The 57671-nt window shown below is 36.9% G+C and carries 57 protein-coding genes and 1 tRNA gene (1 of these 58 only partly in view); 22 read left to right on the plus strand and 36 right to left on the minus strand.

Features of this window, described 5'->3' with window-relative positions:
• Positions 1-94 precede the first annotated feature (94 nt).
• The gene (locus tag B8780_RS05015; RefSeq protein WP_011178050.1) at positions 95-1105 is read right to left on the minus strand and encodes a zinc-dependent alcohol dehydrogenase family protein; all 1011 of its coding nucleotides are present in this window, start codon (positions 1103-1105) and stop codon (positions 95-97) included.
• A 115-nt stretch (positions 1106-1220) separates the two neighbouring features.
• On the opposite strand from B8780_RS05015, the gene B8780_RS05020 reads away from it, so the two are divergent.
• Positions 1221-1691: a peroxiredoxin gene (locus B8780_RS05020; protein WP_084272869.1), complete on the plus strand. Its 471-nt coding sequence runs from the start codon at positions 1221-1223 to the stop codon at positions 1689-1691.
• A gap of 12 nt (positions 1692-1703) precedes the next feature.
• On the opposite strand, the gene B8780_RS05025 is transcribed toward B8780_RS05020, so the two are convergent.
• From B8780_RS05025 to ftcD, 6 genes are read right to left on the minus strand one after another with little or no spacing between them, the layout of a single operon-like run.
• Positions 1704-2105, minus strand: a complete 402-nt coding sequence (locus B8780_RS05025; RefSeq protein WP_084272870.1) for a DUF1634 domain-containing protein — start codon at positions 2103-2105, stop codon at positions 1704-1706.
• Positions 2102-3103 (minus strand): sulfite exporter TauE/SafE family protein, encoded by a 1002-nt coding sequence (locus tag B8780_RS05030; protein ID WP_084272871.1) that lies wholly within the window; start codon positions 3101-3103, stop codon positions 2102-2104. The genes B8780_RS05025 and B8780_RS05030 overlap by 4 nt, the downstream gene beginning before the upstream one ends.
• Before the next feature lie 54 nt (positions 3104-3157).
• Positions 3158-5716 (minus strand): ATP-dependent DNA helicase, encoded by a 2559-nt coding sequence (locus B8780_RS05035; protein ID WP_084272872.1) that lies wholly within the window; start codon positions 5714-5716, stop codon positions 3158-3160.
• A gap of 30 nt (positions 5717-5746) precedes the next feature.
• A complete protein-coding gene (locus B8780_RS05040) occupies positions 5747-7354 on the minus strand; it encodes a formate--tetrahydrofolate ligase (RefSeq protein ID WP_084272873.1) in 1608 nt (535 codons plus the stop codon).
• Positions 7355-7384: 30 nt separating this feature from the next.
• Positions 7385-7951, minus strand: a complete 567-nt coding sequence (locus B8780_RS05045; protein WP_084272874.1) for a cyclodeaminase/cyclohydrolase family protein — start codon at positions 7949-7951, stop codon at positions 7385-7387.
• A 2-nt stretch (positions 7952-7953) separates the two neighbouring features.
• Positions 7954-8859 (minus strand): glutamate formimidoyltransferase, encoded by a 906-nt coding sequence (gene ftcD, locus B8780_RS05050; protein WP_084272875.1) that lies wholly within the window; start codon positions 8857-8859, stop codon positions 7954-7956.
• A 408-nt stretch (positions 8860-9267) separates the two neighbouring features.
• Between ftcD and B8780_RS05055 the strand changes: the two genes are divergently transcribed.
• The gene (locus B8780_RS05055) at positions 9268-11589 is read left to right on the plus strand and encodes an adenosylcobalamin-dependent ribonucleoside-diphosphate reductase (protein ID WP_084272876.1); all 2322 of its coding nucleotides are present in this window, start codon (positions 9268-9270) and stop codon (positions 11587-11589) included.
• 190 nt (positions 11590-11779) lie between these two features.
• On the opposite strand, the gene B8780_RS05060 is transcribed toward B8780_RS05055, so the two are convergent.
• From B8780_RS05060 to B8780_RS05070, 3 genes are read right to left on the minus strand one after another with little or no spacing between them, the layout of a single operon-like run.
• Positions 11780-12904 carry a glycoside hydrolase family 57 protein gene (locus tag B8780_RS05060; protein WP_084272877.1) on the minus strand — a complete coding sequence of 375 codons (1125 nt, stop codon included), beginning with the start codon at positions 12902-12904 and terminating at the stop codon, positions 11780-11782.
• Complete coding sequence (locus B8780_RS05065) at positions 12889-14019, minus strand: glycosyltransferase family 4 protein (protein ID WP_084272878.1); 1131 nt, start codon at positions 14017-14019, stop codon at positions 12889-12891. Before B8780_RS05065 ends, B8780_RS05060 begins: the two co-directional genes overlap by 16 nt.
• Positions 14016-15728, minus strand: a complete 1713-nt coding sequence (locus B8780_RS05070) for an amylo-alpha-1,6-glucosidase (protein WP_161939680.1) — start codon at positions 15726-15728, stop codon at positions 14016-14018. Before B8780_RS05070 ends, B8780_RS05065 begins: the two co-directional genes overlap by 4 nt.
• A 91-nt stretch (positions 15729-15819) precedes the next feature.
• Here B8780_RS05070 and B8780_RS05075 point away from each other — a divergent pair, with 91 nt between their 5' ends.
• Positions 15820-16716, plus strand: coding sequence for a nucleoside kinase (locus B8780_RS05075; protein WP_084272880.1), 897 nt, complete (start codon positions 15820-15822; stop codon positions 16714-16716).
• Here the strand turns inward: B8780_RS05075 and cgi121 are convergent.
• Both cgi121 and lonB read right to left on the minus strand, forming a co-directional pair.
• Positions 16699-17112 (minus strand): KEOPS complex subunit Cgi121, encoded by a 414-nt coding sequence (cgi121, locus tag B8780_RS05080; RefSeq protein ID WP_011178037.1) that lies wholly within the window; start codon positions 17110-17112, stop codon positions 16699-16701. The genes B8780_RS05075 and cgi121 overlap by 18 nt on opposite strands.
• Positions 17102-19051, minus strand: a complete 1950-nt coding sequence (gene lonB / locus B8780_RS05085; RefSeq protein WP_011178036.1) for an ATP-dependent protease LonB — start codon at positions 19049-19051, stop codon at positions 17102-17104. The genes cgi121 and lonB overlap by 11 nt, the downstream gene beginning before the upstream one ends.
• 305 nt (positions 19052-19356) lie before the next feature.
• Here lonB and eno point away from each other — a divergent pair, with 305 nt between their 5' ends.
• From eno to B8780_RS05115, 6 genes are all read left to right on the plus strand, one after another.
• On the plus strand, positions 19357-20559 hold the full coding sequence (gene eno / locus B8780_RS05090; RefSeq protein WP_084272881.1) for a phosphopyruvate hydratase: 1203 nt from the start codon (positions 19357-19359) through the stop codon (positions 20557-20559).
• 11 nt (positions 20560-20570) lie between these two features.
• Complete coding sequence (dph5, locus tag B8780_RS05095) at positions 20571-21320, plus strand: diphthine synthase (RefSeq protein WP_084272882.1); 750 nt, start codon at positions 20571-20573, stop codon at positions 21318-21320.
• A gap of 56 nt (positions 21321-21376) precedes the next feature.
• Positions 21377-22711 (plus strand): serine--tRNA ligase, encoded by a 1335-nt coding sequence (gene serS, locus B8780_RS05100; RefSeq protein WP_084272883.1) that lies wholly within the window; start codon positions 21377-21379, stop codon positions 22709-22711.
• Positions 22701-23819 carry a mechanosensitive ion channel domain-containing protein gene (locus tag B8780_RS05105; RefSeq protein ID WP_084272884.1) on the plus strand — a complete coding sequence of 373 codons (1119 nt, stop codon included), beginning with the start codon at positions 22701-22703 and terminating at the stop codon, positions 23817-23819. Before serS ends, B8780_RS05105 begins: the two co-directional genes overlap by 11 nt.
• A gap of 79 nt (positions 23820-23898) precedes the next feature.
• Positions 23899-25065 carry an AAA family ATPase gene (locus B8780_RS05110; RefSeq protein WP_084272885.1) on the plus strand — a complete coding sequence of 389 codons (1167 nt, stop codon included), beginning with the start codon at positions 23899-23901 and terminating at the stop codon, positions 25063-25065.
• A gap of 3 nt (positions 25066-25068) precedes the next feature.
• A complete protein-coding gene (locus B8780_RS05115; protein WP_011178030.1) occupies positions 25069-26322 on the plus strand; it encodes a vWA domain-containing protein in 1254 nt (417 codons plus the stop codon).
• Here B8780_RS05115 and B8780_RS05120 read toward each other — a convergent pair.
• Both B8780_RS05120 and B8780_RS05125 read right to left on the minus strand, forming a co-directional pair.
• Positions 26314-26775: a helical membrane plugin domain-containing protein gene (locus B8780_RS05120; RefSeq protein WP_084272886.1), complete on the minus strand. Its 462-nt coding sequence runs from the start codon at positions 26773-26775 to the stop codon at positions 26314-26316. The genes B8780_RS05115 and B8780_RS05120 overlap by 9 nt on opposite strands.
• A gap of 9 nt (positions 26776-26784) precedes the next feature.
• Entirely contained in the window at positions 26785-27915 is a 1131-nt protein-coding gene (locus B8780_RS05125; RefSeq protein ID WP_084272887.1) for an NAD(P)/FAD-dependent oxidoreductase, read from the minus strand.
• 115 nt (positions 27916-28030) lie between these two features.
• On the opposite strand from B8780_RS05125, the gene B8780_RS05130 reads away from it, so the two are divergent.
• Positions 28031-28948, plus strand: a complete 918-nt coding sequence (locus B8780_RS05130) for a bifunctional phosphoglucose/phosphomannose isomerase (RefSeq protein ID WP_011178027.1) — start codon at positions 28031-28033, stop codon at positions 28946-28948.
• Here the strand turns inward: B8780_RS05130 and rqcH are convergent.
• Positions 28945-30780, minus strand: coding sequence for a ribosome rescue protein RqcH (rqcH, locus tag B8780_RS05135; protein ID WP_011178026.1), 1836 nt, complete (start codon positions 30778-30780; stop codon positions 28945-28947). The two genes, B8780_RS05130 and rqcH, sit on opposite strands and share 4 nt — an antisense overlap.
• An 82-nt stretch (positions 30781-30862) precedes the next feature.
• Between rqcH and B8780_RS05140 the strand changes: the two genes are divergently transcribed.
• Together B8780_RS05140 and B8780_RS05145 are read left to right on the plus strand one after the other, a co-directional pair.
• Positions 30863-31471, plus strand: coding sequence for an alpha/beta fold hydrolase (locus tag B8780_RS05140; protein ID WP_011178025.1), 609 nt, complete (start codon positions 30863-30865; stop codon positions 31469-31471).
• An 80-nt stretch (positions 31472-31551) separates the two neighbouring features.
• Entirely contained in the window at positions 31552-32343 is a 792-nt protein-coding gene (locus B8780_RS05145; protein ID WP_011178024.1) for a sulfite exporter TauE/SafE family protein, read from the plus strand.
• 3 nt (positions 32344-32346) lie between these two features.
• Here B8780_RS05145 and B8780_RS05150 read toward each other — a convergent pair whose 3' ends face one another.
• The 6 genes from B8780_RS05150 to B8780_RS05175 form a co-directional block, all read right to left on the minus strand.
• Positions 32347-33162, minus strand: coding sequence for a DNA-directed RNA polymerase subunit D (locus B8780_RS05150; protein ID WP_011178023.1), 816 nt, complete (start codon positions 33160-33162; stop codon positions 32347-32349).
• Entirely contained in the window at positions 33162-33545 is a 384-nt protein-coding gene (locus B8780_RS05155; protein ID WP_011178022.1) for a 30S ribosomal protein S11, read from the minus strand. Before B8780_RS05155 ends, B8780_RS05150 begins: the two co-directional genes overlap by 1 nt.
• A complete protein-coding gene (locus B8780_RS05160; protein ID WP_011178021.1) occupies positions 33538-34089 on the minus strand; it encodes a 30S ribosomal protein S4 in 552 nt (183 codons plus the stop codon). The genes B8780_RS05155 and B8780_RS05160 overlap by 8 nt, the downstream gene beginning before the upstream one ends.
• A gap of 9 nt (positions 34090-34098) precedes the next feature.
• On the minus strand, positions 34099-34575 hold the full coding sequence (locus tag B8780_RS05165; protein WP_011178020.1) for a 30S ribosomal protein S13: 477 nt from the start codon (positions 34573-34575) through the stop codon (positions 34099-34101).
• Positions 34576-34636: 61 nt separating this feature from the next.
• Positions 34637-34936 carry a DUF424 domain-containing protein gene (locus tag B8780_RS05170; RefSeq protein WP_011178019.1) on the minus strand — a complete coding sequence of 100 codons (300 nt, stop codon included), beginning with the start codon at positions 34934-34936 and terminating at the stop codon, positions 34637-34639.
• Positions 34933-37011: a minichromosome maintenance protein MCM gene (locus B8780_RS05175; RefSeq protein WP_236719392.1), complete on the minus strand. Its 2079-nt coding sequence runs from the start codon at positions 37009-37011 to the stop codon at positions 34933-34935. Before B8780_RS05175 ends, B8780_RS05170 begins: the two co-directional genes overlap by 4 nt.
• Positions 37012-37098: 87 nt before the next feature.
• On the opposite strand from B8780_RS05175, the gene B8780_RS05180 reads away from it, so the two are divergent.
• Positions 37099-37172, plus strand: a tRNA-Thr gene (locus tag B8780_RS05180).
• A gap of 2 nt (positions 37173-37174) precedes the next feature.
• On the opposite strand, the gene B8780_RS05185 is transcribed toward B8780_RS05180, so the two are convergent.
• Positions 37175-38128, minus strand: a complete 954-nt coding sequence (locus B8780_RS05185; RefSeq protein ID WP_084272889.1) for an ROK family protein — start codon at positions 38126-38128, stop codon at positions 37175-37177.
• Positions 38129-38142: 14 nt separating this feature from the next.
• On the minus strand, positions 38143-39399 hold the full coding sequence (locus B8780_RS05190; protein ID WP_084272890.1) for an NfeD family protein: 1257 nt from the start codon (positions 39397-39399) through the stop codon (positions 38143-38145).
• Between the two features lie 94 nt (positions 39400-39493).
• Between B8780_RS05190 and aspS the strand changes: the two genes are divergently transcribed.
• Entirely contained in the window at positions 39494-40765 is a 1272-nt protein-coding gene (gene aspS, locus B8780_RS05195) for an aspartate--tRNA(Asn) ligase (protein ID WP_011178015.1), read from the plus strand.
• Here the strand turns inward: aspS and B8780_RS08355 are convergent.
• From B8780_RS08355 to B8780_RS05205, 3 genes are all read right to left on the minus strand, one after another.
• Positions 40730-40864: a hypothetical protein gene (locus B8780_RS08355; protein ID WP_269087912.1), complete on the minus strand. Its 135-nt coding sequence runs from the start codon at positions 40862-40864 to the stop codon at positions 40730-40732. The two genes, aspS and B8780_RS08355, sit on opposite strands and share 36 nt — an antisense overlap.
• A gap of 74 nt (positions 40865-40938) precedes the next feature.
• The gene (locus tag B8780_RS05200) at positions 40939-41211 is read right to left on the minus strand and encodes a hypothetical protein (protein ID WP_011178014.1); all 273 of its coding nucleotides are present in this window, start codon (positions 41209-41211) and stop codon (positions 40939-40941) included.
• A 179-nt stretch (positions 41212-41390) separates the two neighbouring features.
• Positions 41391-42029, minus strand: a complete 639-nt coding sequence (locus tag B8780_RS05205) for a fibrillarin-like rRNA/tRNA 2'-O-methyltransferase (protein ID WP_084272891.1) — start codon at positions 42027-42029, stop codon at positions 41391-41393.
• A 74-nt stretch (positions 42030-42103) separates the two neighbouring features.
• On the opposite strand from B8780_RS05205, the gene B8780_RS05210 reads away from it, so the two are divergent.
• Positions 42104-42544, plus strand: a complete 441-nt coding sequence (locus tag B8780_RS05210) for a multiprotein bridging factor aMBF1 (RefSeq protein WP_084272892.1) — start codon at positions 42104-42106, stop codon at positions 42542-42544.
• On the opposite strand, the gene otsB is transcribed toward B8780_RS05210, so the two are convergent.
• Positions 42541-43278: a trehalose-phosphatase gene (otsB, locus tag B8780_RS05215; RefSeq protein ID WP_084272893.1), complete on the minus strand. Its 738-nt coding sequence runs from the start codon at positions 43276-43278 to the stop codon at positions 42541-42543. The two genes, B8780_RS05210 and otsB, sit on opposite strands and share 4 nt — an antisense overlap.
• Entirely contained in the window at positions 43242-44543 is a 1302-nt protein-coding gene (locus B8780_RS05220) for a trehalose-6-phosphate synthase (protein ID WP_084272894.1), read from the minus strand. The genes otsB and B8780_RS05220 overlap by 37 nt, the downstream gene beginning before the upstream one ends.
• A 72-nt stretch (positions 44544-44615) precedes the next feature.
• Between B8780_RS05220 and B8780_RS05225 the strand changes: the two genes are divergently transcribed.
• The gene (locus tag B8780_RS05225; RefSeq protein ID WP_153274136.1) at positions 44616-45101 is read left to right on the plus strand and encodes a DUF2269 family protein; all 486 of its coding nucleotides are present in this window, start codon (positions 44616-44618) and stop codon (positions 45099-45101) included.
• A 1-nt stretch (position 45102) separates the two neighbouring features.
• Here B8780_RS05225 and B8780_RS05230 read toward each other — a convergent pair whose 3' ends face one another.
• The 5 genes from B8780_RS05230 to B8780_RS05250 are packed head-to-tail and all read right to left on the minus strand — an operon-like array spanning position 45103 to position 48961.
• Positions 45103-45597, minus strand: coding sequence for a hypothetical protein (locus tag B8780_RS05230; RefSeq protein WP_011178008.1), 495 nt, complete (start codon positions 45595-45597; stop codon positions 45103-45105).
• A 30-nt stretch (positions 45598-45627) separates the two neighbouring features.
• Positions 45628-45864, minus strand: coding sequence for a hypothetical protein (locus tag B8780_RS05235; protein ID WP_011178007.1), 237 nt, complete (start codon positions 45862-45864; stop codon positions 45628-45630).
• Between the two features lie 19 nt (positions 45865-45883).
• Positions 45884-48109 carry a phosphoribosylformylglycinamidine synthase subunit PurL gene (purL, locus tag B8780_RS05240; RefSeq protein ID WP_084272895.1) on the minus strand — a complete coding sequence of 742 codons (2226 nt, stop codon included), beginning with the start codon at positions 48107-48109 and terminating at the stop codon, positions 45884-45886.
• Between the two features lies 1 nt (position 48110).
• Entirely contained in the window at positions 48111-48338 is a 228-nt protein-coding gene (gene purS / locus B8780_RS05245; RefSeq protein WP_084272896.1) for a phosphoribosylformylglycinamidine synthase subunit PurS, read from the minus strand.
• 29 nt (positions 48339-48367) lie between these two features.
• Positions 48368-48961, minus strand: coding sequence for an MBL fold metallo-hydrolase (locus B8780_RS05250; RefSeq protein WP_011178004.1), 594 nt, complete (start codon positions 48959-48961; stop codon positions 48368-48370).
• A gap of 75 nt (positions 48962-49036) precedes the next feature.
• Here B8780_RS05250 and B8780_RS05255 point away from each other — a divergent pair, with 75 nt between their 5' ends.
• The 6 genes from B8780_RS05255 to B8780_RS05280 all read left to right on the plus strand — a co-directional run bounded on the left by B8780_RS05255 (position 49037) and on the right by B8780_RS05280 (position 52486).
• Positions 49037-49285, plus strand: coding sequence for a hypothetical protein (locus B8780_RS05255; protein ID WP_011178003.1), 249 nt, complete (start codon positions 49037-49039; stop codon positions 49283-49285).
• A gap of 49 nt (positions 49286-49334) precedes the next feature.
• A complete protein-coding gene (locus tag B8780_RS05260; protein ID WP_011178002.1) occupies positions 49335-49724 on the plus strand; it encodes an Lrp/AsnC family transcriptional regulator in 390 nt (129 codons plus the stop codon).
• A gap of 68 nt (positions 49725-49792) precedes the next feature.
• Positions 49793-50065 carry a DNA-binding protein Alba gene (gene albA / locus B8780_RS05265; RefSeq protein WP_011178001.1) on the plus strand — a complete coding sequence of 91 codons (273 nt, stop codon included), beginning with the start codon at positions 49793-49795 and terminating at the stop codon, positions 50063-50065.
• A gap of 83 nt (positions 50066-50148) precedes the next feature.
• Positions 50149-51135 carry a polyprenyl synthetase family protein gene (locus tag B8780_RS05270; RefSeq protein ID WP_011178000.1) on the plus strand — a complete coding sequence of 329 codons (987 nt, stop codon included), beginning with the start codon at positions 50149-50151 and terminating at the stop codon, positions 51133-51135.
• Entirely contained in the window at positions 51136-52296 is a 1161-nt protein-coding gene (locus B8780_RS05275) for an ArsA family ATPase (RefSeq protein WP_084272897.1), read from the plus strand. It abuts the gene before it with no gap.
• Between the two features lie 10 nt (positions 52297-52306).
• Positions 52307-52486 carry a hypothetical protein gene (locus B8780_RS05280; RefSeq protein ID WP_084272898.1) on the plus strand — a complete coding sequence of 60 codons (180 nt, stop codon included), beginning with the start codon at positions 52307-52309 and terminating at the stop codon, positions 52484-52486.
• Here B8780_RS05280 and twy1 read toward each other — a convergent pair whose 3' ends face one another.
• From twy1 to B8780_RS05295, 3 genes are all read right to left on the minus strand, one after another.
• Positions 52487-53452 carry a 4-demethylwyosine synthase TYW1 gene (gene twy1, locus B8780_RS05285; protein ID WP_084272899.1) on the minus strand — a complete coding sequence of 322 codons (966 nt, stop codon included), beginning with the start codon at positions 53450-53452 and terminating at the stop codon, positions 52487-52489.
• A 34-nt stretch (positions 53453-53486) separates the two neighbouring features.
• On the minus strand, positions 53487-55112 hold the full coding sequence (gene thsB, locus B8780_RS05290) for a thermosome subunit beta (RefSeq protein ID WP_084272900.1): 1626 nt from the start codon (positions 55110-55112) through the stop codon (positions 53487-53489).
• Between the two features lie 99 nt (positions 55113-55211).
• On the minus strand, positions 55212-57671 hold the 3' portion of the coding sequence (locus B8780_RS05295) for a DEAD/DEAH box helicase (protein WP_084272901.1). The gene runs 246 nt beyond the window's last position; 2460 of the gene's 2706 nt are visible here — the last part of the coding sequence; its start codon lies off the right edge, out of view; the stop codon is at positions 55212-55214.

Raw genomic sequence — 57671 nt, forward strand, 5'->3', positions numbered from 1 at the left:
CCCCTCATATTTCGGTATAAACAATAATTTAAAATTTTTTATGTTTTACACAGTGTAATATATAAAATTTGGGTTAAATAAAAAATAAAAGAGATTAATACATCTTAAGAACGGCCCTGCCGTTTACCTCGCCATGCTTTAAGGCCTTTAAAGCCTCATTTGCCTCCTCCAGTTTATATGTTTTCGATTCGACCTTTATTTTACCATCTGCTGCAAGCTTTAATACCTCGTTCATATCCTGCCTTGTGCCGATCTTTGATCCCTTAATTTTTAACTCCCTTGTAAAATCAAACTCACCCTGGTTGCCACGAACTCCCTGAACAACAACACCGCCGTCCTTTACAAACTTTATTGAGTTCTTTATTGCAGCATCGGCAGGCGCAAAGATTATTGCAGCATCTGCAGTCTTTGCGAGCATGTCGGCATTTTCATAGTTGCGGTCCATGATTACAACATCATCGGCGCCCATCTTATATGCAAGATCCTCATGGTTCTTTGATGTTGTTACAGCAACAACCCTTGAACCGTAAAGCTTTGCTATCTGCAGTGCTATGTGACCGACACCGCCTATTCCAACTATGTAAACGGTCTTGTCTGGCGATAGTTCTGCTTTTTTTACCGCAGTATATGCTGTAACACCCGGGCAGAATAATGGTGCATTAACCGGGTCTATGTTTGATGGAACCTTATTAACGTACCTTGAATCGGCTATCATGTATTCTGCATAGCCGCCATCAACGGTTTCACCAGTCCATTTACCATATGGGCATAGATGCTCCCTGCCGGATAAACAGTACTCACACTTTCCACATGCACTGTAAAGTGGCTGAAGACCGACTATATCACCCTTCTTTAAATCTGTAACATTATCGCCAAGCTCCTCAACGCGGCCGATTATCTCGTGGCCCGGAATTATATTTGATTTTCCAGGAAGACCGTACTGAACCCAGTCCCCCTCTATCATATGCAGATTTGAATGGCATACACCACAGGCAAGGTTTTTTATCAAAATTTCAAAACCCTCTGGCTTCTTTATATCAACGTCCTTGTATTTTAATGGATTTTCCTCCACTTTTCCTACCTTTTCTAGTACCATTGCCTTCATAATAATTGTTATGTTTTTATTATGTTTAAATTTTTTTGTTTTTTCTTATTTTTAATATATTTAACTATAAATTTCATATAGATGATATTTTTATACGGAAACGATATACCATATTATGGTAAACGAAAATGAAAAGGCGCCTGATTTTGAGGCACCAGACATGAATCTAAAGATGGTAAGGCTGTCAGATTTTAAGGGCAAAAATGTTGTCCTTGCATTCTTTCCTGGGGCATTTACATCCGTATGCACGAAGGAGATGTGCACTTTTAGAGATTCCATGGCAAATTTCAATAAACTGAATGCAACTGTACTTGGAATAAGCGTTGATGCCCCATTCTCGCTTGCAGAGTTTGCAAAACAGAACAATTTAAAATTTGATTTAATAAGCGATTCAACAAGGGAGATATCAAGAAAATACGATGTTTTGTACAATTCATTCCTGAATATAAAGAATCTGCAGGCATCAAAGAGATCCGTCTTTGTTCTTGACAGGGATGGAACCGTAAGATACAAATGGGTAAGCGAGGATCCTGGCAGGGAGCCTGATTACAAAAAGATAGAAGAGGTATTATCAAGCCTGAATTAAATTTTTATAATTTTATATAACGTATTTTGGTATCACCAGCATTGCAAAGAATAAATCAAAGAGAACTATTGATGCCATTGCAACATATAGATAATTTTTGTCCTGAAAGAATGATATCCAGCCTATGATAACAACGGTTATTGGCGTAAATATCAGGATCCATAGGCCAAGCGTTATAAAGTATATTCCATCTATAAGACCTATTCCATGGAATATATCTCCAAGGGGTATGGACTTTGAATCAATATGGTGTGAATATGCATAGCCATAGTTTGCAAGCTGTGATAATGTAAATCCATCACCGCCATTTCTTAAAAATATTATTATAACACCAAGCAGGATGAATGAAATGCTTAATATTACACCACCGCGCAGGAAATAACTTATAACAACCTCATCATCATGGTTTTTCATTTAAATCCCCTCACTGATAAATTACCATTGACCTTGTGCTGCTGATTTAAATAGAGCACAGATATTAATATTATTGCAATTGCTATTGATATGTAAAATTGCACGTTCAATGGTATCAGCGCAAATATTGAAAATTTAACCGTGTAAAATCCCTTAAGGATCATCTCTATGCCAAGAAATGATAGTATCGCAAAAAACACCCAGCGTACGTTTCTGTTAGTTATTCTGACAAGAACCTTGGCACCGAGGAATGAGCCGACAAGAACACCTATGGCTGTTGCTGCTGCTATGAATGGCTCGATGTATCCTGCATACCAGTAAATTGAACTTCCGGTTGCTGCCGTTATGCCTATCATGAAGTTGCTTGTTGTTGTTGTAACCTTCATTGGCAGGTTCAGTGCCCAGTCCATGCCAAGAACCTTTAACGCACCGGAGCCTATGCCGAGCAATCCTGAAATAACACCTGCAAAGAACATTATGATCTCTGCAAGGTACCATCTAACGCCCTGATAGCTTATCTCCTTCTGAAGCCTTGAATCATAGTATTTTCCTGTTAATTGAAAAAGCCTTGTGGTCCAGTCAGGTTTCATTTTTATTGGCTCCTCGGAGCCTATCCTTCTTATCGTTGGTATCAACGAGAATAATAAAACTATGCCAAAAATAACATAAACAATCCAGTCCAGTTTATGATCATATATATAAACGGCCGTTACGGAGCCGACAATTGCACCAATAGTGGTTGCTATTTCAAGGCCTATGCCTATCTTTATGTTTGCTATCTTCTGCCTTGTGTATGCGCTTGCAGAACCTGCACTGGTTGCTATCGTTGATATTAAACTTGCGCCTGTTGCAAATATTATTGGTATTCCATAGAACAATGTTAGAACAGGAACAAGAACGGTGCCGCCGCCAAGACCGGTTAATGATCCTATAAATCCTGCTATTATTGATCCTATGACTATCGTGAGAAACTTAATGATTATAAATATTATAGACATTATTTAGGTATTTTTTTAACTTATTTATTATTTTTTAAAATATCTTTAAATAATTTATGTTAATTCATTTAAAACAGCCTTAAATAATGGTTCTTTTGATTTTTCACTGTAAAGCCGTTCTATAAATTTTTCAGGGTCATTTTTGTAATCTATGAAATTGTTTATATATGATTTTAATTTTATTATATTTTTATCGCCTGGATTTTTATACATTATTGCCCTGTCAACCTTTCCGGTGTTTATGTTTCCACGAAGGGCTATGTATGCTATTGCAGTATCTATTAAATCCTCTGAAATATTATATGCCCTGCCAAAGAGCATTTTATATGCAGCCAGCTGCACCATGTGCTCATTTGCATTGTTCCTGTTTTTGTCCGTTTTATAATCTATTATAAGGTATCTGGATCCTGATGAAAATATTGCATCTATCTTTCCATAGAACTTTAAATCGTAATTTAAATCATCGAACATATCATTAATATTTATTATAATGGATTTTTCAGCGTCAACCTGTCTCAGATTAAGTTTTTCAAGCTCGTTTTTTATTGCCTGGACGTTTTTATATATTGTTTTATCATTAATGTTTAGATCGTTGTATTCTATTTCATCCCTGTACATTAGCTCCGCTATTGTGTGTGCATTTAAACCATACTCGGCAGCAGGACTTGAAAAATTAAGATTTAATATGAAATATTTTAAAAACTCAAATGGCCTTTCAGTGTATTTTACAAGCGAGTAGGAAAGTATATTCTTTTTATTGAAATAATCGTATATTAAAGATCTGAGCCATGATTCCCTGCCCAATACATTTATTTCATTATGATTATTAATGGATCTGAGCCTGCAGAGGCCATCTATAAAATACATTGATGAGTACCCAGGATTGCATAGAATAAATAAACGGTACCTTGCCCTGGTAAATGCCACAAAGTCTATTCTTATATCCTCGAGTTCAAGATCCTCTGAAACATCGTAATCTGTGCATGCCTTAACTATTGAAAATGATATTACGTCGATGAATTTATCATATGTCCTTTTTTTCTCGGGTATGTATATAACATTATCGTATGAAAGCCCCTTTGCGCTGTGCACCGTTGTTATGTAAATGTTTCCGCCATTACTTGTGCCGGATGAAACATCACATAATGATAAATAATCGAAAAAATCCTTTCTTGTGGGCATTTCATCAAGTGTAAAAAAATCCTTTAATGATTTGAATATTGACAGGGCTGCATGGTAGTAATCGGCTCCATGCCTTAATGACACCGGTATTATATGATCTCTAAATATTTTCTCAATGCCTGAAAATGTTAAATCCGTTCTTAATTTAATTGTTGTGTTTGAAAAATCATATATGTTAAAGCTTTCGGGGTTCTCCCTGTACTTTTCTGATATATAAAAGGCCTCCTTTAGGTTACTGCTACCGTATATCGTAAAAAGCGCCTTTATTATATACTCCGGGTCATCATAAAAGATGCCCTTTAAAAAGGTTATAATCTCTCTTTTTGCCTCACCGGCCTGAAATGATATGCCGTCACAGCTGTATTTAATGCCGGCATCATCAAGAATCCTTGAAACTGAGAAGAGCTGCTCATTTGTTCTTACTATTATACCTATAGTTCCATCAAGATCCTTTATTATGTCAATTATTGATGAATAATCCTCTGTTTCAATGATGTCTATCAAATCACCATCGCCCTTATCACTTGAGAAATTATTTAATTCCTCCCTGTATAAATCTATACCTGACATGTAAGCCCCAGCGTATTTTAATATACTATTAACACTGCGATAATTCTTTGATAGCAATCTTTTATCAAAATCATCGCTTTTTATTATATCTGAAAAGATCTTCAATGAACCGCCCTGGAAGCCAAATATGGATTGTTTTCTATCACCAACCGCGAAGATTTTATCTCCTGATAATAATGCAATTTTATATTCAAGAATGTTAACGTCCTGCAGCTCATCCACAAAGACGTATTTGTAAATTTTATTATTAAAATGTTTCAGAAAAATGTTTAAAATATCGGTATAATCAATACCGTTTTTGTTTTCCTCATAGTAATTGTAAACGTAAATAAAATAATCAAGCATCTTTATTTCCTCTTCCAGTGTTATATTGCCTATCCTTTTTTTATTATAATAATATACAAGGTTTTCCCTTATTTTATCAAGATGTGTTTTTATCTCGTTAATGCCTATGCCGAAATTTTTTACAAATCTTATTGCGTTTTCAAGCTTTGGAACAAGATTTTCTATTATATAATCCATGGAATAGTTAAAAGCGTTTGACTCTTCAAGAGCCTTAAGTATAAGATACCTTGTGTAATGGTTTGATACTATATTTCTATTTTCTATGAAATCCTTTATGTAATTATATGCATAGCTGTGAAATGTTGTTATATTTAAATCCATTATGTTTATTTTTATATTCATCTTTTTGAGCATTGATTCTATTCTGCTCCTCATCTCATCAACGGCCCGGTTGGTAAATGTTATGCATAGTATACTTGATGGGTCCTCACCATTAAATATCAATCCCGCAACACTTTCAGCTATTGTCATTGTCTTTCCTGTGCCAGGATTTGCGATTATCAATGTATTTTCCATTAAATTTGTATTATTAATTTATTAATAATCTTATTGAAGGCCGGTGATGTTGCCATAATCATCTATATCAATGTTTTCTGAGGCTGGCCTTCTTGGAAGACCGGGCATTGTCATTATATTCCCAAGCAGCGGTATTATAAATCCTGAGCCTGAATTTATGTTTATACCGTTTATTTTAACTGTAAATCCTTCTGGCACGTTTATAAGCTTTGCATTGTCGCTTATTGATGACTGGGTCTTGGCCATGCATACATAGAGATCGCTGAAATCATCCTTTATCAATTTCATGGTCTTAGCCGCATCACCTGAAAATTCGACGGAATCGGCATTGTAGACATTCATTGCTATTTTTGATATCTTCTCCTCAGGATCATCGTTTATTCCATAAATATACCTTGGATTATAATCAGATATGCTCTTTAGAACCTTCTCGGCAAGGTCTACTGCGCCATGGCCACCATCACTGTATGCATCCGAGATCGAGAACTCTATGCCATTCTTTGTTAATATATTTGAAATGGCATTTATCTCTGCATCCGTATCGTTTGAATGCCTGTTTATTGCCACAACAGGATTAAAACCAAACTTTTTTATATTCTGAACGTGCCACATTAAATTCTCAGAGCCCCTAAGAACGGCATTAACATCGGGCTCGTTGATTCTTCCACCACCGTGGTACCTCATTGCACGTACAGTTGCGACCAGAACCACTGCCGATAATTTAAAATCTGATAACCTTAAAACAATGTCTATGAATTTTTCAAATCCCAGATCTGAGCCGAAACCTGCCTCGGTTACAAGGTAATCAAACATTTTTAAACCTATTATATCTCCAAGAATGCTTGATGTGCCATGGGCAATGTTGCCGAATGGCCCGGTGTGTATTATTGCCGGTACATGCTCTGATGTCTGCGCAATATTTGGTCTTAATGCATCAACAAGGAGCGATGCCATTGCGCCATGAACTTTTAAATCCCTTGCAAATATTGGTGCCTTATTTAAATTATATCCTATCATGATGTTTCCAAGTCTTTGCTTAAGTTCATTATAATTCCTGGATAGGGCCAGTATTGCCATTACCTCTGATGCCGCTGTTATAACATATTTATCATTCATCATAACCCCGGTACTCCTATCACCGGAACCAACTATTATGCTCCTTAATGATCTGTCGTCCATGTCTATGGTCCTTGGAAACACTATATTCTTTGGATCTAGTTTTAATTCATTGCCATGGTACATGTGATTGTTTATTACAGCCGATAAAAGGTTGTGTGCCGCAGAAACTGCAGGGAAATCACCGGTAAACATCAAATTTATCTTATTTGATGGCTCCACAGTGGATTTTCCACCACCAGTTGCACCACCCTTAACACCAAAGCACGGGCCAAGGGATGGCTCTCTTATGGCTATTCCTGCATTCTTTCCAAGAAGCTTTAATGCATTTCCAAGGCCTATTGCAGTTGTGGTCTTACCCTCGCCAGCCGGCGTTGGTGTCATGGCGGTGACAAGTATCAATTTACCGTATCTTTTATTTTTTAAATAATCAAGTACGTTTAAGTTGATCTTTGCGATGTACCTGCCATAAAGATCATAGTAGTCTTCTGGTATGTTAATAATCTCTGATATATTCTTCATATATGATTATAAAATATGATTATTTAAAATTCATTTTAAATTCTTTTCTATTAAGCACATCTGCAATTTAAGATCATTTATAATATCTTTAATAACCAGTAATTTAAGATCCTCTTCAAAGCTATTGTCCATGGCTTTTATATTCTCTTTTATATTATAAAATGAGGTTTTTGCCGCGGCAAATGAAAAGTAAAATGATGATAATGCATCGCTTATTAAATTTTTGTTGCCGTATTTAGCAAGAAATATTGAGTTCTCCATGTTCTTCATTGAGATGTAAATTAAATGCCATGAGACCCTCAGGTTTTTTATTATGTTCTCGCTGTTTCTTACACCCATTTTTATATCGTTCATTATATTCAAAAATGTTTTTTCATCCTCTATTCTAAGATTGTAAAGATCATTTATATATAATTCCGATCTTTCGATGATTCTTTTAATCTCTGGTTCTATACCTTTAAACCTTTTCTTCATACTGAACCTTGAAACCATTATATTTAACGCCGAAGATTCAATTGCAACGAGGGCTGCCGCAGAGCCGCCACCTGGTGCAGGGCTATCACTTTTTAAACTGTTTATGTAATCCTCAAAATCCATATTTATGTAAATATCTTATATTCTAAAATCTTATCCCTTGTAATATTTGATTTCATGTAATAATTAAAGACATCTATCAATGCGTCCATTGGCATTAAACCAATAAGCTCGGATTCAACAGGATAAACATTATATCTCCTGCATTCAATGGAGAGCAGCTCGAATATTTTATATATGCTGGTCTTTTTATAATCTGTAATGTTCATTGAGATCTGAACCATCTTCCTTGCCTCTATATAAAAGGCCAGGGTTTTCAGTGTGTTTAAACCACCATCCCTGCCTCTCAGTGCGGATGCTATCCTTCTGCCTATTTTTATATCATCTGTGCTTATGTAAATATTGTATGCAATTAGGGCTGGCCTTGCACCAATAATAACCGCACCGGCACTGCCAAGTCTATCCGGCCCGAAATCAGGTCTGTATTTATCAGTCTTTATAAGCTCTTTTAGTTCCTCATACTGAACGTTTTTATTCCTTATGTTTTCCAGATTCCGGCGTTCCGGCACCATGGCAGATTCTGAATACATGTATACAGGGATATTTAATTCTGATCCAACAAGTCTACCAAGGTTCCTTGATGCTATTATGCAATCATCCATTGATGCTGTTATTGGAATAATTGGAAAAACATCAGTTGCACCAAACCTTGGATGCAGACCACTATGTTTCTCCATATCTATTAATGATGCGGCAGTTTTTATCATTGATAGGCCAGCCTCTATAATCCTTTCAATACCACATGTAAATGTTATAACCGATCTGTTATGCTGTGGATCAACGTTTAAATCAAGAATCTTTACACCTTCAATGTTTTTTATTGAATCGATTATTTTTTCTATTTTGCTTATATCCCTGCCCTCGCTGAAATTTGGCACGGCCTCAACAATTTTAACTTCTTTATCAGGCATTTAGATCACCATGCTTAACAAACATAATTTGTTATGTTCACTATTTATGATATTTATCATTTTGAAATTGTTCAATAATGGTTTTTGAAAATATATATATTTGCTATTTAATAAAATTTTATAAAAAGTTTCAATTGAGATGCCATTTATTTTTTGTTTCCATGATATAATTTTATTGTTATATTAATCTCGCAGCCTATTTAATATTATCCAGGAGATCTTTTAATATATTTAAATGATTGATTTAATGTATAATTATAATAGAATTTTATTTAAATTATTAAATAATATATAGAAATGTTTTATCTATATTTTAACCATATATTTATCCTAAGGTCTTAAGAATCCAAATCAAAAAAATCTTTATATCTTGTATAGCATTGTTATAATTCACCAGAGGGTTCAAAGATGTTAAAAAACATTGAATACGTTATTAAAAGGGACGGAAGCAGGGTGCCTTTTGATAAGGAAAAGATTACAATGGCCATATACAAGGCAATGCTTTCCGTTAAATTCGGAAGCATGGAGGATGCCTCAAAACTAACGGACGCCGTTATAGATGAGCTGTTAAAGTCCGATGAGGAACCAACAGTGGAAAGAATACAGGATACCGTTGAAAAGGTTTTGATGACAAAAAAGATCAACAACAGGGATTTTACAGCTGTTGCCAAATCTTATATAATATACAGAGAGAAGAGAAAAACAATAAGAGAGGAAAAGGAGCTCATTGGCGTAAAGGATGATTTAAAATTAACGTTAAATGCGATAAAGGTTCTTGAGGCAAGATATCTTTTTAAGGATCAGGATGGAAAGATTATAGAGACACCAAGGCAGATGTTTCACAGGGTTGCAGTTCATCTTGCAATAATAGAGGGACTTTACGATTACAGAAGGTATCAGAAATACAATGAAATATATCAAAATGGAACCGTTTACACATCACTGACAAGGACGCAGATCGATGAGCTAAAAAGGGCCTTTGATGAATTAAAAGCTGAGGGTGAGTTAACAGGCTCCTTTGAAGACTTCCTGGACTTTATAAAAACAAAGAGGAATCATATAAATGAATACATAGAGAAGTTCGAGGATGTAATGTCTAATCTTAAGTTCGTACCAAACTCACCAACATTAATGAATGCCGGTGGTCCGCTGGGACAGCTATCAGCATGCTTTGTTTTACCTGTTGATGACAGCATAGATTCAATATTTGATGCACTTAAATACACTGCCGAGATACACAAATCCGGTGGTGGAACCGGATTCTCATTCTCAAGACTAAGGGCAAAGGACGATATAGTTGCGTCAACAAAAGGTGTTGCCTCAGGCCCGCTATCTTTTATGAGGATCTTTGATGTAACAACAGACGTTATAAAGCAGGGTGGCAAGAGACGCGGTGCAAACATGGGCATACTTAGATATGACCACCCTGATATAATGGACTTTATAACCAGCAAGGATTCCGAGAACAAGGTCTTAAGCAATTTTAACATATCTGTTGCAGTTGAAGACGAATTCTTTGAAAAACTTGACAACGATGATTATATAGAGCTTAAGAATCCAAGAGATGGCAAGGTTGTTAACAGAATAAAGGCCAGCACGATATGGAACACAATAATAAACCAGGCATGGAAGACAGGAGATCCAGGAATGATCTTTCTGGATGAAATAAACAAAAAGAATCCTGTGAAAAACATAGGATACATAGAATCAACGAATCCGTGTGGTGAGCAGCCACTTATGCCATACGAATCATGCAATCTCGGATCAATAAATCTTTCAAAGTTTGTCGTTGATGGCAAATTTGACTTTGACGGTTATAAGGAAACAATAGACATAGCAACACGCTTCCTTGATAACGTTGTCGATGCAAATAAGTTTCCTGTGGATAAAATAAAGGAGATGACCAGAAAGACAAGGAAGATAGGCCTTGGACTGATGGGCTTTGCAGACATGTTAATAATGCTCGGTATACCATATAATAGCAACGAGGCCCTTGAAATTGGAGAGCGCATCATGAAATTCCTAAATGATGAATCACACCTTGAATCACAGAGGCTTGCCGAGGAGCGCGGTGTCTTTCCAGGATGGTACGGATCAGACTGGGAGAAACAAAACATAAAGATGAGAAACTCTACGACAACAACAATAGCACCAACAGGAACCATATCAATAATAGCCGGATGCTCATCCTCAATAGAGCCATTATTTGCAATAGCTTTTGTAAGGCATGTATTAAACGGCCAGGAATTAATAGAGATAAATCCATTGTTCGAAAACGAGCTCAGAAAACGCAACCTTTACTCTGATGATTTAATGGAGAAGGTTGCAAGAACTGGAAACCTTAGGGATATTGATCTGCCGGATGATATAAAAAGGGTATTTGTCACCGCACAGGAAATAGATCCCGACTGGCACGTCCTTATGCAGGCGACATTCCAGAGATACTGTGATTCTGGTGTTTCAAAGACAATAAATCTTCCATATGAGGCCACACCAGATGATATAGCAAGATCATACAGGCTGGCCAAGGATCTTCATTGCAAGGGAATAACAGTTTACAGGGACAGGAGCAAGACGCAGCAGGTACTCTATGCAGGAACTGATACAAAAAAGGAAGAAAAAAAGGAGAAGAATGAAACAATAGAGCTTTACACGAAGCTGCCTGATAAATATGTAAAATTATCATCAACGTTCGATCCTGCATGCCCAACAGGAAAATGTGATCTTTGATTTATATAAAAATATAATTATTTTTAATTTAATGTATAGAATAATTTGATAATTGCCATGTTTTTATGGTATTGCCATTATATAAAGGACATAACATAATTACTTTTATATTCATGCATTTATAGCATTTTTCTATCGTTTATAAGCGCTCGCTGATCTTTTATTAATAAAAAATGTTAATTTTATAATGTTAAAAATTATTGGAAAAGTCCCTGAGAACAGACATAAAATTCATGAATGCAATGTAAGGCGATTTATATGGATTAAAGTAATTGTGAACCTCCTGATCCTCAGGGCTGCCTGTGGACATGTAATACAAATGATCTGATGTGTTTAAATACCTCCAGATCTTCATATCCCCTTTGTTTTTTAATGATTTTAGATATTCAAAAGCCTCCCTTTGCATGTCGTTGCCGAGCCACGGGTTCAGATTTCTTTCTTTATCAGCCCATGAAACATAGTTTTTTATGCTTATTGTATCATGTTTTTCATATCTATAAACCGCATCATTTATCAGCATGGTTTCTATATTATTATAATCCATGTATTTTTTTAAGTATTTCATAAAGTCAAAGATGCCTGTTTCTGCACTCTGATGCTCGCCAAAGGTTTCATAGTCCATGAACAGGTTTATTACATCTCCAGGGGATTTTATTATCCATGATGCAAATTTATCCGCCGTTAATGGGTACTCTGGCCAGGATCTATTGGAAAATCTAAATGATATATCATCGCTCATCATAAAATTCCTTAAAAGTAGATTTAAACCTGAAACACTTTTATATATGTAATTCGGATTGTATCTTTCTATTAATGGGTAAAAACCCTCGGTTAAAATTGTTTTATACCCAAGATCCCTTACAATGTATGATACATCATCATTATATATTAACTCGGTATTTCTAAATGTTTTTGGTTCATAGTTGAACAGTTTTTTTATAATGTTGTTATGCTCCTTTACTTCCTCTTTAAATTCATCGTAATCATATAACGATACAAGGCTGTGATAGTATGTTTCATCGATTAACTCGCAGTTTCCTGATGATACATAACCTTTTATTATATCTATTAATTCTGGATCATATTTCAGGGCCTGCTCTATAAATGTTCCTGTTATTGAAAGGTTTGATTTTATTTCATGCTCATTCAAAAACGTCGTCATCGGTCTGTAGCATTTCATGGATGCCCTCTCAAAGATCTCCCTATTTTTCTCGTCCCAGAAGTAATCGTGGTTGTAACCGATCTCGCTTATTCTGTACGGCCTCAGCCTAAATGGCTGATGCACCTCAAAATAGAATATTACACCATGCGACATAATGATCTGTAAACCTCCAGTGTTTTCATTGCCGTTTTATTCCAGGTAAAGAGCTTTGCCTCCATCTGGCCATTTGTTCCGAGGACCGTTCTCAATGACCTGTAATCAACAAGGTTTAAAATGTAATCTGATATTAAATCGGTATCCCAGAAATCGGCAGTTAAAACGTTTAAAAGCGATTCACCAACACCGGTTGTCCTGCTTATGATTACAGGTGTTCCGGCACTCATTGCCTCTATGACAGACATGCCAAAGGGCTCTGAAACAGCAGGCAGTATAAATGCATCAGCATTTCTGTAATACCACATGGCAAGCTCCTCGGGCACAAAACCTGGAAAATAGAAATTATCATATATACCATATGACTTTGATAGTTTAATCATCTCATCAAGCTGGTCGCCGGTACCGGCCATCACAAATTTTATATTATTATTTATTTTTAATGACTTGTAAGCAGCCTCAAGAAAGAATTTTGGCCCCTTCTGTGTTGTTATTCTTCCAAAGTATAGTATTATATTTGTTTTCTCATATGATCTAACAGGATTCTTTAGAAATGAATCGTCTATTCCATTGTATATAACATCTATTTTCCAAGGATTTGCATTGTAATTTTGCACTATTGTTTTTTTGGTTAAATTGGAAACCGCTATTACCCTATCGGCATTCTTTATACCGGAGCTCTCTATATCCATTATCGATTTTTGTGGGAAAAAATTTCCTGATCTGTCAAACTCTGTGCTGTGCACTGTCACTATTAATGGTATATTATATTTTTTCTTTAGGTAAATACCGGCAGGATACGTAATCCAGTCATGGGCATGTATCAAATCAACATTTTCCGGATCGAAATCCTCTATGACCCTGGAGTTATAGTACATGATCTCGTCCATAAAAGTATTAAACCTCATGGAGGAGAAATCATAATAGGATTTATAATTGTAAAATCCAACCTTTTTAACGTTGAATGGATAAACATCAAGGAGCTTTTTTGAGTATGGTACGTATAGATCTATATCGATAATATTTGACAGTATTGAGTAGAGGTTTATTGTATGTATTCCAAGGCCACCGGCAAATGCAGGTGGCAGTTCCCATCCTATTACTGAGACCTTCATTGACCCACCAGATCCTCATGGTAGGCCCTTAAAAGTTCACCGTAACTCCAGGCCTGCATCACACAGCCCTTTGGTTTTAACGTATCGTCGAAGAGTTCCGGTATCATGTATAAACTGTAAAGATTTTTAAAGTAATTGTATAGTTCCTTTCTGTCATGACCTGATCTAACAGAGGCTGTGATGTATGGCCCCACAAGCCAGGTCCATATGGCACCATTATGGTATGCAGAATCCCTTGAATATTGATCACCTGTATAAAATCCATGATAATTCCTATCATATTTTGACAGTGATCTCAGGCCGTATGGTGTTAAAAGCTCATCATCTATTGTTTCCTTGTAATCATTAAAGTTATCAAGTATATTATATGGTAATGAAAAGGAAAAGATCATGTTTGGCCTTACACTTGGATCGTTATCCGTGTCCATTATAAAGTGTTTTGATATAAAAGTTTTTTTAAATTCCCTTGATACCATCTCGGCAATGCCATCATAATCATTCTTTATATGCAGCAGTTCAGAAAAATATGACATTGATCTTAATGCATTGTACCAGAGCGCATTTATCTCCACAGGCTTTCCAGTTCTTGGCGTGAATATTTTGTCTCCGGTCTGGGCATCCATCCATGTTAGCTTTGGCCTTTTCATTGTTACAAGATAGTTATCTAAATAATAGAGGTCGTTCCCGTTTATATATGAATTAACAATATCAACCATCTTTTTATACATAAATTCAAGTATTGAGTTGTCCATTGTGTAATTATAATATTTATAAAATGCATATATGAACCAAAGACCTGTATCTCCTGATTCATAGTCTGGAGTAAATATCCTTGGAACCATGCCGTTCTTTATCCTGTTTGAATACTCAATAAGTATGTTCCTTGCATCGTTGAACCTCCTCTGGGTTAGAAGGATTCCTGGCATTGATATAAATGTATCACGCCCCCATGGGCCGAACCAGTAAAATCCTGCAAGTATGTTGTTTTTAACAATAAACTTTGAGGCTTTTGCTGCAATACCCTGTTTTTTCTTGATTTTTTTTATTGATGTGTCTGATGGCCTGTCTGTAAAGATCCTTACAGTAAATTTATTCATCTTTACCGAGAAATGACCTGGCAGAAATAGATTTTCTATATAATTGGAGCCGCGCTCCATATCAACAGGGTAATTAAAATTATAATACCATTTATTTTCCTCAATATAATCACCTGGAATATCGATATTAAAATAATAATCACCTGATGAGAATTCATAGTATTTATTAATGCTTACATTAAAATTGTTATGATTCAATGTCAAATAGGATCTTCTAAAAGATATTAAAGGATACAATAGAAATTCATCAACGCCGTTTGAATCGTATTCTATTATCAGTGTATCATAATCATCAAGAAACATCCTTTTATATATTATCGATGACCTTATCTTGTATATAAATTCAAGATAACCATAATCATTGAATGACTCAAGGAATTTATAGCCATCAGGATAAACAACATCATAAAAATTTGTGTCCAGATTATAAAGCTCATTGTTTATTCTTAATACCTCAAAGAACTTATTTAGGTAATTTATTCTATCATAGTTTTCATTTATTGCCTTTACATAAATGCCATGATATGTTCTGGTATTTGCCATTGAAACTGTTGATGCACTGTATGTGCCATTTTTATTTGAGAGAATCCACTCCATTTCAAAGCTGTTCATTAAAGTAAATAAAATCATTTTTTATTTAAGTTTTTTTATGATGATCTTACTGACTAAATAGTATTAAATATTTATTTTATATATACAATGAATGAAGTTCCTGGCCTTTTTTGGGCACATAAACATTGATGTTAAAATATCTGTTCCCAGGCTGCCTATGCGGGAGGAATCAGTTGGTGTTAAAAATGTTTCTAATGAGTTTGCAGGCACTGCAGGCAATTTTGCCTTTGTAGCGGCATCCCTTGGTTTGAGCTTTGATTTGTATTCAAAGGTCGGTTCATTAACGCATAATGACTACATAAATGAGCTCAGGAGAAGAAAAATAAACATAGACCATGTTGAAATAGAGAATTCAATGGGACCAATATGCTATATACCAACAGATGGAAATGAACAGGTTGCATATATGTACCAGGGCCCAATGGATTCATGGAGGCCATCATTATCCTTTGATTATAATTATAAATATGTCCACCTTGGCACTGGCCCATCAGATGAGTACCAAAAAATAGCTGCAAACAATGAAAAATCAAGGATAGTCTTTGATCCTGGCCAGGAGATATGGTACCTTTACAATAAGGATAAAATAATAGATATAATGTCAAGGTCTTACATATCAATGTTTAATAAGAATGAGTTTAATTACCTAAAATCAATGACTGGTCTTTCCGAGCATGAGTTAAATAATCTTAGCGATTATATAATAGTAACGATGGGTTCTGATGGTGCATCCGTTTTCCATAAAAATAATGAGTTTCATGTTCCCGCTGTTAAATCAGATTTTATATATGATACAATAGGTGCCGGTGATTCATTCAGGGCAGGCTTCTATTTTGGTATCTATAACAATTACAGCATAAATGATTCTGTTCTAATTGGAAACATTGTCGCATCAATTGCAATAAGAAGAAGAATAATTGAATTCAATGAAAACAGGAATAATATAATAAAAATGTTTAATAATATGAAACTAAAGCAGCGAGTCTAAATAGCTCATAGCTGAAAATATTTCAAAGTCCCTTGATTTTAAATCCCTTACCAGAAAATTTTCTATTTCATTTAAATTTTTTAATGGTTTTAGATCGTTATCATTTTCATAAATTAATATATACTTTCCAGAATCAATAAGACCGCCAATCTCTATGGCCTTTTTTATATCCTTCTCGCCTGTTATATATGCCAGCAGAAGACCGCCCATGGATCTTATATTATTATTATGAAGCATGTACCTTGATGCCCTTCTGTAAGCCTCAAGTATATGAACCTCTGAAAAAACCACGGCGGGATTTATAAACTGAAAGAGCGCATCCCTTGATCTTGAATAATCAATTAAATCTTTAAAATATGATTTGTCTATAAAAAAGAATTTTAATTTAGGCTGCATTTGTACCTGTTCTCTGCGTTGTTATTGCCTTCTCGTTCTCGCCAAGCGTGTCATGCAGCTGCTTGAAGAAATCATCCTTTTCTGGGCTTTTAACAAGTGCAACGTTTAAAACGTCCTCTATTGTGGCCGCAGGTATTATCTCTATCCTGTTTCTATGTGCCTCGTCAAGTATGACATCGTTCAGGTTTGATAATGGTATCACAACCTTTTTCAGGCCGGCATCTATTGCAGCCTCTATTTTTGCCGTGACACCGCCTACCGGTAATACCTCACCACGAACGCTTAATGATCCGGTCATTGCTATTGTCTGATCTATTGGTATCCTTTCAAGTGCAGAGATCACTGCCGTTGCTATTGAAACACTTGCAGAGTCTCCCTCAACGCCTTCATAGGTGCCAACGAACTGTATATGTATATCAACGTCTGATATGTTTTTACCGCTGATCTTCTTTATGACTGCAGAGACGTTTTCAACAGCCTCCTTTGCTATATCACCAAGCTTGCCCGTTGCATAGACCATGCCGTTACCCTTGTGCTGTGCAGGTGTAACTTCAGCAACTATTGGCATGACTATACCGCTTAAGTCTGATAATTCCTGGGAGCCCATAACTGCAAGGCCATTTACCTTTCCAACGGCTTCTCCCTCACCGAGGAATGTATTGTAAAGCTTTTTAACCTCTATTGCGCGGTCTGCTATCTGCTGTTCAACAGGTTTGCTCAGTTCCTTTGCCATTGTCACATGCCTTCCGGTAACTATATCTGCCTTTTCCGCAACTGCTATATCACCGGCGACACGCACAAGTCCTCCTAGCTCCCTTAGTCTTAATGTTAATTTACCCTTCCTGCCGGCCCTCTTCTGGGCCTCCTTTATGATCTCGACTATTGCAGATGTATCAAAAGGCGGTATCTTTTTATCCTTTGCTATTTCCTGTGCTATGAACTGAACAAGTTTCTTTCTGTTCTCATCGTTATCATCCATTGCATCATTCATGAAGACCTCGTATCCATATCCACGTATCCTTGATCTTAATGCGGGATGCATGTTCCTCAATGCATCTATGTTTCCTGCTGCAACAAGAACAAAATCGCATGGCACCGGTTCAGTCTGAACCATGGCACCTGCGCTTCTCTCGCTCTGTCCGGATATTGAATATTTTTTCTCCTGCATTGCTGTTAATAAGGCCTGCTGATCTTCAGGTCTTAACAGGTTTATTTCATCTATGAATAAAACGCCCTTATCGGCCTTATGTATATTTCCGGCCTCAACCCTCTCATGGGCTGGTGTTTCAAGACCACCAGACTGGAATGGATCGTGCCTGACATCGCCTAAAAGTGCTCCAGAATGTGCACCCGTTGAGTCAATAAATGGTGGCTTATCATTTGTGTTGTGTGATACCAGTATCTTTGGAACCATGCTTCTTTCAACCCTGGCAACAGGGTTCATTGCAAGAAGAACGTAAAGGAATGCTGCTGCAAGTATTGCGAAGAATATTATAGAATAGCTCCTGAGAACAACTGCCATTACTATTCCAAGAAGTATTATTGAGAATATTATAAAAAGAAGGCTTCTTGATCTATCCTTCCTATCACGCTCGGCCTTTATCTGGTATTGCTTTACAATCTCCTTTCCCTTGCCTGCCGGGAATGTTTTTATCTTTGGTTTATTTGGATCCTCCATATTTGGAAAGCATAGTATGTCCTCAAGTTCCTCCTTTGGTAGAAAGTCAACCATTGACTGTGCAAGCATTGATTTTCCAGTTCCAGGATCACCTATCAGCAGGACATGCCTCTTCTGCATTGCTGCCTTTTTTATTACCTCGCCTGCCGTTTCCTGACCAATTACCTGGTTAAACAGCAGCTTAGGTACCTCGACTTCCTTGGTGGTTTTTATGCCAAGTTTTGATACCCACTCTTCAACCTCATCAACTTGATTTTCCACATTATGATAATTCAATCTTATTAAATAAGTTTTCCTATTAATAATTTTTAAAAATTTGCCAGATGATTTTTTTATTAAGCTAAACAAAAATTTTATTTATTATAAAATATTTAAAAATGTATAATTGCACTGATTCCTTTTAATATCAAAAAAAGACCATATGCTTGTCTATGTTTATCTTACATAGATAATTCTTTGCATATAATTTTGTCACATGATAATGCATGTTTTTTTGAATTATTTTATAAAAAATATTGTAAATTTCCATAGAATAAATTTTTAAGATTATATTGTATAATGTGAACATGAATTTTGAAATTAAGGATACAAAAATAAGAAAGATCTTTGATTCAAGAGGGAATTTCAGTGCCGAGGTTACAGTAATTCTTGAGAATGCATCCGGGACTGCCTCAGCGCCTGCAGGTGCAAGCACTGGTAAGACAGAGGTTATAGCATATCCTGATAATAACATTGATAACGGAATAGATTTCTTTTACAGGCATGTAAAAAAAGCGTTGAAGGGTTTTAACAGCATAAACCAGGAGGGTCTTGACAGAATGCTTCATGAAATAGATGGCACCGATAATTTCTCAAATCTTGGTGGCAATATAGCAACTGCAATATCAATAGCAAATGCAAAGGCCGTTTCAAATGCCCTTGGCATACCAATGTATAGATACGTTGGCGGAATTAATTATTCAATGCCAAGACCTATTGGAAACGTTATAGGCGGTGGAAAGCATTCAAAAAATGGTACAACAATACAGGAATTTCTTGTTTCTGCCCAGGGAAAAACAGTGCTTGATTCCATATATTATAATATATTAATACATAGAAGGATTGGTGAGATTTTATCAGGCATGTTTAAAAATCAGAGCATAGGTCTTGGTGATGAAAAGGCATGGACATGTGACATATCCGATGAGGATGCCATAGAAATAATAAAAAATGCATCTAAAGATATATCATCAGAGTATAAAATAAAGGTTTTAAACGGTGTTGATTTTGCAGCAGATTCATTCTATGATGGCAATTATTATATTTATAAAAATAGAAAGCTTACAAGGGATCAGCAGATAGATTACGCAATTTCAATATCAAGGGATCATGGCTTTTATTACATTGAGGACCCATTAAATGACCAGGATTTTGATGGTTTTTCAGAGATAACCTCAAAGGTTGGCGACAAATCCTTAATTGTTGGAGATGATTTATATACAACAAATCCTGAAAGGATAAAAAAGGGCATTGAAAAGAGATCAACAAACGGTGTTTTAATAAAGGTTAATCAGATAGGAACATTGAGCGATACAGCCAGGAGTGTGAGAATTGCAACAGAACATGGATTAAAAACCGTTGTATCGCACAGGAGCGGTGAAACAACGGATGATTTTATAGCACATCTCGCCGTTGCATTTGGATCGCCATTGATAAAAACAGGAACAATAGGTGGTGAGCGCCTCGCAAAATTAAACGAGCTTATAAGAATAGAGGAGGAATTAATATAACATTAAATATTATTGGTATTGGTCTCCGTGGGATAAACAGCATTACCATGGAGATGTACGATGTAATAAAAAAGAGTGATCTTGTTTATTTTGATATTTATACATCGATATCACCTGATAAAACCTTCGAGGATTTAATAAAAATAAATGCAAATACTTTAAAGGCAACAAGGGATGTTCTTGAAAACGAGGGTCCTATAATAGAAAGGGCTGTAACAGAGAATATTACAATAGTTGTGACCGGTGATGCACTATCAGCAACGACACATAACCAGATAAGAAGAAGTGCCATTGAAAAGGGCATTGATGTGAATATCTATGAAAATGCATCTATAATAACGGCCTTCCCATCAAGAACCGGGCTTTTTATATACAGGTTTGGAAGCATTGTATCAATGCCATTTACATCTGATAAATTCTTTCCATTGAGCGTCTATGATAAAATATACAAAAATTACATTAATAATATGCATACCTTAATCCTTCTTGATTTAAAGGATGGCAGAACAATGCCTATAAACGATGCGTTAAACAATCTTCTTGCCATGGAGGATAAAAAACATAAAGGCCTGATAAGGGAAGATACATTGCTGTTTGCCGGTATTAAAATAGGATCATGTTATGAAAAGATATATTTTTCGAATATATCAAAAATGCTTGAACTTGACATTGAGGATTCGCCGGCATCAATAATAATACCGGCAGAATTAAATGAAATCGAGCTCGAATTTGCAAGATCGTTCTGCATAAATGTGTTTTGATATTTTATATTAATTTAAAACGAAAATAATATTTATAATAATTTGTTTACCAGATAATGATTGATATAAAGCTTTTGAGGCTTAACAGCGAAATATTTTATAAATCGTGCAGGGATCGCGGGTTTGATACCAGGATCCTTGATGAGTTCTTTGAGCTTGATAATGAATGGAAGGAAAATTTAAAGCAATTGAACAATATAAAGCACGATAAAAATAGCATAACAATGGAAATATCAAGGAGAATAAAGGCCGGGGATGATATAAATGATTTAAAGTTAAAGGTTGAATCATTGAACATTGATATACAAAGGCTTGAGGGCAGGCAGAATGAAATAGATGTAAAAAGAAACGAGATTTTAAGGTTGATACCAAACCTGCTTGCAGATGATGTGCCGAGATGCTTTGGCGATGAGAACAACAGGCTTGTAAGATATTATGGAAGGGCCAGGGTGTTTTCTGATGATGTAAAATACTTCATTGAAAACAGTGGCTCCGGAGATTACGAGGAGATTGATTACAGGCCAAAAAGCCACGTTGATTTAATATCTGAGCTTAATCTTGCTGATATAGAAAGGGCCGGCAAGATAGCAGGTGCAAGATTCTATTTTCTAAAGAACAGGCTCTTCAAACTTGAGCTTGCATTGATAAATTACGCTGTTGACTTTTTATCGCAGCGTGGCTACACGGTACTTGAGCCACCATTCATGATAAATTACAAATCAATGTCAGGCGCAACCGATATAGAGACCTTTAAGGATACACTTTATAAAATAGAGGGGGACGATCTTTATTTAATAGCAACAGCAGAGCATCCAATTGCATCCATGCTTCAGGATGAGATATTAATGGAGGATGAGCTGCCAATAAGGGTCAGCGGCGTATCACCATGCTTTAGACGTGAGGCGGGTGCACATGGCAAGGATACAAAGGGCATATTCAGGGTGCACCAGTTCAATAAAATAGAGCAGTTTGTATTTTGCAAGCCCGAGGATTCATGGGATTTCTTTGATGAGCTTGTAAGGAATTCAGAGGATATATACAAAAGCCTTAAGATACCATACAGGGTTGTAAACGTATGCTCCGGTGAGCTTGGCAACCTTGCAGCAAAAAAGTATGATATCGAGGCATGGTTTCCGGCACAGGGCAAATTCAGGGAGATTGTTTCCGCATCAAACGATACAGATTACCAGGCAAGATCCCTTAACATAAAATACAGGTCAAGGGATGGCAACAGGTTTGTTCACACATTAAACAGCACGGCGATAGCCACCGAGAGGATACTTGTTGCAATTATGGAAAATTTCCAGGATCGTAATGGAAAGGTAATAAAAATACCAGAGGCCCTTATTCCGTATACTGGTTTTTCCGAGATAGGTGGTGATGACAATTAATCGCGGAAGAAACGAGATAATAAAGATAATAGCAGAGATAATAATAGGCATTGCATTAACAATAGCAGTTGGCTTTATAATAGATTACATAATAACAGCGTTTTTACCGCATTATATATCATATGAAAAACTTATAAATGAGGGTGTACGCGCAATAATAGTCTTTGTTATAGGCTTCATGATAGCAAGCTCCTTTATAAAATACATAGAATTGAGAATAAAAACAACAAAGGCAAGCCTTTATGGCATAGCACTTATCGTAAGGATAGTAATCTATGTAATATTAATAGCAATAGTTCTTACAATATTCCATGTCAGCGTTACAGGAATACTTGCAGGCAGTGCCATAGGCGGTGTCGTTTTAGGTCTTGCAGTTCAAACCATTGCAACAAACCTTCTTTCAGGGCTTTTTGTATCATCAACCAGCACGCTTAAATACGGTGACGTTTTAACAGTTAATTCATGGGTCTGGAGTGTAAACACAACAGGTAAGATCATCGAGGTGAAAACGCTTTTTTCCAAGATGCTAACAAAGGACGGAAACATCATAAGCATGCCAAACTCAGCCCTTTTAGGAAGCAGTGTCATAGTAGAATACAAGGATAATGATGGTTATTATAACTATCCAATAGATATAACTCTAAACGCAGATGTCCCGCTGGACCTTGTAATATCAAGAGCATTGAAGACAATTGACAATACAAGATTTTATATATCATCAAAGAACGGGTCAACAAACACAATACATGTAATAATAAGGTTCAGGGATGTCACAGAAATAAATGATATGATTGATAATATAAACAGGATTATAGACAGAGCATACTGGGATGTAAAGAACAACATGGTTTTGTTCGGCCCCTATGCAACGGCAATTAGTGATGATTATTACAAAATCCTGGTATCGCTGCCTGCAGATGTATCTCCGGGAAGAATTATAGAAGGTGCAGGTGGCCTTGGCATAGAATTATACCTGGTATCAAAGAACAGTTCAACAAATGTTTACATGGCAAAATTTAGATCATCCAGGGGTATGGAGTTTGATATAAGCGATGTTAATACAAGGATAGATGATCTATATCAGAAGCTAAAAAAGGAGAATAATTAACGATATATTTAAAATGTTTTTTATAAATTCAGAAAAAAATACAAAAATATTATATTCAAATATTGTTATGTATAATTAAATGAACAGGCTGGATAAGATAAACCGTGTCAAGATGTATTTATTAAATACATTTGTTGGCAGGGAGGATGTCATAAATGGTGTTCTCGCTGGAATTATATCCGGGGAACCGACGTTATTGATCGGCCCACCAGGAACTGCAAAGACATCAATAATTGATACATTGAGCAGGCTTGTAAGTGCAAAGTATTTTTATTATTTATTAACAAAATTCACTGAACCGGAGGAATTACTTGGGCCAATAGATATAAATGCATTAAAGAATGGTGAGTATAAAAACATAACAAGGGGTAAGCCGCCTGATGCAAACATAATATTTTTGGATGAGGTTTTTAAGGCAAGCTCTGCAATAAGAAACACACTTTTGGACATTATGTTAAATAAAAGAATACCAAATGGCAATTCAATGGTTAATCTCGATATACTCGGAATATATTCGGCAAGCAATGAGGTTACAAATGACGAGGAGGATATGGCACTGTTTGACAGGTATCCAATAAAGATATTTCATAACTATATAGAAAAGACGCTTATGGACTCGCTTTTAATAAAGGGAATAGAGATCATGGAGAGGCCCGAGAATGTATCTCCTTTAATAACAATAGATGATTTAAAGGATTTGCAAAATGATGTTATATCAAGATTGTCAAAATTTAAAAATGATGGTCATGAACTATTAAACAGGTACACGGACGCATTATTACAGCTTGAGGAAAACAATGTGGTTTTCAGTGATAGAAGAAAGATAAAGATATTAAAGATAGCCGCCGCCTTCAGCATATTAATGAATTCAAATGAGATTACAGGTAATGATATAGCCATGGCAATGAGGTACAGTATCGACAGCGAGGAGGATATGCCAAAAATTGATGCAGCAATAATGGAATCAAAACTTGAAAATAAATCAGAACTTGTTCAGAAGGCAACAACGATAATAGAGGAGACAAGGAGCCTGATATCAAATACCGAGGCATGCATACAGAAGAATTCACCTTACAAGGAGGTCGTTGATAATCTGGATCTGCTGGCAATATACATCAGAAAGCTACAGGAGCTTGAGGCGGATCTTTCCGGTGATACAAATCCATATCATCAAAATGTTTTATCCAAGATAGATAGCACAATAGAGTATGCAAAAAATAAATATGAAAAATTAAAAGTGATGTAAACCATGTTCAACTCAAATATAACAGGAATAGATACGTCAAGCAGCCTTTACAGAATAACAAGGGAAAGAATACCAAGACATATAAAAATTAATAACAGCATGGAAGAAAGGATAAAAACCGCGGCTGCAGATTTATACTTTTTATATTATTCAAATATAACAAGACTGGCAAATGATAATAATAATGATGCTTTTCTTGAGGCCGCAAGGGAAAAGATGAAAAAATACACAGAAACACCAGAATTTAAAAGGGTTAAGAACTATTCATATTTAAATGACAAGGTATCAATGATATACAGCATAAGCTTTGTAAAGGCATTGGGTGATGAAATTAAAAAGGCCGAGAGCTCTGGCAGGGGCTCAATGGATGGTAAAAAGGCCCAGGAGATAATAGAAAGGGCGTTAAAGGAATCTGAAAGAATAGGCGACAGGGCAAGGGATGTGAACAATCTTTTAAAGGGAAACAATCCTGGTGGAAAACTTGCTGATAAAAAGGATGGCACACTTGACAATGTTCTTGATCTTACAGATAAGATAATAAAGGTTGACAATTCAGAGAAGATAATAACAATGGCAACAAATTTAATAGATATAATGCCAAAGTTTACAAGGGTTATGAAGAATAAAAATAACCTTGGAGAGCTTGGTGGGTATTACAAAACAAGGAATATTCTTCATGCAATACCAAGGGAGGTTGCCATGCCAGATGAGATCTTTTATTCAAAGCTGGCCAGCGGATTTACTGCCAGGGAAAAGGTGATAAACAGCGAGGGCTCTTATTATATCCTTTTGGACAAGAGCGGGAGCATGTACGAGGGTACCAAAACGGTCTGGTCAAGATCTGTTGCACTGGCACTTTACAGGCTTGCCACAATAAAAAAGAGGAAGTACTTTCTTAGGTTCTTTGACAACAAGCCGCATGAGGTTCTTACAAGACCATATGATATAATAAATAATATATTAACTGTTGAGGCAAATAAGGGAACATGCATAGAGTGCGCAATCACAACAGCGATAGATGATATAAAATCAAACAGGCACCTTGATACAAATACAATTATAATAATAACCGACGGTGAGGATCATGTTAATAAAAACCAGCTTAAATTAATGTTAAAAAAGTACAATATAAGATTAATAAGCGTTATGATAAACGGAAGTAACGATGATCTAAAAAATATATCAGATGTTTACATGTCCGCTGCCCTGACAAGGGAGGGGGCAATAAATCTTATAAATGTGGCCAGGTCACTTTAATTTTTTTACCGAATCGCCAATAATTTTTAATGCATCAAATATTCCGTTTAATGCTGCCGAGATCTCCGGGTCCTTTAACATGGACATCAGTTTAAATATTGATATGGGCTGGCCTGATGATGTGCCATCAATCATTGATTGCGCAATGCCTGATGAATTATATCCTATAATTTTTATAATCTCGGACATGTTTGGTTCAGCGAGCATGTAAATGATTGAATTTAAGGTGCCATATGCCCTGAAGATTATATCAAGGTAATCCTTTGATGTGACACTTTTTACAAGAAAATCAAGGTTGTCAGGTAATATTCCCTCAATGGTCTTAAGAGCATCAATTAACCCTGAATCCCTTAACTTTGAGATCAAATTAAAGATTTCGTATATAATATCCTTATTTTCACTGATTTTTGATACAATATCCATCATATCTGAGAAATCAAGTTCTTCCTTCATGATATCACCTCATAAAACACCATGTATTATTGATGAAAAATAAACATTGGCTGATATATATTTTAAATAATAATCCATAAAGCTGGAAAACTTTGCCATGGGCTTTGAGTCATAATTGAATGAAAGTGTCAGACCGGTATGGTTATCGACGACAGAGCTGCAGCCAAGATAACCATCAAAGTAATCTTCCGGTGTTAGGCCAGAGGTCTCAGAGGCTATGCGCCTTGCAAGGTATGATGCCTGGGAGTGCCCAAAGGCACCAACCTTCAGCATGAAGTTTGCGGCATCGCCTATGACAAATAGGTTATCATAGTTCTTGTAGTTTAATTTGTATTTATCAACGTCGACATAGCCATTATCATTTGCCAGTCCGGAATCTATTAAGAACCTCTGGCCATGGTGCACCGGTATAAGTACCAGATGATCAAACTTTATGCTTTCACCGTTCTTTGATGTTAATATATTCTTTTCACGATCTATCGAGTCTGATTGAAATTTGCCATGAAAGTCTATGTTTTCATCTGAGAGCCTTTTTATTATCATGCCTGAAAGTTCATTAAATGGCAGTGCACCGTCCATGGGCGATACAACCGTGATTTTGACGCTGTTTTCAAGATGCCTCTTCCTTAAAAAGAGTTTTAATTCAAAGGCAAATTCGTATGGTGCCATGGGGCACTGGAAGGGAAGGCTCGCAGGCCCTATGACCACGTTTCCTGATTTTATGTTTTTTAGCTCCTCCCTGAGCTTTAGTGCGTTGTTAAGATCGTAGAAATGAAGGACACTATCGCTGTAACCCTTTATTTCACCAGTTGATAAACGATCCCCGGTTGCTATGACCAGATAATCATATTCTATGATCCTGTTATTATCGAGTTTTACATAATGGTCGTCCGGATTTATTAACGTTGCCAGTGCCTTTATCCTTTCTATGCCATGGTGAATTAACGAATCCGTGTTTCTTACCGTTTCGTGGTAATCTATATCATTAAATGGTATTAAAACACCATCAGGTTTAAAATACGTTTTTGTTGAATTACCTATCAATGTTATCTTTACATCATTTATATTCGTATGCATCCTCAATTTATTTGCAAATATTAACCCGGCGTTTGCATCGCCAATTACCACAACCCGAAACATAGATTAAAAATACATTGTAATATTAAATACTTCCTTTTTAAAATCATGTATTCATATTTAATTTTATTTATAATAAAAATATCAAAATTTTTATCCTATTTTGTATTTATACCACATGGCTTTTATAAACGAGATTAAATCATTAAAGGATCAGATAAAGTTTGATAAGAGGTTTGATATAAATTACGACTTTGATAATATTGTTATATCAGGCATGGGTGGTTCAGGCATAGCTGGCAGGATATTCCAGGAGTGCTATACAAAAAAACCTGTTTTTTCAATAAGTGATTATGATATACCTGATTTTGTTAATGACAGAACATTATTCATTGCAATGAGCTATTCAGGAAACACAGAGGAGACAATAAGCACGGTTGAACAGGCCATGAAAAGGAATGCAAATATCTTTGCGGTAACATCAGGAGGCAAACTTGCATCCATTGTTAAAGATTATATAGAGATACCAGGAGGTATGCAGCCAAGATCTGCACTTGGATACATGATTATGCCGCTTTTTAACACGTTCCTGGATATAAGCGATGACGATAAAAATAATGCATATAATACACTGAATAACATGGATCAGAACCATGACGATATAAGAAAGGAGGCATATAAAATATATGAGAACAGCTACATGCCTGTCATATACGGCAGCGCCCCATACAGCTGGGTTGCCTACCGCTGGAAGACCCAGTTCAATGAGAATTCAAAGATACTTGCATATTCAAATTACTTTCCAGAGCTGAATCATAACGATACAATGGCATTAAAGAATACATATAGAAAGGAACGCTTTGTCTTTTACGTCCTGGGATCATCAAGACCAAGAATAAAACAGAGAATAAATATAACAAAGGAGATAACAGATACCGAGTTCAATATAATAGATATTGATTCTGATAATTACCTGGAAAAATTGTTTTATTTAATACACTACGGAGATTACATAAGTTATGAGCTTGCAATGATAAGAAACATCGATCCAATGGATGTTTCCACAATAGAGGAATTAAAGAAGAGGCTTGATTAATTCAGCATATTTTTTTCCTCTATTATTTCTGAACCACCTGGAGGTAGTATTGATTCTATTTCATTTTGATCTATGTTAAGTATCGATGCTATCTCGGACGCTACACTGCTCCTTTTTTTGCTGCCCGGCGATATTACAACGTAACTGCCAGTTACCTCTGTTTCCACAGGACATATCATTGCAAGTTTGTTTCCCTTGTACTCTATTACAGTTATTTTTAATTTTAATGGCAGATCAAAGATGTAATTGCGCTTTCCGCGTATAACCCATGAGCCCTTTGATATAAATTCTCCTGATTCTGGTGTTTTGCTCACCTGTGATGGATACACCCAGTATGCTGTTCCGGATCCTATTCCGGCAGGCCAGGCTCTTGAAAATGATATTGCAAAGATGCATGCCTCCCTTATTGTCCGTTCATCTATGGTGTTTCCCTCTGATTTTATTAATGTGCTTGGTGCGCCGTATAGATCGGCATGAACATATATATCATTTTCTTCCATGTGCTTTTTTATTAATGATTCATTCGTCTTGGCGTCACGGCCTGCGAGCACCATAAAGTTGTTTGATGAGAAGAACCAGTGATATGTCTCAAACCAGTACCTGGGCCTTTTTTTGACCTCTGTTCTGTTTTTCTCCTTTTCGTATAACCTCATGGATTCCTCAATGGCCCTTTTTGCGCCCTCTATCTTATTTTTGTAATCCTTTGCAGTATCAAAGATGATGTTTAGGTTCTCACCTGCGGATTTTGTATAGTTGATCCTGATTAAATCATCATCCATTTTTATTTCAAATGTTTTCTTTTCAGGTCTGATATTTGTTATTTCAATATTATTATAATTAAAATCCTTTAAATTATTTGATTTAACATTTGATCTTACCATCTCTATTATTTTTGATAAATTCGATAAATTTTCGCTTAAGAATCTTCCATAGTTCATGTACTTTTCCCTTAACCTTTCAAATTCCTCTATGCTGCGCCTCTGTGATTCTATCCTCTTTTCAAGCTGGCTCTGGCCTTTTTCCTCTGGCTTTGTGTTCTTTATCTGGTAAACTATGCCATCGTTAAAATCGTCAAAGACCCTGCTTGGTTCCTCCCTTATGTGGAACATTCTAACAGGCGATAGAATCTGCTCTGGTTCATAGTAATAACCCTTGTTTTCCTTTGTTTCATTTAAAATATCGTTTAACATTGAATATATATTATTTACATCATTTTTTAAATCCTGCGGCATGGCATTTTTATCTATATTAAGCCTGTAGAGAACCTCCTCTGCAAGATCGCCTCCAAGGTTTGCCCTGGTTGCCAGTGTCTTTACAATTGAGGCTTTGCTGGACATTAATATGTCATAGAATGTTTTTTCATCGTATAATGGATTAAAATTTACCGGCGGTATGTACGGCTCGCCAACAATAATCTTTCTTGATTTATATATATGGTGATCCAGTGCAAAACTGATTATATTATTCTCTGTGATTATTATATTTCCCTTTGAGAACAGTTCCACTATAATTTCCTGGCCGGTGTGAAGCGTTATCTTTAAAACCCTGTCAAAATTTATCTGCTCTATTTTTATTATCCTCTTCTCTGATGCATACTTTCTAAGCGTCATTGCTGTTAAGCTTGCCGATTCAGGTTTTTCAGCATCATAGAATGCAATTCCCCTTGATAATGAGATAAACAGCTCCTTTTTCTTTATATCAGATCTGTAAATTTGGAATATGAAGTCTGTTTCATTTAACTGATAGATCTTTTTTATATACGAATTTTCTATATCATTTTTATATATATTAATAAATGCATAGAAATCAAGAGATGATTCCTTTGATTGCATGCCTCTTTATTGAATATACATTATTAAACATATTTTTTATTTAAAGTAGATAAAAATATTAATTTTGCCTTAATTAACCATTATGGAAGTTGAGGAAAAAAATATAGAAATCGGTGGAAAAAATGTGTTTTACCTTGCATATGAGAGGAATTTGCAGAGAAATTTCATACTTATGAGCGATGAGAAGCACACAGCATATGACTGGGCAGGTATAGATGCATTAAGAAAGATTGGCCAGTTTGGATACAACGTTTACGCAATAGACTATCCCGGCTTTGGGAGGTCAGAAAAAAATGATGATTACAACTTTGGCTCAAATCCTGAGAAGGGCTCCAAATTTATAGATGATTTTTCAAATGCACTCTTCCTATACTCGGTAAACATCATTGCACCATCTGTATCTGCTGGCTCGGCACTAAAGGCATTGATTGACCTGCCAAAAATAGATTCTGTAATAATCATAGGCGGTATAGGCGTTGACCATATATTAAACGAGCTCAGCAGGATTGAGAAACCTGTTTTAATTTTATGGGGTGGAAATGATAATACGGTTCCAATACAGCATGGATACAGATACCATGATTTGATAGCCACCTCAAAGTTTGTAAAGATAGATAATTCCGGGCATTCACCGGAGTTTGAAAAACCGGACCAGTTCTTTAACATTTTAAAAAATTTCATAAAAAAATGATATAAGAAAAATTTTCAATAAATATGATTTTTTAGTTACATATATGATAAAATACTTATATAAACACGCAATACCGAATTATGGAAATTACGATAATAATGTATATATTATCGATCATCTCTGGAATACTGGTTGGCTTCAGCCTTGGTTTAATAGGCGGCGGGGGATCAATACTTGCCGTTCCATTGCTAATATACTTTGTTGGGCTTGGTGTTGAGAACACACATCTTGCAATAGGAACAACGGCTTTGGCTGTTGGAATAAATGCATTTATAAACTTTTACCAGCATCTAAGAAAAAAGAATGCCAATTTAAAAATAGGTGGTTTCTTTGCATTGATCGGTGTTATTGGTGTTATTATAGGATCATTGCTTGGTCTTATAATAAAGGGAAGCAGCCTTTTGTTTTTGTTTTCATTCCTGATGATGGGCATAGGCATATACATGTATATAAGCAAGTGCCGTTCATTACCATCAAAGGACTGCAAGGAGCTTGTAAAGGAAACAAAGTATTCAAAGGTTTCATTATTTTCCATAATAGTGGGCTTTGCCTCGGGTTTCTTTGGCATAGGCGGTGGCTTTCTAATCGTTCCAGGGCTTTTAACCTCAACAAAGATAAAGATCAGTGCCGCAATAGGAACTTCCTTGCTTGCGGTCGGAACCTTTGGCGTTGTAACGGCCGCAAATTACGCAATACATGGTGAGGTTCTCTTTGGAATAGCCGCAGCGTACATAATCGGTGGTATAGGCGGTGGCTATTTTGGAACAAAGATAAGCACGAGCATACCAAAGGTAACATTAAGAAAGATATTTTCAATAATAATAATTATAGTTGGTATATACGTTGCTGTAACCTCATATAGAGGTTTTTAAATTTTATTCTGACAGGCTTTCCATTAAATTATTGAAGCGTTCTTTTAATCTTTTAAGTGCATAATCCAGCGTTTCTATTGCTGTTAATGAGCCGTCTGTCTCGAATTGGAATATGAATTTTGTATCATCCTCGGTTATTGTTACACCTGATTTTTCATCAAAGAGCTGCTGCAGGTATCTGCATTCAACATCATCTGTGAACGTTATTTCATTTTCATTCTCTGATATAACAGATTTTGGGCATTTATCCTTATAAAAAGACCAGTTTTCAAGCTCGTTCTTGTTTATTTTAAATTCCCTATGATATTTGTATGAAACACCTGAGGTCACCTGCCACTTTGCATGATCCTTACCACGGCCCATTATTGCCTCGCATGTAACAAGCATTGCCTGTCCCTTTTTTAATTTAACTATTGGTATCATTGGATCTACTGGCTTTAAATCAGGATTGTTTATTGGTATTAAATCAGATGAGAAGACGTCTGCTGGACCAAGCTTGTTTATTGAGTATTTAACAGTGCACAGATCACAGCCCTCACCATTGCATGAGCATTGATCACGGAAGTTCATCTTTAGATCTGTTTTAAGCGGTATCAGTCCAAGCCTCAGTGCAACAACCTCATCAAATAATGGCAGCGATGAATCGTAAACGTTCCCTTCCGAGTCCCTTATCTCACCATGGTGAAATACAACATTTTCTATTGCAAGCTTTGGTATATCGTTTATCAGGGTGCGCCTTATTGAATTTGCTATTGCCGGTGTTATACCGCTTATAGAAAATTTTATATAATTATCTTTAAGCTCAATTATATCAAGCATTAAACTCTCCTTCCCCTTCTGCCACCTTTCTTTTTAGTGCCATCATGGGGTATTGGTGTTACCTCCTCTATTCTTAATATTTTAAAACCTGCCCTTGAGAGCGCCCTTATTGCTGACTGTGCTCCTGGGCCTGGTATCTTCGATTTGCTTCCTCCTGGTGCACGGACCCTTATTATAAGATCTGTTATTTCCCTCTCCCTGAGCTTTTCAGAGACCATGTCTGCCGCCCTCATGGCAGCGTAAGGGCTTGCCTCATCCCTGTCGTTTTTGACAACCATGCCGCCGCTTGATTTTGCTATCGTTTCGGCGCCTGTTGGATCTGTTACAAGTATTATTGTGTTGTTCTGTGATGCATATATATGTGCTATTCCTGTCTTATTCATTCTCTTCCTCCTTTGTTCCTGACATTTCCATTCTCAACGGATGGTTCTCATCCGTGAACGGTGATGTTTCATTATATGTTATTGAGTCCTCCATGGATTTCTCAACCATAAAGCTTGGTATGGTTACAACACGGTCATTTACCTTTATATGGCCATGGGTTATAAACTGCCTTGCCTGTTTCATGGTCAGCGCAAGGTTCTTCTTGTAAACAAGCGTTTCAAGCCTTCTTTCAAGTATATCCTCAATGTTTAATGATAAAACATCATCCAGCGTTGCGTTTTCGCCAAGCAGATTTAACCTTGAAAGCTTGCCTATAAGAAGCTGGAACTGTTTTATTGCCAGCGGATCATTGTATCTCAGCTTTGCCTGCAGTGTCCTTGCCTGTGTTCTGAAATTGGTAAGTATCGTCTGTGCCCTCCAGAGCTCCCTCTTATTTTTTAAACCATATTTTATAAGAAGCTGCCTTTCTGCATCTATCCTGTCCTTTTCCCATGGATGCCTTGGGGTTGAATACTTCTTCCTTTGAAACTTCTGGTCTCCCATGAAATCACCTCACTTCTTTTCCTCCTTCTTTCTGACGACGCCAATGGCAAGGCCCTTTCTACCGTTTGAGCGCATCCTCTGGCCGCGTACCTTAAGACCGCGCTCGTGCCTTATGCCCTTGTATGACCTCATCTTTTTCATCAGGTTTATATCATCGTTTATCTGCAGATCGAGATCGTTTGAAACAAGGTTAAAATCCTTGCCTGTTGTTATATCCCTTCTATGATTATACATCCAGTATGGAATGCCATCGTACACCTTGCCCTCAATGTACTTTCTTAATTCCTCAATCTTATCCTCGCCAAGCTCACCGATCCTCTGATCTGGATCAAGATCAAGCTTCTTTGCTATGGTTTCAGAAAGCCTTAAACCTATACCTTTAAGATCGGCAAGGGCCAGCTTCAGGGGCCTTTCACCATTTAGATCTTTATTCGCAATTCGCACTATGTACTGGAAATTCTCATTGTTTTTATTCTCCTCTGCCATTTTATCATCCTGTTAAAATCCGTTATTCTTTATTGTTTAAATATATATATTCTTTGCTATGTTATTCAGGCATCCTTGCCATCTGCGCATGTGGCACATCACCAATGTTTATAACATTTTCCGGATCTATAAAATTTGCCTTTATTGCAAGGTCTATAACATGCCTGCCAACAAGGTTTGCTATTGTGCATATGTTCATTGTTGATAAAAAAGTTTCATCTGAAACCTTCATCTCGCCATAGAACTCTGGCTTAACGTTTATGTGAAGCCTGCCGGATCTGAACTCCCTGCCAACCAGCTCGGAATCGGCAGCCGCAAGCAGTATCTCACCGTTTATGTTTGTGACCTTCATTGTTATCATTTTATCACATCTATACGATTGCTGGATGGTTCGTAAAGAAATCCACCGATTTTAAGCTTTTGTATGCTGTTCTCTGCGTCCTTCCTTGAAATACCTCTTGATGCAAGGTACTCTATAACATCGTCTATCTCAGGAGGCCTTTTATTTTCGTTCTTTAATTCCTTTATTACATCCATGATGAGCTCTGCCTCGTTTCTCTGCCTTGAGCTCATGCCAGTATTTAATATATCAATGTCAACCTTACCGTTTATGGCAGAAACATCCTTTAAATAGTAATCAACTATGCTCTTGGCCAGAAGTGCATCGGCCTCTGTTACAATACTTGAAAGCCTGGCCCTTGCGGCAGCCTCGGCAAGCCTTATTGTGGATTCCAGCTGCCTTGCGGTTATTGGTATTGAATCAACACCTGAGGATCTTGTATTTACATATTCCTCCCTTAGTATCCTTATTGCCTCGTCAGAAAGCCTTGGAAAAATCCTGTTTTTTGCATATGATATGTATTTTCTTATTAAATCCTTGTCTATCTCCGGTATGTATTTTTCCTCGTCAGGTATATCTATATTTATATTTGTATTCTCTATGCTTCGGTATATCTCGCCTATTCTATGGGTCATCAGTATATGCTCGGCAAGCCTGGAATCATTATCCTTGTTTGGCGTGTCAACAAGCTTGAATATAATATCAAACCTGGAAAGCAGTGGCGGTGGAAAATCTATCTGCTCGGCTATTGTCCTTGTAACATCGTACCTTCCAAACTTTGGATTTGCAGCAGCAAGTATTGAGCACCTAGATTTTAATGTGGCCATTATGCCTGCCTTTGATATTGTTACAGACTGCTGCTCCATGGCCTCATGCATTGACGCTGTATCCCTTTGATCCATCTTGTCAAGCTCATCTATTGCTGCAAAGCCATTATCGGCAAGCACAAGGGCACCTGCCTCAAGTGTCCAGCGCCCCTCGCCGAAGTCATCACGAACTGCAGCGGCTGTTAGACCCGCGGCACTTGAACCCTTTCCAAAGGCAAAGACGCTCCTTGGGGCAAGTGATGTCATGTATCTTAATAATTGTGACTTGGCGGTACCTGGATCGCCAACCATTAAAATATGTATATCACCGCGTATTGTTGTTCCATCCTTTAATACCTTGCGGACACCACCAAAGAGCTGCAAAACAAGCGCCTTTTTTATAACCTCAAGGCCATAGATCGATGGCGCTATTGATCTTGATAATCTGTCTATTATATCAGGACATGACGATAACTTTTTTATATTTTCCTCATCCTCATCTGTTATTCTTATATCCTCGAAGTCCTTTGTCTCCTTTTTAAAATTGTTTGCATACAAAAATATGTTGAATTCCGTTAATTTAATTGAACCTATAAATTTTTGATCTGCCTTTAATATACCGTATATTGTTACACGATCTCCAGGAAAGATCTTGCCGGTGATATCATCCTCCATAATAACGGTCATTCTCTGCGGCTGCGAGGTTCCATCAAGCGTGTCAGGATTCTCCTGAATTTCAAGCTTCTGTGTATCTATAAACGTTGACTGATCTATTTCAAGGATGAATTTACCGTGATAATTGCAGCTGTCGCATTTTGCCGGCTCGTTCATCTTTCTGTAGTACTCTGTTTCAGATATTATGGACCCACAGTTGGGGCAGCGGAATACCGCTATATCGAGCCTTGGCAGCACCTCTGTGTTCTTTCTTATTATTCCGGTAACTGAGATAAAAGTATCAACGTTTGTGCTTCTGACATTTCTTATCTCGTATTTAAAATTCCTTTCAGGTATGTCCTTTAATCTAATATTTAATCTGCTTATCTTCTCCCTTGTTCTTCCTATATATGTCTTTAAGTAATCCTCACCGACTGAAAGATATGTGACCGGGTCCTTTCTTATATTATCTGCAAAATCAATGTCAAATGATGATAGATCCTTATATGAAATGTACAGCGACCTCTCATCTGGGTATCTCTCTCTAAGCCTGTTTATATCGCTTTCATAATCATATCTATCGAAAAAATCGGCCCATCTCTTTTTAATTAAATCAATCTCGGCCTGTTCAATCATAAGCATTTATTAATGCTCTATGAGTATTTATTGTTTTAGATAATGAATTCAAAAGAAATTTATATAAATAAAAGATACTGGCATAAGGCCGTCGTAGCTCAGCCTGGTAGAGCGCGTGCTTGGTAAGCACGAGGTCGCGGGATCGAATCCCGTCGGCGGCTCTTTAATCATAATACATTGTTATTGCTATTGAGCCAATATCTGCACCATTTTCCAGTGCCTTTACAATCCTGACGTTCCTCTTAAGGCTTTTTATCTCCTCCTTTATTGCCATTCTCAACGGTTTAAAGAGCTTCTCGCCCTCGAATGACAGGCCGCCGCCGATTATAATAAGCTCCGGGTCAAGTATGTTTATTAGATTAACTATGCCAAACGCTATATAATATATCGTCTCCTCAACCATTAGCTGTGCGAACATGTCCCCTTTATCCATTGCCCTGAAAACAGCCTTTGCATCAATCTCTGATGACCTAAGCTTTGAGAGCTCTGTTGAGTCCCTGAGAGCCGTTATATTTTCCATCGTGCGTCTTGCAATACCCTTGCCTGATGCAATGGTTTCCCAGCAGCCGCGCCTTCCACAACCGCATACCGAGCCGTTTGGCATTATTGCCATGTGGCCAACCTCACCGGCCATGCCGTGAGATCCCTTGTATAATCTTCCATTTATAAATATCCCGGCGCCTATGCCAGTGCTCAATGTTATATATATAAAATTATCAACATTTTTGCCTGATCCGAAGATTCTTTCTGAAATTGCCGCTGCAGCCGCATCATTATCAAGATATACCGGAACATTGAAATGATCCTCCAATGGTTTTTTTATATTGAAATTTTTTAAGCCTATAATGTTCGGTGATGCAACTATTATACCGTTCTTTGAATCAACAGGACCCGCAAAGATTATTCCAACCTTGTCTATTGAATTTATATGATTTTTTCTTAGAAGCTCCTCGCCCATGGCAATTAACTCGGCCGAAAGACCCTCCTTGCCGTATTCCTTCAATGTTCTTTTCCTTAATGTATCGTGAATCTTCCCTGTTTCATCACCAATAACAGCGGAAATCTTGGTTCCGCCAACATCATAACCAAGTATAAAGCCCATCGGCTTATAATGCATAAAATAAATATAAATTAATGCTTTTTTATTATAAGCTTCAGGCCGCTGCGTCCCAGGACAACGATCTCATCGTTTCTTTTTATTTCTGTTTCGCCCTTGTTTATGGCCTCCCATGCAACGCCGTCTATCGAGACCTGGCCGGTACCGTTTTTTGGTATATCATTTAATGAATAACCGGTCTGCCCTACTATTGATTCAGAGCCTGTGTACCTCCTTCTTGTCTGGGAAAGGTATATTCTGCTTATATAATATATAAAGATAAAGCCAAGTATAAGTATTATGATTATTGCTATTAGTATATTATATCCATATGGTGACGGTGAGTACCCGGGATTTGATGAATAGTATGGCGATGCCAGAAAGTATATTCCAAGCGAGCCTGTCAAAAGGCCTGATAACAGGGCAATGCCATGGTTTGTCTTAAACTCAAGCATCATTAGGACTGCCCCGAGGATCAATAGTATTATTCCAACAATTGAGGCATCAATAAGCTCCGCGCCGAGGAAGCCTAAGATAATTGATGTTATGCCTATCACTGATAGTATTATGCTACCGTGATATAAATCTATAAGTATTGCAAAGAAACCAATTAATATTAAAAGACCTGAAACCTCAGGATTACTTAAAAAGCTTAAAAATTGGTCATAAAGGTTCTCATTAACATATATGTATCTTCCATGCACCATGTCTTTTAAAAATTCTGTGAAATTATTGCATATGCCATTTATTAAACCGATTTTATATGCCTCATTTGATGTGTATGCGGTATTATTGATCACCATTGAGTAGGCAGCGGTCTCATTCCTTTTATGTGCAATGGCCATGCTCTCCATGAGTGCTGCCATGGCATTTTTTGTATGATTTTCCTCAAGCGGTGTGCCACCAACAACGATTGGTGTTGATGGCCCTATGTATGATCCACTGCCCATGTAGATATAATCGCTTGCCATTGCAACGTATGATCCGGCGGATGCTGCCATGCCATCATCAGGAACGTATGTATAAACAGGTATTCCTCTTTGCTCGGTTTTATTTATGCAATTAACCATCTGAAGCATGTTTTCCAGTATGCCGCCTGGTGTGTTCATGTATATTACAACAGCGCTGTAATTTTTAGACATGGCATGGAACATGTTTGATGACCCTGAATCTATCTCCTCTGTCAGGTTTATTATTAAAACATTGCCATGATTTATAACTGGCTGGCTTTTATGAATGCCAGGAACGAATATTAAAATTGAGATTATGATTATAATTAATAATAGTTTCATATCATTATAATATATAATTTAGTTTATTAATATTTTTATAATTTTTTAATTTATACCCGGCAAAGAATTAATACAAGTTATATATAACAGAGCAATGAGGAATTATATAAAGGATGCTGCGGATCTTGATGAGGTTGAGCTCAGCGGCTGGGCAGAGGATATAAGAAGGATAAAGAGCATTGTTTTTATAATACTAAGGGATGTTACCGGCAGAATCCAGGTAACGGTTAAATCAGAAAATGTTAAAAATTTTGATGAGGTTTATAAAATTAACAGGGAGAGTGTTTTAAAGGTTCATGGAACTGTAGATCATCAAAGCAGAAGCAAATCCGGTATAGAGATAATAGCAGATTCTGTTGAAATATTAAATGCTGCAGAGGCACCACTTCCATTGGGCGTGGTTGACAAAGTGCAGGCCGATCTTGATACAAGGTTAAATAATAGATACATAGATCTAAGAAAGGATGAAAATTTGATAATATTCAAGGCCCAATCCACCCTGCTATGGGGCATCAGAGAATATTTAAACAGGCTTGGATTTATCGAGGTGCACACACCAAAGATTGTTGCAGCCGCAACAGAGGGTGGGGCCGATCTTTTCCCTGTAAAATATTTTGAAAGGGATGCTTATTTAAACCAGTCCCCACAGCTCTACAAGGAGATACTTATGGCCGCGGGCTTTGAAAAGGTCTTCGAGGTTGGACCGGCCTTCAGGGCGGAGAAGGAAAACACTCTGAGGCATTTAAATGAATTTACATCGATAGATATCGAGATGAGCTTTGCCGATCATAATGATGTAATGGATGTCCTTGAAAATACCGTAAAAAATGCAATAAATACTTTAAAGAACAATCTTGGTGATGAATTAAATAAACACGGATTTAACATAGATTCAATAAACGGCAGGATACCAAGAATAACATATAGGGAGGCCATTGATTATCTAAACAGCTCCGGATTTCAGATGAACTTTGGTGATGATTTTTCACCGGAGGCCGCAAGGGTTCTTGGCGAGAGGTATAAATCATTTTATTTCATAACCGAGTGGCCAGTATCTTTAAGACCGTTTTACACAATGAAAAAGGATGATGAGACAACAAAATCATTTGATCTTCAGTTAAGGGAGCTCGAGATATGCTCTGGAGCACAGAGGATACATAGATACGATGACCTTGTAAACAATATAAAAAATAAGGGATTAAACCCTGAAAGCTTTACATTCTATTTAAGCGCCTTCAGGTATGGCATGCCACCACATGCTGGATGGGCCATAGGCCTTGAAAGGCTTACAATGAATCTGCTTGGAATTAAAAACGTTCGTGAGACAACATTATTTCCTCGTGATAGAACCAGACTTCTTCCTTGATATTTTTTTGTTATCCTCCCATATGTCCCTTTCCATCTCCTCATAGCTGCCTATCTCATCAGATAGCGAATTTTTCGAATTTTTCTTGTATAGTGCCATACACTATCAATAATAATATTAGAATAGATATATATAAAGTTTTCTATCAGAACACCAAAAAACAAAATAAAAAATTATGGTGTTTGTCTTGGCTTATTAACAACAACAATTGTCGGTGATATTATATACTTAGACTTTGATGTCCTTTCAATTGAAACCAGAGCACTCTTCTTTGATGTCCTGTTGAAGAATCTTAGGAGCTCCTCAAGCAGGCTCTTATTCATTGCAAGCTCTACCGATACTGGGGTTCCGTTGTTAAACCACGTTGCGATTATCGATTTATTAGCCCCGGATAAATCGTCTTTATATATTTCAAAATCATACTTTTGCCCTTTCTCTATCTTCAAGGCTATTACCTATCTAAATATAAAAAATAATCTTATATAAGCTTTTTCAGTGTTTTTTTGCAACATTATAATTTATTCATGATAATTTTTGGAAAAATAACAATATAATAAAATATTATACTCAAAATATTCGGTTTAAATGCAAAAATAAAGAGGAAAATCATAAAAAATTGCAATTTTCATCTTTCCATGTAAACAAGGTAGTTGCCTATGTCATATGGTCTTAAATCTATAATCTCTTTTATATTATATTTCCTAATACTGGAAATGGTCTCTTTTAATATTTTCTTCTCCGGATCCTTTGATGATATTGCCTTTATTTTTATTATAAGTATTGCTGACCTTGGTTTAAAAATATCTGCGTTTTGATTAAATATCTGTACCTGATTTCTCTGTGCTATATCCTGGTATATAAAATCGCATTTTTCAACAAAGAATTTATATCTTTCAACAAGGTTTGCATCCTCAAGTATTGGAAATATGTTATTTCTTGTCTGTGAAAGCGAGTAAAGCTTAACAAATGAATCGTATGAAAGCTCAACGGCATAGAGCCTGCCTGAGATGCATATATCAGATAGATGGCTTACAGTTGTACCTGTCGATGCACCAAGGTACAGTATGTTCAATTTTTTGTCAAAATTCGCATGTTTGAATCCCTTTAATATTGCCGCGGCAAGCTTGCTGCGCCTTGGATCCCACTCCCTTAAATAACTGTGCTTTTTCCTTATTATTTTTTCGCCATATACACGTTTATTGGTCTCTGATAATGTGTAAATTGATTTGTTATCCCTGAATATTCTATTGAAAATCTCCTGCATTGATCTTTATTATTAAATGGAATAAAAATATTTCAATAGAAAAACATATATAATGTTATAAACATTATATTATCATGGAATGCGAGATGTGTGGTAGAAACGTACCACAGTTAAAAAGGGTCAGGGTCTCAGGGGCAATAATGAACGTCTGCCCAGCCTGCGCCAGGTTTGGAGAGCCTGTTGATGAGCCCAGAAAGCAGGAAATTAAAGATGATATAAAAGTTAAAATACCTGAAAAGAAGATCATTGTAAAAACATACAAGAAACCATATAAAAAGTATAAAAGGCCAGCAGGTGATGATGTTGAAAGCCTTGATATAGTTGAGGACTATGCATCATTAATAAAATCTGCAAGGGAGAGGCTTTCAATGACGCAGGAGGATCTTGCAAGGAAGGTCCTTGAAAGAAAGAATGTGATATCAAATATCGAACGTGGTGACCTGCTCCCGAGCATAGAAACCGCAAAAAAGCTTGAGAAGGTTCTTGGCATAAAATTAATTGAGACCGAGTATTAAATGTTTATTATATTTATTAATATGTTTCTGACATCAAGATAGCTTTTTAGCCTGAACCTTGCCGCTGTATTTCCAGGCCCTATTTTTACTGTTATTGCATCAGTGTTCTCAATGAATGAATCCTCATCAGTTAAATCATCGCCAAAGATAATAACAGGTCTTTTTCTGTTCCTCATCATTTTTATGGCCCTGCCTTTATTTATTCCAGGGAATCTTATCTCAACGATATTTATCCCATGATATGATTCCAGATTATTATTAAATGCTATTTTATCAACAATTTTTATAATCTCATCTCTATTATCAACGTTGCCAAGGTGAAAGAGAACACCGCCATTTTTATTATATATCCTTAGACCATGATATAAATCTTCAAGATGTTTATAATTAAGAAATATTTTATTACATGAATCAAGAAATTTATCAAAGCCAGGATACTTTAACGTTTCATTGTTTATATAAAATAATGCACCGTGCAGCGCTATTATATTAAGATTCCCAAGACATCTTCTTGTATCATCAAGGGAGCGGCCCGTTATTATATACATTTCAAATCTCCTGTTTATCTCTGATATTATGTAATTTAATTCGCTGTCAAAATAGCAGCCGATGGGATCGTTGACTATTGGAACCAGGGTGCCATCGTAATCAAGAAATATCTGTGGTTCGTATTCAATTATTTTATTTATCTCTTTCATTACCTCGGAAGTGCTGTTATACGCCTGTACCACCATTTTATATCCCTCTTAACAACAGTGTTTTTAAGTTTTGATATCATATTATTTCTCTCGTTAACATCCATGCTAAGTGCCTTTAGTATTGCATTTGCAGTTTCCTTTATATTATAAGGGTTCACAGTTATTGCGCTTGAAAGTTCCTTTGATGCACCCGCAAATCTTGATATTATTAAAACACCATTTTCCGTTGTGGCAACGAACTCCTTACTTACAAGATTTAGACCGTCTATAAGCGGCGTTATTAATGCAACGTCCGCGGATTTGTAATATGATAATAGTGTTTTATCCCTTATCTTTCTGTACATGTATATTATTGGTCTCCAGTCTATTGTACCAAAGCGGCCATTAACCCGGCCAACTGACATTTCAAGCTCCTTTTTCATGTTTATGTATTCGCTTACTGTTGTCCTGCTTGGGGTTACATTCATTATATAAACAAACTTTTTTAATAATTCAGGATGCTCTGTCAAAAGATCCTCAATGGCAAGAACCCTAAGCGTTAAACCCTTTGTGTAATCAAGCCTGTCTATTGAGAATATGATCTTTGCCTTTATATTGTTAATCTTTTTTGCATTTTTAGGCGAGAAAAACTTTGTATCAATGCCGAGAGGTATTGAATAGACCCTTGAAGGTGTCGATGAACCGAGAAGGAATCTCTGTGAATTTATAAAATTCTCGCGGTAATTATCTATGTGAAATGTAATGTAATTGCTGCTTGATATGCTTTTTATTATTTCCCTGGATTCCGGTATTATTGAAAAGAATTCCGGGCTTACCCATGGTATGTGCCATGTGAATATGATTTTGTTCTTTACATTGCTTTCCCTTAGAATCCCGGGGAGCATTGCCAGCTGGTAATCGTGTATCCATATAACAGTATCATCATCAATGTTTTCAATAACCTCCCTGGCAAATTTCCTGTTAACCTCAAGGTAGTATCTAAAAGCATCTTTGTAAAATGTTGTTCTGTCCCTGAAATAATGAAACACAGGCCATAGCGTGCCGTTTGAGTATTCATCATAAAACTTCTTTTTCTCGGTTGAATTTAATATTATTCTTTTTATTACGTAATTTGAAAAGTTTTCACTTTTATAGTTAATGTCCAGTGAACCACTGCCCCAGCATACCCATGTGCCACCGTTTTTTGATAACAGCATTTTCAATGCCGTGGCAACACCGCCAACATTATTTTCTATCGTTTCATTTTTACCCTTTTTTTCGTGTGAAAATGGCCCACGGCTGGTCACTACCAGGTATTTCATATTAGATTATAGCATAATATATTATAAATTTATAAATTACAAAGTTAATATAATATTTAAAGATAAACGGGCATGCTGAGGATAATAATGCTTTTACTCCTGCTTATACATGTTTTTTCGGCAATAATCTTTGTTGGTGGATCAATATTCATCTGGGCCATTCTATGGCCGGAGAGCTATAAACTTAATGATGAGAAGATGAGAACAAGGCTGCTTGGTTTTGTTGGAAAGAGATTTGCACTTTACACTAATGTCTCATTTGGCCTTTTAATAGTTACAGGTCTAATAATGACGTATAAGTATCTCCTTAATTTCAATCTGTACTTTAAAAGCCTCTTTGGTGAGCTGCTGTTCACGGCCGAGATACTTGTTATAATACTTTTAATAGTAATGTACGGGAATAACATTTATCATGGGAAGCTCATTGTAAGGTTAAACGAGCAGGGTAGATTTGATGAGATAAAAAGGATAAGGAAGAGAACGCATTTTTATTCCATGTTAACCATGGCAATTATGATTGTTATCGTTGGAATAATGGTTACCATGCATGTTTATTAAATTACTTCTTTTTTAATATTAGGCCTATCATTAAAACAAAGAAGCCGGCAACGGAGATTGGTATTCCAGCAGTTACTATATCAGCGTACCTGTTAAGATTGTTTATCTCGGCAGGCGTTGCTATTGTGTATGCTATAATGCCAGGCGATTTGCTTGAAAATTCAACATAGATGTATCTTCCATTGTTTGTTAAATTGCAGTAGTAAAGGCCGTCTGTTGTTGATTTGTCTGGCCTTATTGTATAATTTGCAATGTTTGATGCGGTTACATATTTCAAATTTGAATTGCATATCAATCCGGATTCATTGTTTCCACCAGATACTATGACAATTTCACCTGCATGATATGTAAATGAATCTGTTGTGTACTCGTTGTTACTTATCTGTATTAAATTATCGTATGTTGGTGCCCTCTCAATACCCTCGTAGCCTGAAACCATCAATATTACACCAACGATGAGTACAATAAGGCCTATGAAAACAATTCTTTTTCGCATGTTGAAAATATCAAAAAAGGTTATTTAAAATTATAGCTCTATCTCACCTGATTCTATCTCATTTATTAATCTTTGATATATTTTTTCTATGTCATTTTCATTGTAATCACAGTCATAGGCCTCCATGTATATCTCAAAACCATCAGTTTTATTTCCTGGAAAGATCTTGGCATATCCACAGTTTTTGCCTGAAAAATTTAATCTGTAAAAGAGCACAAGTGTGACATCCTTATCTTCTATGTATTTTACCTTTTTTATTGAATCCATAAAAAATAATGCATTTTTATTATAAATACTTGCCCAGGCCTGAATCCCAGAGATTTCTGAGTTCGTTTATTCTTGCATTAAATACCATGTTCTCACCGTCCATCACGGTAATGTCGTCGCATGTATATCCAAGCTTTATTCCAAGATTGTTAAATACAATTTCTGATTCCAATGGAACCTCAACTACTATTGCAGTGCCATGCTCTGAGAACAGCTTGTTTTCAAGATTCATCTTTATATCCTTTAGATTTACATTGAAACCTATGTTTTTGCCAAATGACATTTCAATCAATGCTGCTATTATGCCACCGTCTGATACATCGTGTGCCGCGAGTATTTTTTCTTTATTTTCCTTTATTATATTATAAACATTGCAAAGATCATTTATATTTGAATTATGATAATCATAGCATTTTATATCCTTCAATTTTGAGTAAACCGTGCCTGCCAGGCTTCCATTGATGCTCCCTATTAGATATATCAATGAATTTTTATTTTTAAATTCTGTTGTTATGGCCTTTCTTACATCATCAATGATTCCGGTCATCATAATGTTTGGAGTCGGCATGATGTCACTTACGTTTTTATTGTAGAAGCTCACGTTACCTGAAACGAGCTGCAGCTTAAATTTCAATGTAAAATCACGTATTGCCTTTAATGTTTCAACAAATGAGTACATTGTTTCCTCGTTTTCAGGGTTACCAAAATTAAGTGAATCGACTATGGCATCAGGCTCGGCACCTGTTACAATAATATTTTTGTATGCCTCTATAAGCGATTCAAGTGCACCACCATATGGATCTATTGCGCACAGCATGGGCTTTGATCCGGATGTAACCGCTATTCCTGCGAAGCTATCATCAACGGGTTTTATAACAGCGGCATCTGAGTGTGTTTCATTATTTGGCAAACCTGTAAGCGGTCTTACTATGGTTGCACCGCGAACCGTATGATCATACTGCCTTATAACCGGTGCACGTGAGCAAACATTTATGGATGATATTAATGATATTATCGATTTATTTATATCATCGTCCCTAAATGGTTCGCTTTTGCATCTGTTTCTTGGCTTTTTGTATGGCCTCTGATACACAGGAGTCTGTGATATGAATTCCAGTGGAAGATCAAAAACCTTCTCATTTTTATAGTATATCTCAAGATTTTTCTTCTCCTCGGCCCTTCCTATGACGGAGAACTCAATGTTCCATTTATCAAGAACATCCTTTATCTGTGGAAGATTTCTTTCATCAGAGGATATTAACATCCTCTCCTGTGATTCACTGATCCAGATCTCCCATGGAAGCATGTTATCATCCTTTAAAAGAACGGAATCAAGATTTATGGTGCCGCCAAGGTTTCCGGCGTAGAGCATCTCTGTAACAGCACTTGAAAGGCCGCCGCCACCAAGATCCTTCATACCTGTTATCAGGCCAAGGTCATTAAGTTCAAGTATTGCGTGTATCAAAGGCTCCTCGACTATTGGATTTCCAAGCTGAACAGCGTTTCTGTTTTCTCCATTTTTTAAATCGAGGACCCTTGATGCAAAATTGACGCCATGAATGCCATCACGGCCGGTACGCCCTCCGCATAGTATTAATATGTCACGCGCCTTCTGGACCCTGCTTCTCACAATTTTATCCTTTCTTGATATGCCTATACATCCGGCATTGACAATTGGTGAGGTATTATAGCCCTCATGGAAATAAATTGAACCCGCGACATTTGGTATTCCAAGCCTGTTACCATAGTCCCTTATGCCGGAAACAACGCCGTTTATTATAAACCTCTCAGATAAAAAACCGGATTTGTTATCCGGGTCGCCAAAGTAAAGTGAATCGACAAGTGCAACAGGCTGGGCACCCATGCATAGCACGTCCCTTATGATTCCACCCACGCCTGTTGCAGCACCACCGTATGGTTCAACTGCGCTTGGGTGGTTATGGCTCTCCATTTTAACAACATAGACGTAATCATCATTAAATTTTACAACGCCAGCGTCATCTTCCATGGCAAGTATCGTTCTCTCATTTCTTAAATTTGATAGATACTTTTTAAGATAAAATTTGGAGCTCTTATAACATGAATGCTCGCTCCATGACTGTGCTATTGCCTGCAGCTCCACATCACTGGGATTTCTTTTTATTTCTGTGAAGTATTTTTTAATTAATAGCATTTCATCATGGCTGAGCGCAAGCGACTTTCCAATTAAATCAAGATCATTGTCAGAACAGTTTATTATGTCCATATCAATCACGAATAATTTTATAGCTCTGTATAACCGGGTTCGTTAAAATCCTGCCTGCAATTTCATCAAGAACGTTATATGAATCGTCATCAAGGGTGAATTCATAGATCTTTTTTATTGATAGGCCCTTAATGCCATTATAGCCAAGCATGGAGAGATTTCTCTCTATGCTCAGTGCCTCAGGATCCTCAACGTTTGGAAGATAAGTAACCTCTATCTTAGCCTTCATGATGATAAATGAATATGTATGAATTAAATCTATCGTTTTATCCTTCCATGTGCAGGATATATTGAATTAAAATCCATCATTTCTATTTTTTTCAATGAAAGCTCTGCATCCTTTTGATCGTTTACAAACATCATGTCAACCTTTAATTTCCTGAAACCATATGTTGCCGCGTCACCTGTGAATAATGCCTTCTCTGGTTTGTAAAATATTGAAACACTGCCGGATGTGTATCCCGGTGTATCAATTACCAAAAAATCGTTTAAATTAAATTTTTCATATGAAAAAACGTTCTTTACAGTATCTATTGATATACCCTTGGATTCGATATATGATACAAAGCCCTTTCTTTCCCTTGGCTTTGTAACAAGATCCATGTCATTTTTATTTATATATATTTCCGGTGAGTATTCATCATAAATGGCCTTCAATGAACCGGCATGATCATATGTACCGGATGTTAAAAGTATGTACTCAGGTTTTATATTCATTGATTTATAAAAATTGTTTATCTTAACAAAATCGTTCTTTATGCCCGCATCAATTTGAACTATATGATCAGAGATTACAACGTAAACGTGTGATACTGTCCTGTCTATATAATATACATGATCGCTGAGCTTCATTCTTAAACAATTAAAAACAAAATATTAATTTTTTTAATCAATTAACATTTTATAGAATCTTATCATACTTTAATCATGGATGAGAACGGCGTGATGGGATTTAAACTTGAAGAGGAACCTAAATGGGTAACGGTAACCCTGGATGATGGAACGGTGATGCAGATAAAGATGGAGATCATTGCCATAGCAAGGAATGGGAACGATATAAATACAGGGCTTCCAATATACATGATCCAGGCAACAAACATAATGAGGCTGCTGAGGGTTCCAAGGGAGCTTATAAAGAAGCCTGAAAACACAGAGAATAAAAATTTATACAGATGATTTTTTATATATTCTATAAATTTAAATTTATTCTTAATATACTTATAACATGGATGATAAAGATAAAAAGATTATAGAGATGCTTATAAAGAATTCAAGAACCAGCAACATGGATATTGCCCGGCAGCTTAACGTATCAGAGGGCACAATAAGAAAGAGAATAGAAAAGCTTGTAAATGATGGTATAATAACAAAGTTTACAATTGAAACAACATCAAGTGTTGATGCAATTGTTTTAATAAAGGTTGATCCATCACTGGCAGGTTCTGTTATAAAAACCTTAAAGGCAGAGTACAATGATATATATGAATACTCCGGAAGTGTTGACATAGCCGTTAGGCTTAGATGCACCTCTCTTGATGAATTGAACAGTGAGGTGGATTCAATAAGGAATATTCACGGTGTAATAAACACAGATACATTAATAAGATTAAAATAAATGTTTAAATAAAGATAATCGATATAATTATATATTGCTATTTAATTTAGTTTAAGAGGAGAACCACTATGGCAGAGGAGAATGTGATCTTTGTGGGAAAGAAACCAACGATGAACTATGTTCTTGCTATCGTGACGCAGTTTAACAACAATTCAACCAGCCGCATTGTTATTAAGGCCAGGGGTAAGGCCATAAGCAAGGCTGTTGACATTGCAGAGATAACGAGGCACAAGTTCATACAGGATGCTAAATACGATGAGATAAAACTTGATACGGAAAGCTTACAGGGTGAGAAGGGAGAATCCAACGTATCTTCAATAGAGATCGTTTTAACAAGATAAATTTCAATTTTTTTATAAAAATAAATTTCATGCTAAAAGCTTAAATTTAATAATTCTATATTAGTGCTGCCTGGGGTATATTCATGAAGGATTTTTATGACTGGCAGTACAGCATGAGGAGCAAGATAGCAGAGATTAATCAGAGGCTTTTGGATTCAATCCAAACAGATGAAAAGTATCTTTATGATATGGCAAGGTACACCATTGAGGCTGGCGGCAAAAGATTCAGACCATTATTAACAATACTTTCATTTGAGATTGCCTCAGGGGAATCATATGAAAAGATTCTTGACCTGGCAGCGGGCTATGAGCTTATACACACTGCAAGCCTGATACATGATGATATAATAGATCACTCGGACATGAGGCGCGGAAGGTACACATTAAGCTATAAAGAGGGTATAAACAACGCAATAGTGGTCGGTGATTATCTATTTGCAAAGGCCTATGAGCTCGGATCAAGATACGGGAAAGAGGTATCCAAAATCATGGCCGATGCCTCAAGCAACCTTGCCGAGGGGCAAATACTCGAGGCCGAGAATATAGGAAATCTAAATATGAATGAGGAGACATATTTAAAAATTATCGAGAATAAGACGGCAAGATTTTTTGCGGCCTGTGCCCTTGGTGCCACAAAGGCTGCCGGTGCGGATTTTGAGATATCAAACAGGCTTAGCAATTTTGCATACAATATGGGCATGGCCTTTCAGATAACAGATGATATATTAGATATTATAGGCAACGAAAAGGATATGGGCAAACCGGCCATGGTTGATCTTGGCCATGATGTGATAACCCTTCCAATAATATATTCACTTAAAAACAATTATTATAATAATAAAATAAGGGATATACTTACAGGGAATTACAAATCTCCTGATTTGAAGGATAAGTTTAAAAATATAATGATGGAAACCGGTGCAATTGAATACTCATTTAAGGTTGCCAAGGATTATATAAATAAATCTGTATCCTATTTATCAGGAATAGGCAGATCCAGGGATCTGGATCTTTTAATGGAGCTTGCCATGATAGTTATAGAAAGAATTGATGAGGCAGGTTTGATGTAAATGTCCAGGGTTATATTATACACAGGCAAGGGTGGTGTTGGTAAAACAAGTGTTGCAGCGGCAACTGCTGCAATGATATCTAAAAAAAGGAAGACGCTGGTCATGTCAACAGATCCGGCTCATTCACTATCAGATTCCCTTAAATTTGATATTGGCTCAGAGCCGACAAAAATAGAGAAAAATCTCTATGCACAGGAGATAAACATAAACCAGGCAATAAACCAGCACTGGGAGGATTTAAAGGAGTATTTAACGGCACTATTCCAGTACCAGGGAATAGATCCAATATCGGCCGACGAGATTGCTATACTTCCAGGTTTTGAGGAGGCCACATATCTTTTATATATAAACGATTATATAAAGGAGGATTCCTTTGATACGATCATCGTTGATAGCGCACCGACCGGTGAATCATTGCGCCTGCTATCTTTTCCAGAGGTAATGACCTGGTACATGGATAAGATATTCCCAATAGGAAGAACGGCAGCAAAGATAGCAAGACCACTTGTGAGACCATTTACAGGCGGCATGCCGCTGCCATCAGACAGGGTCTTTAAAAGCGCCGAGACACTATACAAAGATCTTTTGAATATACAGGAAATAATGCAGAATTCTGAGATAACATCAATAAGGCTTGTGACAAATGCCGATCACATGTCATTTAATGAGACAAAGAGGGCTTACACATATTTGCTACTTTATGGTTATCCTGTTGATGCCGTGATAGTAAATAAGATATATAGAGAAAACACAGGTGATTTCTTTAAGGCATGGCGTGAATCACAAAATGAGATATTAAATGATATAAATGCAGCCTTTGGGGACATAAAGATCATGAGGGGTTATCTAATGGAAAGGGAGCCTCTTGGAGTAAATGAGCTTTTGAAATTCGGCATGGAGCTTTACGATGGCGAGGATCCATATAATATATTTAAGCATGAAAAACCATATGAGTTTGAGAAGTCCGGGGATAACACAATATTAAAGGTGAAGCTGCCCTTTGCCGAGAAGGGTGAGACAAACCTGTTCAAAAAGGCAGGGGAGCTGATAATAGAGGTAAAAAACTGGCGCCGCATTGTTTATCTCCCACAGACAATATCAGAAAAGGAACCTATGGGTGCGGAGTTTAAGAATGGATATCTATATATAACACTGAGTTGATATATTATTTATGAAAAAGACAATAATTCAAATAAATATAGAGGTCCCAGAATTTGTAAACGAGCTTGGCAGTGAGGCCTTAAAATATGCCCGTGGTCTGCTTGAGCTTACGAACTTTGCATTAAAAACCGTGAGCAAAAACCAGGATGGAAACAAAAAATCGAGCCTGAAAAAAATAGATATAAAATGATTATGAAATTTTTTCCATGGCCTTTTTTAATACACTGTCGAAATCTATTCTTGCTTTTGATGGATCCTTTGCTATCATTGCAACCCTGCTCTCCCTGCGATCGGCATATGGTGTGTATCCAAGCCTTCTGGCCATCTCGTTTGAAAATTCCAGAACCATCTCATGTGATGGCATGTTATCTGCTGTTAATCTGTCTATTGACTGGCCAACATGGACATAACCCTTTGATTCTATGAAATCCGGATCCGCCTTTCTATCAAGCTTTTCATACTCGTCGTAATATGGCATGTTTACATCCTTTACCAGTGTATGCCTTATAACCTTTCTTGTATCAAGAGATGGAAGGAGCTCAAGCGTTTTATTAAAGTTCTCCCAGGCATTGCCTATTGCAGGATTTAAAACCCTGTTGAATATCTCCTTTGTTGGACCGGCAACAGTTACATAAAGCTGCGTTGGTAATGGATCAAGCTTTTCAAGCACCATTGGAAGTGTTCCGTTTGTTACAAGGAACGTTGATATACCCATTTTTGTTGCGGCCGCTATTAATTCACCAAGTCTTGTGTAAAGTGTCGGTTCGCCTGTTAATGATATTGCCATGTGTTTTGGATGCATTGCCTTTTCCCATGCCTCGCTGCTAACGTTTGGATTGCCCTTAAAACCGGATATTAGCTTTAAATGTGCCTTTATGCTTTCCTCCAGAATAAATTCAGGATCGTCTTCATCGCCTATATGCATCGAATCAAAACCCTGGAATCTCCAGCAGAATTCGCAGTTTTCTGTGCATGAGTTAAGTGCCGGCGTCATCTGTATGCACTGTGATGAATTTATACCATAAAATGTATTTTTATAGCATGATGCCTTGCCGGTAAGCTCACTTTTTGTCCAGTGGCATACCTTAACGGCTGAATGTTTTCCAACAAGACCGTAATGCTGTTTTTTATAAATAAGCTTATAGTTGTTTATCACACATATAAATTTAATAAAAATATTTAAAGTTATTTTAGTCCTCACCTGCGCCCTCGCCTGGATTTGGTGATGGTGACTTTGATGATGAGGATTTCGTTGCTATAACATCATCGATTCTTAGTATCATGACAGCGGCATCTGTTGCTGAGTCTATTGCCTGTTTGCCAACCCTTATTGGCTCTATTACATTTGCCTTTTCCATGTCCTCGACCTCACCGGTGAAGACGTTTAATCCGTATTTTGTGTGGCCTGCTGCATGCTCGCTCCTGATCTTTATTAGTATGTCTATTGGATCAAGACCTGCGTTCTCTGCAAGCGCCCTTGGAATCTCCTCAAGTGCGTCAGCGAACCTCTCTATTGCAAGCTGCTGCCTGCCGCCAACCTTTGATGCGTATGTTCTCAGCCTGAAGGCTATCTCCTCAGCTGCTGAGCCACCGCCAGTGACATATGCAGCATCCTCAACCGCAGCGGCAACAACGTGCAGTGAGTCTGTTATCGATCTTTCTATTTCATCAACAACGTGATCGGTTTCTCCCCTTATTAATATGCTTACTGCCTTTGGATTCTTTGCGCCTGTTACGAATGTCATATAGTCATCGCCGATCTTCACCTGCTCAACCTTGTCTGCCTTTCCAAGATCCGCCTCTGTCATCTCGTCCAGGGATGATACTATTGCAGCGCCTGTGGCCTTTGCAAGCTTGTCGACATCGCTCTTCTTGACCCTTCTAACAGCGTATATTCCTGCCTTTGCAAGGTAGTGCTGTGCCATGTCGTCTATACCCTTCTGTGTTATTACAACGTTAGCTCCTGTTTTCTGTATTTTATCAACCATTTCCTTTAATATGCCCTCCTCCTGGTCAAGGAATTTCTGTATCATTCTTGGGTCGTTTATCTGAAGGTTTGTGTCAAACTCTGGCTTCTTAACCTCAAGTGCGAGATCAAGCAGCGCAATTTTTGCATTCTCCACTGTTGATGGCATGCCGGGATGTACCTTTTCCTTGTCTATTATTATTCCATCAATAAGCTGGGTCTCATCAACGCTGCCACCCTGCTTCTTAACCATCTGTAAATTGTCGAAATCAACGTAGTACTTGCCATCGCGCTCCTCTGCTATTGCCTTTATGGCCTGGTATGAAAGCTCTGCAAGTTTATCCTTGAAAACACCGGCGCTCTTGCTGTTCAATGATGTCATTGCCATCTTTATTAATTTGTCCTTGTCGTCAGGATTTATCTTTATTGATATCTCATCAAGTACCTTCCTTGCGTACTCATCTGCCATCCTGTAACCTTCCGTTATTACGGTTGGATGCACATTCTGGTTTACAAGGGCCTGGGCCTGCTCAAGGAGGGCGCCTGCTATAATAACTGCTGTTGTTGTGCCGTCCCCGACATAGCTGTCCTGCGTCTTTGAAACCTCAACCATCATCTTTGCGGCAGGATGTTCTATATCCATTTCCTTTAAAATTGTAACACCATCGTTTGTTATTACGATGTCTCCGAGTGAGTCGACAAGCATCTTGTCCATGCCCCTTGGTCCAAGTGTGGACCTTATGGATGTTGCTATTGCCTTTGCGGCCTCAATATTGTCCTGCATGGCGTCCCTGCCACTCTCTCTTTTTGTACCCTCTTTAAGTATGAATATCGGCTGACCACCCATCATAATTATCAGGTAAGTAAAAATAAACTTCTATATAAGGATTTCTATCATATGAATTTAAAATTTTTATAAATAGATTTATTATATTAATTAATAAAATAATTAATCCCAGTACTGCCTGTTCCTTGCAAAATCAGTCTCTGCCTGTATGATTTTCTTTATAAAATCATCCTCGTTTATGTATGATACCTCCAGTATCCTAGATGCGGTTTCAGGACCTATGCCGCGGGCAGCCATTGCCATGACCGCTATTATTCCCTTCTCCTTTACAAGATGCGCGTTCTTTTTTATTCTTTTAATTGTCTTTTCATCGTTTTTTGACAGCATCTCCTTATCGAACCTGGATATTGCTGCCACAAGGTATGATCCACAGGCCGGACATTTCACAGAGTCTATGTTTCTAACCTTTAATGTTCTGATATTTCCACATGAGGTGCATAAAAGTATAATTTCCTCATTGAGCAGCCTGTTCTTTATGGAATCTATAATAACCTTTGTTGGCTTTAATGGCATTATTCTTTCTGAATAGTGTGAAATAAATGTTTTTGAGCTTTCTGATATATTATTCTTTAATGTAAATTTTACATTGTTTATATTCTCGAGATATTTTTTTAATATATCTATGTCCATGTAATCAAAGACAAGTTTTCTAATGGAATCCTCATAAAGCGGTGTATTTATATATGATTCTATAATCTTTTCCAGTCTTATCCTGCTTATATCAGCATCGTTTGATATGACGCCAAATTTTCTGGCCTCATATAAAAAAACAGTGTTAAAAAACCTTGAGCGCCTGGCAGACGCTTTAATATAGCCGAAGATGTTTTTTATATCTATGTTTTTTATTATATCCATGATCTGTGAGCTGTTCATGCTCCTGTTCAATCTTAAATATATATGATACGGCGAATAATCCATTTCAACAGATTCACCGGTTATCGATGTCAAAAGGCCTGTTAGTATCTCGGCAAGTGCAAAGTTGCCCATGGTTCCTAGAAGTACCTGTATTATTATTTCATTGCCCTGTGATTCTATTATTATATTATCATCTGTTGCAAGATCGTTTTCGTACCATTTTATTAGATGTTTTTTTGATTCATCATCGAGAAAATCCATTATAATATGATTTTTCCTGTTATATGATACCCTGGCGGCTGCCCTGTAAAGAACCGGTATCTCCTCACCTGTCCAGTGAGGGGCTATGGCCGCGGTGTTAAACGGCTCAACAAGGATCTTTTCCTCGTCGATTCTTATTGTTCTCCATGTTGACCCCTTCATGACAAAGTATGATCCTGGCTCTATTTCGTTAACAACGTATTTTTCATCCAGTGTTCCTATGAATTTTTTATTTGTTTGATCTATAACCCTATAGATCTTTTCACTTGGTATCATTGATATATTATTTATATAATAATTAAGAATGGAATACCTTTTTATTATATTATCTCCGTCGATTATAATCTTCTTTATTGATGCAAGAAAATTTATAACTGATAAATAATCATCAATGCTTAGATCCTTAAATGGATAGGCCCTTTTTATTAAATTGTAAAAATCAATATAGTTCATCTTCTTTTTAAAATAAAGTTCCAGCATGACCTGGTTTGCAACGGTTGCAAGCGAGTTCTTTCTTATTAGAACATCCTCTAGTTTTCCTTCAAGGGCATTTCCAACTATGGCCATGGCCTCCTCGAGCTCTATTACATCATTGCAGACTACCAGGCCCCTTGAGGTCTTCTCAAGGCTGTGACCTGATCTGCCTATGCGCTGTAAAAGTTTATTTATCTGCCTTGGTGAGTTGAACTGCACCACAAGCTCTGCGGTGCCTATGTCTATACCCAGCTCCAGTGATGATGTACATATAAGAGCTTTTAATTTTCCTGATTTGAAATCGTTTTCTGCATTTTCCCTGCTCTCCCTTGACAGTGATCCGTGATGTACCTCGATCCTTGCATTTTTGTCCATTAACTTAATTCTAAAGGACATATCCTCGGCAACGTACCTTCTGTTGACAAAGACCAGGGAACCGCCGGAAATATTGTTTATTTCATTGTAAATCCTTTTTATTGATCCGGCATATTGGTTATCGCAGCCCATTTTATCACTGAGCTCCTGGGATGCCTTTTCAGGAAGCGTTACATTTATTTCAACTGATTTTCTTATCTCCGGCTTTACAATTTCTATTTTTTTATCAGGCTCTATGAATTCTGCAAGCTCAGCCTCGTTATTTGCAGTTGCTGAGAGCCCAATAACCTGGAAGCCGTGGTTAAGCTCCCTGAGCCGCTCAAGTGCTATTGAAAACTGTGATCCCCTCTCGTTCTGGGCCATCTCATGAACCTCGTCAATAACAAGATATTTTATATTTGATATTATTTCTCTTAGGTTTTTATTTACAAGCATGATCTGAAGCGATTCTGGTGTTGTTATTAATATATCGCCCGGATGCCTTACTATCTCCCTGCGTTCTGATTCATTTATGTCGCTATGCCTTACCTGAACATTGATGCCGAGATTCCTTGAATATTCAAAAAGCCTTGATAGCATATCACGGTTAAGTGCCCT

Origin of the sequence: Picrophilus oshimae DSM 9789 (genome assembly GCF_900176435.1) — an archaeon.
Taxonomy (GTDB): Archaea; Thermoplasmatota; Thermoplasmata; order Thermoplasmatales; family Thermoplasmataceae; genus Picrophilus; species Picrophilus oshimae.

What these genes read in the sequence shown, in the direction of transcription:
- B8780_RS05015 (WP_011178050.1), bottom strand. Translation starts at nt 1,105, where the DNA reads ATGAAGGCAATGGTACTAGAAAAGGTAGGAAAAGTGGAGGAAAATCCA.
- B8780_RS05020 (WP_084272869.1), top strand. Translation starts at nt 1,221, where the DNA reads ATGGTAAACGAAAATGAAAAGGCGCCTGATTTTGAGGCACCAGACATG.
- B8780_RS05025 (WP_084272870.1), bottom strand. Translation starts at nt 2,105, where the DNA reads ATGAAAAACCATGATGATGAGGTTGTTATAAGTTATTTCCTGCGCGGT.
- B8780_RS05030 (WP_084272871.1), bottom strand. Translation starts at nt 3,103, where the DNA reads ATGTCTATAATATTTATAATCATTAAGTTTCTCACGATAGTCATAGGA.
- B8780_RS05035 (WP_084272872.1), bottom strand. Translation starts at nt 5,716, where the DNA reads ATGGAAAATACATTGATAATCGCAAATCCTGGCACAGGAAAGACAATG.
- B8780_RS05040 (WP_084272873.1), bottom strand. Translation starts at nt 7,354, where the DNA reads ATGAAGAATATATCAGAGATTATTAACATACCAGAAGACTACTATGAT.
- B8780_RS05045 (WP_084272874.1), bottom strand. Translation starts at nt 7,951, where the DNA reads ATGGATTTTGAGGATTACATAAACAGTTTAAAAAGTGATAGCCCTGCA.
- ftcD (WP_084272875.1), bottom strand. Translation starts at nt 8,859, where the DNA reads ATGCCTGATAAAGAAGTTAAAATTGTTGAGGCCGTGCCAAATTTCAGC.
- B8780_RS05055 (WP_084272876.1), top strand. Translation starts at nt 9,268, where the DNA reads ATGTTAAAAAACATTGAATACGTTATTAAAAGGGACGGAAGCAGGGTG.
- B8780_RS05060 (WP_084272877.1), bottom strand. Translation starts at nt 12,904, where the DNA reads ATGTCGCATGGTGTAATATTCTATTTTGAGGTGCATCAGCCATTTAGG.
- B8780_RS05065 (WP_084272878.1), bottom strand. Translation starts at nt 14,019, where the DNA reads ATGAAGGTCTCAGTAATAGGATGGGAACTGCCACCTGCATTTGCCGGT.
- B8780_RS05070 (WP_161939680.1), bottom strand. Translation starts at nt 15,728, where the DNA reads ATGAACAGCTTTGAAATGGAGTGGATTCTCTCAAATAAAAATGGCACA.
- B8780_RS05075 (WP_084272880.1), top strand. Translation starts at nt 15,820, where the DNA reads ATGAAGTTCCTGGCCTTTTTTGGGCACATAAACATTGATGTTAAAATA.
- cgi121 (WP_011178037.1), bottom strand. Translation starts at nt 17,112, where the DNA reads ATGCAGCCTAAATTAAAATTCTTTTTTATAGACAAATCATATTTTAAA.
- eno (WP_084272881.1), top strand. Translation starts at nt 19,357, where the DNA reads ATGAATTTTGAAATTAAGGATACAAAAATAAGAAAGATCTTTGATTCA.
- serS (WP_084272883.1), top strand. Translation starts at nt 21,377, where the DNA reads ATGATTGATATAAAGCTTTTGAGGCTTAACAGCGAAATATTTTATAAA.
- B8780_RS05105 (WP_084272884.1), top strand. Translation starts at nt 22,701, where the DNA reads ATGACAATTAATCGCGGAAGAAACGAGATAATAAAGATAATAGCAGAG.
- B8780_RS05110 (WP_084272885.1), top strand. Translation starts at nt 23,899, where the DNA reads ATGAACAGGCTGGATAAGATAAACCGTGTCAAGATGTATTTATTAAAT.
- B8780_RS05115 (WP_011178030.1), top strand. Translation starts at nt 25,069, where the DNA reads ATGTTCAACTCAAATATAACAGGAATAGATACGTCAAGCAGCCTTTAC.
- B8780_RS05120 (WP_084272886.1), bottom strand. Translation starts at nt 26,775, where the DNA reads ATGAAGGAAGAACTTGATTTCTCAGATATGATGGATATTGTATCAAAA.
- B8780_RS05125 (WP_084272887.1), bottom strand. Translation starts at nt 27,915, where the DNA reads ATGTTTCGGGTTGTGGTAATTGGCGATGCAAACGCCGGGTTAATATTT.
- B8780_RS05130 (WP_011178027.1), top strand. Translation starts at nt 28,031, where the DNA reads ATGGCTTTTATAAACGAGATTAAATCATTAAAGGATCAGATAAAGTTT.
- rqcH (WP_011178026.1), bottom strand. Translation starts at nt 30,780, where the DNA reads ATGCAATCAAAGGAATCATCTCTTGATTTCTATGCATTTATTAATATA.
- B8780_RS05140 (WP_011178025.1), top strand. Translation starts at nt 30,863, where the DNA reads ATGGAAGTTGAGGAAAAAAATATAGAAATCGGTGGAAAAAATGTGTTT.
- B8780_RS05145 (WP_011178024.1), top strand. Translation starts at nt 31,552, where the DNA reads ATGGAAATTACGATAATAATGTATATATTATCGATCATCTCTGGAATA.
- B8780_RS05150 (WP_011178023.1), bottom strand. Translation starts at nt 33,162, where the DNA reads ATGCTTGATATAATTGAGCTTAAAGATAATTATATAAAATTTTCTATA.
- B8780_RS05155 (WP_011178022.1), bottom strand. Translation starts at nt 33,545, where the DNA reads ATGAATAAGACAGGAATAGCACATATATATGCATCACAGAACAACACA.
- B8780_RS05160 (WP_011178021.1), bottom strand. Translation starts at nt 34,089, where the DNA reads ATGGGAGACCAGAAGTTTCAAAGGAAGAAGTATTCAACCCCAAGGCAT.
- B8780_RS05165 (WP_011178020.1), bottom strand. Translation starts at nt 34,575, where the DNA reads ATGGCAGAGGAGAATAAAAACAATGAGAATTTCCAGTACATAGTGCGA.
- B8780_RS05170 (WP_011178019.1), bottom strand. Translation starts at nt 34,936, where the DNA reads ATGATAACAATGAAGGTCACAAACATAAACGGTGAGATACTGCTTGCG.
- B8780_RS05175 (WP_236719392.1), bottom strand. Translation starts at nt 37,011, where the DNA reads ATGATTGAACAGGCCGAGATTGATTTAATTAAAAAGAGATGGGCCGAT.
- B8780_RS05185 (WP_084272889.1), bottom strand. Translation starts at nt 38,128, where the DNA reads ATGCATTATAAGCCGATGGGCTTTATACTTGGTTATGATGTTGGCGGA.
- B8780_RS05190 (WP_084272890.1), bottom strand. Translation starts at nt 39,399, where the DNA reads ATGAAACTATTATTAATTATAATCATAATCTCAATTTTAATATTCGTT.
- aspS (WP_011178015.1), top strand. Translation starts at nt 39,494, where the DNA reads ATGAGGAATTATATAAAGGATGCTGCGGATCTTGATGAGGTTGAGCTC.
- B8780_RS08355 (WP_269087912.1), bottom strand. Translation starts at nt 40,864, where the DNA reads ATGGCACTATACAAGAAAAATTCGAAAAATTCGCTATCTGATGAGATA.
- B8780_RS05205 (WP_084272891.1), bottom strand. Translation starts at nt 42,029, where the DNA reads ATGCAGGAGATTTTCAATAGAATATTCAGGGATAACAAATCAATTTAC.
- B8780_RS05210 (WP_084272892.1), top strand. Translation starts at nt 42,104, where the DNA reads ATGGAATGCGAGATGTGTGGTAGAAACGTACCACAGTTAAAAAGGGTC.
- otsB (WP_084272893.1), bottom strand. Translation starts at nt 43,278, where the DNA reads ATGGTGGTACAGGCGTATAACAGCACTTCCGAGGTAATGAAAGAGATA.
- B8780_RS05220 (WP_084272894.1), bottom strand. Translation starts at nt 44,543, where the DNA reads ATGAAATACCTGGTAGTGACCAGCCGTGGGCCATTTTCACACGAAAAA.
- B8780_RS05225 (WP_153274136.1), top strand. Translation starts at nt 44,616, where the DNA reads ATGCTGAGGATAATAATGCTTTTACTCCTGCTTATACATGTTTTTTCG.
- B8780_RS05230 (WP_011178008.1), bottom strand. Translation starts at nt 45,597, where the DNA reads ATGCGAAAAAGAATTGTTTTCATAGGCCTTATTGTACTCATCGTTGGT.
- B8780_RS05235 (WP_011178007.1), bottom strand. Translation starts at nt 45,864, where the DNA reads ATGGATTCAATAAAAAAGGTAAAATACATAGAAGATAAGGATGTCACA.
- purL (WP_084272895.1), bottom strand. Translation starts at nt 48,109, where the DNA reads ATGGACATAATAAACTGTTCTGACAATGATCTTGATTTAATTGGAAAG.
- purS (WP_084272896.1), bottom strand. Translation starts at nt 48,338, where the DNA reads ATGAAGGCTAAGATAGAGGTTACTTATCTTCCAAACGTTGAGGATCCT.
- B8780_RS05250 (WP_011178004.1), bottom strand. Translation starts at nt 48,961, where the DNA reads ATGAAGCTCAGCGATCATGTATATTATATAGACAGGACAGTATCACAC.
- B8780_RS05255 (WP_011178003.1), top strand. Translation starts at nt 49,037, where the DNA reads ATGGATGAGAACGGCGTGATGGGATTTAAACTTGAAGAGGAACCTAAA.
- B8780_RS05260 (WP_011178002.1), top strand. Translation starts at nt 49,335, where the DNA reads ATGGATGATAAAGATAAAAAGATTATAGAGATGCTTATAAAGAATTCA.
- albA (WP_011178001.1), top strand. Translation starts at nt 49,793, where the DNA reads ATGGCAGAGGAGAATGTGATCTTTGTGGGAAAGAAACCAACGATGAAC.
- B8780_RS05270 (WP_011178000.1), top strand. Translation starts at nt 50,149, where the DNA reads ATGAAGGATTTTTATGACTGGCAGTACAGCATGAGGAGCAAGATAGCA.
- B8780_RS05275 (WP_084272897.1), top strand. Translation starts at nt 51,136, where the DNA reads ATGTCCAGGGTTATATTATACACAGGCAAGGGTGGTGTTGGTAAAACA.
- B8780_RS05280 (WP_084272898.1), top strand. Translation starts at nt 52,307, where the DNA reads ATGAAAAAGACAATAATTCAAATAAATATAGAGGTCCCAGAATTTGTA.
- thsB (WP_084272900.1), bottom strand. Translation starts at nt 55,112, where the DNA reads ATGATGGGTGGTCAGCCGATATTCATACTTAAAGAGGGTACAAAAAGA.